The sequence below is a fragment of the Rahnella ecdela genome (genome assembly GCF_019049625.1).
Classification (GTDB): Bacteria; Pseudomonadota; Gammaproteobacteria; order Enterobacterales; family Enterobacteriaceae; genus Rahnella; species Rahnella ecdela.
The window spans coordinates 57,672-115,342 of the sequence record NZ_JAFMOY010000120.1; the positions used below are offsets into that span (position 1 = coordinate 57,672).

Sequence of the window (57,671 nt, forward strand, 5' to 3'; positions counted from 1 at the left end):
CTGGCCAGCACCGCCAATTCAGGTTTCTGCTCAACCTCAGGCGGCGAAAGCGGCGGAGCCGGTAGCAAAAGCTGAAGCTAAACCCGCGTCTCCGTGGACCAAATTCATCATTATGGCCGTAGCGATTGTGCTGTTTGGCTGGCTGGCGAATGTGGCACCGAAAGAGTTCCTCTCTCACTTCACGGTATTTGCGCTGTCCTGTGTGGTCGGTTACTACGTTGTGTGGAATGTCAGCCATGCGCTGCATACCCCGCTGATGTCGGTAACGAACGCCATTTCAGGGATTATTGTGGTCGGTGCCGTACTGCAAATCGGTCATGGCGGATGGGTCAGCTTCCTGTCCTTTATTGCCGTGCTGATTGCCAGTATCAATATTTTCGGCGGATTCACCGTCACTCAGCGCATGCTGAAGATGTTTCGTAAGAACTAAGGGGAATATATGTCTGGGGGTTTAGTTACAGCAGCATATATTGTTGCCGCTATTCTGTTTATTTGCAGCCTTGCCGGGCTGTCAAAACATGAAACATCCAAACAGGGTAACATTTTCGGCGTCACCGGGATGGCCATCGCGTTAATCGCGACCATTCTTGGTCCTGACTCCGGTAACGTTGGCTGGATCATTATAGCAATGGTGATCGGCGGTGCGATTGGTGTTTATCTGGCACGTAAAGTCGAAATGACCGAAATGCCTGAGCTGGTTGCGATTCTGCACAGCTTCGTGGGTCTGGCAGCGGTTCTGGTGGGCTTTAACAGCTATCTGGATCACGGTGCCGTTCCGATGGAAGGTGTGATGGAAAACATCCATCTCACCGAAGTCTTCCTCGGTATCTTCATCGGTGCCGTAACATTCACCGGTTCGATTGTGGCGTTCGGCAAACTGCGTGGGATTATTTCTTCCAAACCGCTGGCATTGCCACACCGTCATAAGCTCAATCTGGCGGCGCTGGTCGTTTCTTTCCTGCTGATGGTCATGTTTGTCCGCACTGAAAGCGTCGGCTTGCAGGTTGTTGCACTGCTGATCATGACCGTGATCGCTCTGGCGTTCGGCTGGCATCTGGTGTCTTCCATCGGTGGGGCGGATATGCCGGTTGTGGTGTCCATGCTGAACTCGTATTCCGGTTGGGCAGCGGCGGCGGCGGGCTTTATGCTCAGCAACGACCTGCTGATCGTGACCGGTGCGCTGGTTGGTTCTTCGGGTGCGATCCTGTCTTACATCATGTGTAAAGCGATGAACCGTTCGTTTATCAGCGTGATTGCGGGTGGTTTCGGGACCGATGGTTCTTCTACCGGCGATGCGGATGAAATGGGTGAGTATCACGAAGCGAGCGCGGAAGACGTGGCAGAACTGCTGAAAAACGCCAGCTCAGTGATCATCACCCCTGGCTACGGCATGGCGGTGGCTCAGGCACAGTATCCGGTTCACGATATTACCGCCAAACTGCGCGCCAAAGGCATCAAGGTACGTTTTGGTATTCACCCTGTTGCGGGGCGTCTGCCGGGCCATATGAACGTACTGCTGGCTGAGGCGAAAGTGCCTTACGACATCGTGCTGGAAATGGACGAAATCAACGACGATTTCAGCGATACCGACGTTGTGTTGGTGATCGGTGCCAATGACACCGTTAACCCGGCGGCCCAGGAAGATCCACGCAGTCCAATCGCCGGCATGCCGGTGCTGGAAGTGTGGAAAGCGCAGAACGTGATTGTCTTTAAACGTTCAATGAATACCGGTTATGCCGGCGTGCAAAACCCGCTGTTCTTCAAAGAAAACACTCAGATGCTGTTTGGCGACGCCAAAGAAAGCGTTGAGAAAATCCTGCGTGCTCTGTAATTCCTGAGCCGAAATGAAAAAGGCCAGTCATTTGACTGGCCTTTCTTTTATGCGTTATTCAGCGATTATTATCACTGATTACTCGTCGTCATCTTCTTCATCGTCATCTGATGTAATCGGACATTCAAAATCATCCGGTTTGATGGCCAGTAAATCGCATTTCAGATGATCGATCACCTGTTCGGTGGTATTCCCCAAAAACGCCGCAGAAAGACCGGTACGCCCGATTGCGCCGAGAACAACCACACCCGCCTGCAAATGCTCGGCAAGGTCAGGAATGACTTCTTCCGGCAAGCCTTTTTCCACATGGGTGAATTTTTCGTCGAGCTGGAATTTCTGACGCAATGCTTTCATCGCAATCAGGTGCTGACCACGGATAGCGTCATTGTAAACGCTCGGGTCAAAGTCAGGCAGTTCGATGGCGATGTTAATCGGCGTGACCGGATACGCGCCGACCAGATGAACTTCCGTCTGATTAACGTGAGAGGCCAGTTCGATAGTTTCTTTCACCAGTTTGATGTTGAGCGGGTCGTGATAGGGTTCTTCGCTGGAAAGGTTGACGGCGACGACGGCTTTACCGCCTTCAGGCCAAGGCTGGTCTTTCACCATCCAGACCGGGCAAGGGCACTTGCGCAGTAAATTCCAGTCGGTAGGTGTGAAAATCACGGATTCAAGACGGTCATGTTGATGTGCCATTTTCAACAGCAAATCATGATTTCCGGCGATCACTTCCTGAATAATGGCTTCGAAAGGTTTGTTGTGCCAGACCACTTTGACGTCGATGGAAATACCTGCTTCGGTATAATAGCGACACTGTTCTTTAATCCATTCTTCCCGTTCGCTGATTACGCTTTGTCGCATGCTGGTTCGCTCGTCTGGCGAAAGCATGGTGGTCATCTCATAAGAGAAATCATAAATCGACAAAAAGGCTTTGATGCTGCCGCCATTACGTTGCACCAGATATACGGCACGACGCAGCGCGGGTTGGTCATCCTGATTGGGGTCGATAGCAACGAGTAAATTCTGATACTTAGCCATGGGGACTCCTTAACACCTGTAAGAGAACGGCGGTCAGTGTATTAAGTACAGAGTAAACCAAGATTAAGCAATCGGATAGCGGAGAAATTGAGTCGGATCAACAAATTATTCCTTGATGATCCGACGCAATAATTATCAGGCGGCGCCTGACAGATTATGCAGAGACCGGAGCAGACTGACCGGCTAACAGAGAAAGCATTTCATGATTCTCAATCGTGATGTATTTACCTTTAACACTCAGCATTTCTGATTTCTGGAAACGGCCAAGCAGGCGGCTGATGGTTTCCACAGTCAGGCCAAGGTAGTTACCGATGTCGCCACGGGTCATCGTCAGGCGGAATTCGCGCTGCGAGAAACCGCGTTGAGCGAAACGGCGGGAGAGGTTATAGATAAATGCAGCCAGACGTTCTTCGGCATTTTTCTTAGAAAGCAACAGGATCATATCCTGGTCGCCTTTGATTTCACCGCTCATCAGTCGCATCATTTGCTGACGCAGGTTCGGCATTTTACCGGACAAATCGTCCAGAGTTTCGAACGGGATTTCGCAAACCATTGACGTTTCCAGCGCCTGAGCAAAGCTCGGATGCTGCAAGCCGCCGATAGCATCAAAGCCGACTAAATCGCCTGCAAGATGGAAACCGGTAATTTGCTCATCACCTTGTTCGGTAATGGTGTAACTTTTGATAGTCCCGGAACGGATGGCGTAAAGGGATTTCAATTCATCACCGGCTTTAAACAATGCCTGACCTTTTTGGATCGGCTTTTTCCTTTCGATAATGTTATCGAGCTGGTCAAGTTCATGCTCATTAAGCGTGAAAGGAATACAAAGCTGGCTAATGCTACAGTCCTGACAATGGATCGCACAGCCACCAGATTGGATACGTCGAATAATACGCTTTTCCGGGATCATAAGAGTCACTCTGGCAATATTGATATGGGTCAATTTTAACATCTTTTACGCCGAGTGATAAGTAGGTTAAAGGAGCGAAAAGAGCGAAATGTTAAAAAACCCCGATTTTAAAAGGTTTTTTTTAAATAAAAAATTGATCTGCACGCGCAATAAAGTGGAATTGAGAATCAATGAGATTTAAATGAGGATCAATTTATTGAAGAGAACAATATTTCAGACTATGCAAATACAGGCTTTAAATCAATTTATCGCAGTGAAAGAAGAATTATTTTTTGCCCGTTTCACATTATTTTAACCCTGAAACAAAACGCACAGGATTATGGCATAAACACTGAAGCGGATCGACTTTGATACCCATTCTCTTCACAACCGCTTACAATGCTCCATCCGTTTAGCATTCGTTTACTTTTAGGAAAGGTGTCATGCAGTCTGATTCCCTGGGTTTTCCGCTGGAAACAACCATTGTCTTTGTCGTCGTGGCGGTTGCCGCATTGTTAACTGACATCTTTGCGCATCGCAGTCATAAGCCCATCGGCCTGAAAAGTGCTTCTCTCTGGACGCTGTTCTGGGTTGCCGTTTCCCTGAGCTTTGCCGGTTTTTTGTATGTCCATCATGGCAAAGACGTCGCCAGCCTGTTCCTGACCGGTTATGCGCTGGAGCAGGTGCTTTCGATTGATAACCTGTTTGTCATTATGGCGATTTTTGCCTGGTTCAAAGTGCCGGACGGCTATCGTCACCGCATTCTATACTGGGGTGTTATCGGGGCAATCGTATTCCGCGGGATTTTCGTGGTGATCGGCACAAGTTTGCTGGCGCTCGGGCCGTGGGTCGAAATGGTGTTTGCCGTGGTGATTTTGTGGACGGCCATCCTGATGATGCGTGCCGGTAATGATGACGAAGAGAATGATGATTATTCAGATCATATCGCTAACCGAATGGTCCGCCGCTTCTTCCCGGTGTTTCCAAAACTGGTCGGCCCGCATTTTTTAGTGAGCAGTGAACAGGTTGAAGCGGAACTGGCAAAACCTGAAAATCAGGGCTTCAGTTTCACGGTGAAAAAGGGTGTCCGTTACGCGACGCCGTTGCTGCTGTGTATTGCCGTGGTAGAGATTTCTGACCTGATGTTTGCATTCGACAGCGTGCCTGCGGTTATCGCCGTCAGCCGCGAACCACTGATTGTCTATTCCGCCATGATGTTTGCGGTTCTCGGTTTACGTACGATGTATTTCGTGCTCGAAGCATTGCGTAAATATCTGGTGCATCTCGAGAAATCAGTGATTTTCCTGCTGTTCTTTGTAGCGGCAAAACTGGCGCTGAACTCCAGTAATCATCTGTGGCATCACGGGATTGAAATCAGCGCTATGGCCAGCCTGTACGTGGTACTGGGCGTTCTGGCGCTGGGCATTATTACCAGCTTGCTGTTTCCCGGCAAAAAAGAAGCCGCATAAGTCTTCGTAACAAACCGGTATAAAAAACGCTGCGATTGCAGCGTTTTTTGTTTGTACATGCCGAAAATCAACGCTAAACGTCGCCCTCATTATCCTTTTCCACCGCTTCATGAATACGGTCCAGCATATCGGGGAAGGCCGATTGCACGCGGCTCCAGCTCGGGATAAACGGCTTTTCGCTGGGTGTATCCACAAATGCCTGACCGGCTTCCATAATCGCGCCGGAAAACAGCTCCACGGCAGATTCCTCGCTGTGGCGGTCAAACGACAATCCATTCATTTTTGCGTCATTCTCAAACCCGTCAATCATATCCAGCGCATTACGGTAATAAGTGGCCTTCAGGATACGGAAAGATTCGCTGGTAATATTCACGCCAAGAATCGCCATCTTGCGGTAAAGCGCCTTAGTGATGTCGATACTCATGCGTTGCAGGCCGTTCGTCGCATCATCTTCGGACATCGGCTGGTGTTTATGATCGTAGGTATCGGCGATATCGACCTGACAAATACGCTTGGTCGCTGTATTGCGATGAAGTTCTGAAAGCACGCCGATTTCCAGCCCCCAGTCGCTCGGAATACGCAGGTCATTCAGAATGTCCGTGCGCATGGCGAATTCGCCGGAAAGCGGGTAGCGGAAGGTGCGCAGGTATTCAAGAAAATCAGAATGACCGTAAACAATTTGCAGTGATTTCAGTAGCGGGAAGACCAGAAGACGTCCCACGCGGCCATTGAATTTCCCGTCGGCGACGCGGGCGTAATAGCCTTTACAGAAATCGTAATGGAAATTGGGATTAGCCACCGGATACATCAGGCGAGCCAGCATATCGCGGCTATACGTGACAATGTCACAATCATGCAGCCCGACCACCGATGTGCGCCGCGATGCCAGTGTATAACCGGCGCAAAACCACACGTTGCGGCCTTTGCCCGGTTCATTCGGTGAAAGATTTTCTTTTTTCAGTTCTTCATCCAGCGCTTTCAGACGCGGACCGTCATTCCATAAAATACGGTGGCGCTGCGGAAGACGAGAGAAGAATTCACGTGCAAATAAAAACTGATCGCGGTCGGCGCGATCTAAACCAATAACGATTTCTTCCAGATAGGGGACTTTTGTCAGTTCATCGACAATGCGGGTCAGTGCAGGACCTTCAAGTTCTGAAAACAGAGACGGTAATATTAACCCCATCGAACGGCGACCTGAAAAAACCTGCAAATCGTATTCCAGTTCTTCGACTTTGCGGTTAGTCAGATTATGAAAATTGGTAATGACTCCATCCTGATAAAAATCGCTCATACGGTATTCTCCAATTTTAGAATAGATAAAATTATTGGAAGTCTTCTCTGTAAATACAGAACGATAAACAATGTGAAAACACTCGATTAATAAAGGTCATTTTCCTCTTCGAATTTGCCCTTAAAGGAGTGGGATAAAATGATTCAGCCCCTGACTCCAGCCTTGCGGGCCAAATTCGTCCGCTCGGAAAACACGTGTGATATCGTCACGATGCAATGGCATTTCATGGTCATGGTGGCCTTTAATCACCACCGCGTAATTCACTGCCTCCAGCATGGATAAATCATTCGGCCCGTCGCCAAGACCGATGCTGATCACCGGCTGTCCGCGTTTTTGCTGATAGCGCCCGGTCAGCCATTGCACGGCCTGACCTTTACCCGCTCCGGCAGCCATGACGTGCCAGAACCTGCCGCCGCGCGTCAGTGCCAGACCTTCGCGGGCCAGACATTTTTTCAGATGCGCAAAATCCAGATCATTACCAAACCACACCAGCGGTTCAGACGCTTCGCGCTGCATAGCAAGCTCAGCTTGTGGCTCTGATAAACCGGTCCAGACGGCGACCTGTTTGGGTGTCACATCGCCAAAACCGCGAAACTCAAAATCAAAACGCTGACGCAGTTCGACCAGTGTCTGGCGGATCTCACTGTAGCCCGCGCCGTTAATATGAAAAGGCGCTTCGTCACCGGTTCGCCAGTCGGACGGCAGATGAGTCATCGCGCCATTTTCAGCAATAAAAGGCAGGTGCGTCAGATGCAGAGCCGACTGCAATGTCGCGACTTCTGCGGGCGTTTTACTGGTCGTCAGAATAAGCGGAATTTTTGCCGCTGAAAGTTTATCCAGCCACGGTTGGGCCGGTTGCCAACTGTAATCATGATGATCGAGCAGGGAGCCATCAAGGTCAGTAAAAATAATCAAGGGATCGTCAAGGTAAGGCATCTTTTCTCCTCAATTTTGCCGGTAACAGACGCAAATCCTTCATGATTTATGTCTGTCCCAGCAGCTAAGTATAGATAGAAAAATGAGTTTTATTGAACACGACGCCATTTCAGGATTTTTTACCGGCGCAGGCCAGTTTGCTGGCAGCTTTACCCGCAGGAGGTTTACAGGGATAATTTAGAGCAGTCCCACCGCTGAAAAGAGGTAAGCAGATGAGCGAAGATGATGATTTATTCAGTCAGGAAATGGCCGGAGTTCAGCCACTGGCCTCGGATAAACGGGTGGTTTACCTCAAAAACTCAGCCACCGGACAGAAGGTCAGCATCGACGAGATGACAGAGAAACGTGAAAATCCGCTGACCACCGGCTTTTTGAATATCCAGCCGTGCGACGAGCCGCTGGAGTACAAACACGATGGGGTTCAGCAGGGCGTTCTCGACAAACTCCGTCAGGGAAAATATCCGCTGGAAGCCAGCCTGAACCTGCTGCGCAAACCGGTCGAACAGTGTCGTCAGGAGCTGTTTGCTTTCTTCTGCCAGGCACAGGCAGAAAATCTGCGGACTTTGCTTATCATCCACGGTCGTGGCCGTGATGATGAAAGCCACGCTAACATTGTGCGCAGTTATCTCGCCAAATGGCTGAAACAACTTGATGAGGTTCAGGCATTCTGTGTGGCTATCCAGAAAGACGGCGGTGCCGGTGCCTGTTATGTGGCGCTGAAAAAATCCGCGCAGGCGAAGCAGGAAAACTGGGAACGTCACGCCAAACGCAGTCGCTGATGTTTCCCTGTGACACCCAACTGAAAGTTTGTTGCAGCGTGGTTTAAGTGCAACCCCTTACTGTCCTGAGACTTTTTCATGCCCGGCTACGGGCACTTAATCGAGCTATTTTCATGTTTCTGAAACCGATTTATTTGCACTGCGCGCTGTTGCTCTGCGGCGTCACTCTCTTGTCTGCCTGTGATCGCAATGCGGCTGAACAGGGCGATGCGCTGGTGATCGAAGGTAAGACTATGGGTACGTTTTACCGCGTCAGTCTGGCGGGAGTGGATAAAAGTCGTGAAGCCGCGCTGCGCGAACAAATCGAGGCGCAGCTCAAAGAAGATGACCATCAGCTTTCAACATACAAAGAAGACTCCGTACTTTCGCGCTTTAATCAGTATCAGGGCAACGTGCCGCAACCCGTCAGCGCAGGCATGGCCGATGCAATTGTCACGTCGATGCGTATCGGGACGCTGACCGGCGGCGCGATGGATATTACCGTCGGCCCGCTGGTAAATCTTTGGGGTTTCGGGCCGGATAAACAACCGGTCAAAACGCCGACGCCTGATCAGATTACTGCCGCCCGGAAACTGACGGGATTACAGCATCTGAAAGTCATCCAGCAAAGTGACGGTCAGTATCTGCAAAAAGATTTGCCGGGAATGTACGTGGATCTTTCTACGGTCGGCGAAGGTTACGCCACTGATCATCTGGCGCGCCTGATTGAAGGTAACGGCATCAGCAATTATCTGGTTTCTGTCGGCGGTGCGGTAGTTTCACGCGGACATAATGCGAAGGGCAATCCGTGGCAGGTGGCGATTCAGAAACCGACGGATAAAGAAACGGCAGTGCAGGCGATTGTCGATTTGCAGGGCATGGGCATCAGTACGTCCGGCAGCTATCGCAATTACTATGAACTGGATGGCAAACGCCTTTCGCACATTATCGATCCCGCGACCGGTTCGCCGATCACCCATAAACTGGTTTCAGCGACGGTGATTGCGCCGACCGCGCTGGAAGCCGATGGCTGGGATACAGGGCTGATGGTACTGGGCACGCATAAAGCGCTGGCGCTGGCAGAAAAACAGCATCTGGCGGTGTATCTCATCACCAGGGAAGGCGACACATTTAAAAGCTATATGTCGCCGCAGTTCAAAGCGTATCTGAAAGACCCGCAATAAAGTCATGCTTCATACTAAAGCGTCCCGTGCAGCTTTTCTGCAAGAAAATCCAGGAACACGCGCAGCGCGGGCGACTGGCCTTTATGACTGGCATATAACGCTGAAATTGAAGACGGCACCGTTTGCCAGTCAGGTAGCAGATGCACTAATTTCCCGTCGCTCAGGCTCTGCCTGCACGCCATTTCCGGTAGCAGCCCGATGCCCATACCGTCAGCCGCCGCCTGACACAGAACCAGTAAATTATTGCTGATCAGGCGCGGCGTTAACGACACCTTTCGGCTACCTTCCTGCGGATGAATGAGTTCCCACCGCGTGCCGGCCCAGGGTGTTTTTCGCACCAGCGTTGGCAGATAACTTAGCTGATCGGTAGAAGGCGGCGCGGGTAACGCCGCGATAAACGCCGGACTGGCAACCAGCACATATTTCAGCGTCCCCAGCGGTTTGCGGTACAGCCCGGAATCTTCCAGAGGTTCGCTGTGCGAATGAATCGTCACATCAAAATTCTCCTCGAGTAAATCCACCGCGCGGTTGATGGCCAGCAGCTCCAGTGTGATATGCGGGTAACGTGTCAGAAATTCTGTCATCAGCGGAGCCACAACCATTTCCGCCATCATTACCGGTGTTGAGACCCGCAACAGTCCGCTGGGATTTTGCTGCAAATCATCGATGACCTGTTGCGCCGTTTGCGCCTGTTGCAGCAGTTTCTGGCATTCAATGGCGTAGCACTCGCCGGTGCTGGTGACAGAGAAATGGCGGGAAGTGCGTTGCAGCAACCGGACACCGAGGCGGGTTTCCAGCGCGTCAATCCGGCGGCTGAGCAGTGATTTGGAAACGCCCAGCGCCCGTGCTGCAGCGGTAAATCCCTGATGCTGCACGACGGCGGCAAACAGCGCCATATCATTGAGATTATCGTTCATCTTGCCTCCCGCGGTTATCGTTGCAAAATGACAACGATGTGTTGCCATATTAAATATTTCGCGTCATATCAACAACGATTATCCTGTGTTCATTCCGCTGAACATCTGCCAACAGGACATAAAAATGAAAATATTACATATCGACTCAAGCCCGTTTATTAACGATTCTGTTTCCCGCGAACTTTCCGCAATGATTGTGACGGAACTGTGTTCCCGTCACCCGGATGCGAGCGTGACTTACCGCGACCTTGGCACCACGCCGCCGCCGCATCTTTCCGCCGGTGCTATGAGCCTGCTGCACAATGCGCAGGACGTGGCGATCACGCCAGAGTTGCAGGTCGAACTGGACGGGATTTATCAGTCAATCGAAGAACTGATTGCCTGCGACGTGCTGGTGATGGGTGCGCCGATGTATAACCACTCCATCCCGAGCAACCTGAAAGCGTGGCTCGATCAGGTTTGCCAGAGGGGCAAAACCTTCCGTTATACCCCGCAGGGTGTTGTCGGGCTGATCCCCGGCAAAACGGCTTTTGTCGCTTCCAGCCGCGGTGGCATTTACAGCACACCGGAAACCCTACCGCATGATTTTCAGGAGCCGTATCTGGTTTCGATTCTGGAACTGATGGGCGTGGCGGATTGCCATATTATCCGTGCAGAGGGCGTAAGCCGTCAGGCCATTGGCCGTGAGAAAGGACTGGCGGAGGGAAGGGAAACGCTGCTTCAGATACTTAATAACTGAAACAGCGTTGCCCGGTTTTAATGTTTCGCGGTATTTATCAGCTCAAAAAGCACTACCGTGCGCGATGTGCAGATGTACTCACGGCCGAATTCGAAATTATGCTCGTTAACGTCATCCGGCTGGAAGGTATCGAAAATATGCCGCCAGCTTTGCCCGTGTGCAACGGAAGGCAGCGTAAACACCACGTCTTTATGTGAGGCGTTGAAAAGCAGAAGAACGGTGCTTAACGAGCCCTGACGCAGTAAACCGGTCGGTTGCGCGCGACCGTCCAGCAGCATCGCAATGCATTTGGCGTGCGGGTCTTTCCAGGCTGCATCGGTCATTTCCGGCCCCTGCGGCTGGAACCAGCTGACATCTTTCACGCCCAGCTTCTCGTGAACCGCACCGGTAAGAAAGCGCCCGCGATGTAAAATCGGGAAGCGCTTACGCAGCGCAATCAGCCGGTAAGTGAACAGCAGTAATGCCTGACCTTTTTCTTCGATATCCCAGTTAATCCACGCAATTTCAGTGTCCTGACAATAGGCATTGTTATTGCCATTCTGCGATCGCGCAAACTCATCGCCGGCCAGCAGCATCGGCGTACCCTGTGAAAACAACAGCGTCGCCAGCATATTGCGCATTTGCCGCAGTCGCAGTTCATTGATCGCCGGATCATCGGTCGGACCTTCCACCCCATAGTTGGCAGAAATATTGTTATCGCTGCCATCTTTACCGTTTTCACCATTGGCTTCGTTGTGTTTACTGGCATACGAAACCCAGTCATTGAGCGTAAAGCCGTCGTGCGCGGTAATAAAGTTCACAGAAGCGTAAGGCTTGCGACCACGATGATTAAACAAATCCGCCGAACCGGAAAGCCGTGTCGCGAACTGTGCCAGCTGGCCTTCATCTCCGCGCCAGAATTTGCGCACTGTGTCGCGGAAACGATCATTCCATTCCATCCAGCCGGGCGGGAAGCCGCCGACCTGATAACCGCCGGGACCGCAATCCCATGGCTCGGCAATCAGTTTGCACTGGCTGAGGACAGGATCCTGACGGCAGGTATCGAGGAAACCGCAACCTTCATCAAAACCGTAGCTTTCACGTCCGAGAATGGTCGCCAGATCAAAACGGAATCCATCGACCTGCATTTCCGTCGCCCAGTAACGCAGTGAATCAGTGACCATTTGCAGCACACGCGGATGGCTGAGATTGAGCGTATTGCCGGTGCCGGTATCGTTAATGTAATAGCGCTTATTGTCCGGCATCAGCCGGTAATAGCTGGCGTTATCAATGCCTTTAAAAGACAGCGTTGGCCCGAGTTCGTTACCTTCGGCCGTATGGTTGTACACCACATCCAGTATCACCTCGATGTTGGCGGCGTGCAGGGTAGCAATCATCTGCTTGAATTCGTTCACGGTATGCGTCGCCATATATTGCGGATGCGGCGCGAAGAAACTCAGCGTGTTGTAACCCCAGAAATTATGCAGGCCTTTATCCTGCAAATGCCGGTCGTCGGTAAAGGCATGAACAGGCATCAGCTCAACCGACGTCACGCCCAGCGAGCGAATATATTCCACAATGTGCGGGGTGCTCATGCCGGAGAATGTGCCGCGCAGATGCTCCGGCACCGCCGGATGGCGCATGGTGTAGCCGCGAACATGCGTTTCGTAGATCAGCGTTTTTTCCCACGGAATGTGTCTTTTTCGCGAGCGCGCCCAGGAAAAAGCGGGGTCGATAACACGACATTTTGGCAGAAACTCTGCGCTGTCGCGGTTATCAATATGCAGGTCTTTTTTCGGGCTCTGCATATCATAGGCGAACAGCGCATCGTCCCATTTCAGTTCACCGACAATCTGTTTGGCGTAAGGGTCGAGCAGCAGTTTGGCGGGATTAAACCGGTGTCCGTCATGCGGTGCATACGGGCCGTGCACGCGATAGGCATAAAGCAGGCCGGGGCGGGCATCGGGCAGATAGCCATGCCAGACCTCATCGGTGTATTCAGGCAGTTCAATCACGTCATACTGTTCGCCTTCTTCATTGAAAAGACACAGTTCGACTTTGGTGGCATTCGCGGAGAACAAAGCGAAGTTGACACCCAGCCCGTCCCAGGTCGCGCCCAGCGGCACGGGCAAACCTTCACGTACCCGGGTGGTATGCCCTGAATCGAAACTGCGAACAATCTCCCCGTCACTTGAGGGATGGATGATCCGCACGCCGAGTTCATCCACAGCGATATCAACCTGAGCATGTGAGGGAACGGTGCGAACTTCTTCCGTTATGGCGGTAGGTTTACTTGTCTTGCCGGACCGGGCCTTTGTCATACTCGACGTCACTCCATTTCAGGGAAATCTGACAAAAAATTGCCGAAAGAGGGCCATCTGCGCAAGCACAGACGATAACAACGAGTGTAGACCGGACTTTGGAACTTCTCCCGTAAACCGCCGAAAAGCTGTACAAGGCGCAAAGCTTCATTGATAGTGAAAGCGAAAAGGCTAGCCTGCTAGTTATTGTCTGACTTTCTCCCGAGGAATCCCCATGACCATCGCGTTACTCAGCCATGTCGATCTTGATGCTGGCTATCCTGACCGGTTCGAAGCGGCCGGTTTTACACTCTTTTTTGCCACAACGACCGAACAACGAGCCTCTCTGGATCCGCAGATAGCGCAGCAGATCCGCGCCGTGCTGACCATCGGCAGTATCGGTTTAAGTGCTGCAGAAATGGATAACCTGCCCAATCTCGAAATCATCTGTGCGCAGGGGGTCGGGTATGAACATATTGATGTTGAAGCAGCGAAACAGCGCGGTATTCATGTCACGCATGGTCCTGGAACCAACAATTCTTCCGTGAGCGATCACACGCTGGCGCTGATGCTGGCAATCACCCGTAAAATCCCTCAGTTCGATGCAGCCGTGCGTGGCGGCGAATGGAAAAAAGCCCGCTGGAATACGCCGGGAATGGCAGGGAAACGCTTAGGGATTATCGGGATGGGCAATATCGGCAGCCTTATTGCACACCGTGCGGCAGGCGGGTTTGATATGGAAATTGGCTATCACAACCGGCGTCCGTTGGAGGACACGCCATACCGTTATTTCCCGGACATCACCGGGCTGGCGCAATGGGCTGACTATCTGGTGGTCGCCACGCCGGGTGGGAAAGATACGGTCAGACTGGTGGATGCGGACGTACTTCGCGCGCTGGGACCGGATGGATTTGTGATTAACATTGCGCGCGGCAGCGTGGTAGATAGCAATGCGCTGATCGCCAGTCTCAGAAATCATGAAATTGCCGGTGCCGCGCTGGACGTGGTCGATGGAGAGCCGCAAGTTCCGGCGGACATGCTGACACTGGACAATCTGGTTATCACTCCGCACGTGGCCGGACGTTCACCCGAGTCTGTGGAAAACATGATGACGCTGGTGTTATCGAATCTGACTGCACATTTTGGCGGCAAACCGGTCATGACGCCGGTACCGCAATAGCACGTTTTCACCGGCTGTTTGCATCCTGATATAAACGCCGCCTGACGGCGTTTTTTTATGAGCAACATCCCGCCGTTAGTCGGAAAAAGCATAAGACACAGCTTTTTCTTATTTGTCTGGCATAGCAACAGATCGTAACAATAGGGTTTTGGCAAGCAAGAGGCAGACAGCGGTGAACTTTCAACAACTCAAAATTATACGGGAATCAGCGCGATGCAATTACAACCTGACTGAAGTCTCGAACATGTTATTCACTTCACAGTCAGGGGTCAGCCGCCATATTCGCGAGCTGGAAGATGAGCTGGGCGTTGAGATATTTATCCGTCGTGGTAAGCGTTTGCTGGGGCTGACGGAGCCCGGTAAAGAGTTGCTGGCTGTTGCCGAAAGGATCCTCAACGAAGCGCAGAACATCCGTCGACTGGCCGATGTATTCTCGAAAGAGGATGCCGGCGTTCTGACCATCGCCACCACACACACGCAGGCGCGTTACAGTCTGCCGAAAGTCATCAAAGCGTTTCGGGCGATTTATCCCGGCGTCCGTCTGGAATTGCATCAGGGTTCGCCGCAGGAAGTTCTCGCCATGTTGCTGAGCGGGCAGGCGGATGTGGCCATTGCCAGCGAAAAACTGATGAACGATCCGGCTGTGGCGGCGTTTCCATATTACCGCTGGCACCACGCGATAGTGGTTCCGCAGGGGCATCCGCTGACGTTGCAACATCCGGTGACGTTGCAGCATCTGAGTGAACTGCCGTTAATCACCTATCGTCAGGGCATCACCGGCCGCTCGCGCCTCGATGAAGCCTTTAACCGCGCCGCACTCACCGCGGATATCGTGCTCAGCGCGCAGGATTCCGATGTGATTAAAACTTACGTCGAATTAGGGCTGGGCGTGGGGATCCTCGCGGATAAAGCGTTCGAAGCTGCGCGTGATACCGGCCTTCAGCTGATTAACGCCGAGCATCTGTTCGAAGCCAATACCGTCTGGCTGGGGCTGAAAAAATCGCAATTGCAACGTAACTACGTCTGGCGGTTTATCGAATTATGTAATCCGGGACTGTCGGTGAATGAGATTAAAGAGAAGGTGTTTGCGACGGGCGGGGAACCGGTTATTGACTATCAGATTTAGAGAGCCAAAGTGGACGTGCCTTTAGGTCAACTTCAGCTTCAACTTCAACTTCAACTTCAACGTCAAGGTCGTGGGCGTCGGCCCACACCGACCAGAGACCCGGTAACGCGCGGGCCTCTGGACTCCGCGCTTTTCTAACTGCGCGCTGTCGCGGGTATGACGGACATGTTCCGGCGCATTAGTGAGTGGCGCAAATCCAGGTGCTTCGCACTGCCTTCTCTCGGTCTTCGAGCCGCAGGTCTCGAAGCCGCTCCGTTCAGCTGAATTTTTAGCACGCCAATCAACCTTTTTAAAAGATGAAAAACAGTCTGCCGTTGATTTTTAGATGGTGCGGGCGTTTGAGAAAACTTGCTGAATGAGAGGTTGCAGACCATAGGCTGCAATCCCGAAATGAAGGCACCGCGTAGCGGCGAGATTTCCAGCCTGTCGCAGGGATACCTGAAACATAGTGTCTGGCGAAGCGCGCAGTGAAAAGCGAAGGGAGATCCAAGAGGGAAAAAGCACGTTTCCCTCTTGGTCGGTTTCGGCGCGGTGAGTTATGTAATCGCTGCAATTGAGAAACCGAAATTTTCACGATTCAACGTTCAGATATAACTGCAATTAAGAAACCGAAATTTTCCAATCTAATTTTCAAGTCTTCACTGCAAGTGAAAAAAAAATTCTGAAGAAATAAAAAAACCGGTCATAAGACCGGTTTTTACCTTCGCTAAAAGCGAAACCTAAACTGCTGGTTTTGCGATCACATTACGATTTTCCATACGCACTTCCGCAATGTTCACGTCAATAACGTCGCTCTGACGATAGGCGACTTCGCCTTTAATCAGAACGGTGCCGGTGTCTGCGCTGCATACCAGTTCGTCGCGCACGCTGTGCAGGAACGGAGCAGGGATGAACGCCACGGCGCCGATATCTTGCAGACGCACGCGCAGACCGCCGCGGGTGACATCGATGATTTCAGCGCTGAATTTAACGTCAGTACCCACTTTATCTTCCAGATAACGGGCATACAGCCAGTCACCGACATCGCGCTCGGCCATGCGGTTGGCACGGCGGCGTTCTGCCAGCTGAACAGTCATGTCGTCCTGAGGTTTCTCAGCGGACTGTTGCAGGATCATCGCTTTCAGCAAACGGTGGTTCACCATGTCGCCGTATTTACGGATGGGTGATGTCCAGGTTGCATAAGCTTCCAGTCCCAGCCCGTAGTGCGGCCCCGGTGTGGTGCTGATTTCTGCGAAAGTCTGGAAACGACGAATACGGCTGTCGAGGAACTGCGTTGGCAGCGCATCCAGTTTACGGCGCAGCGCACAGAAACCTGGCAGCGTCAGCAGTTCTTCTGCATTGGCTTCAACGTCATTGACCTGCAACACGGTCACCGCGTTTTCAACCAGCAGCGGATCAAAACCTGTATGCACGTTGTAGACGCCGAAACCGAGGCTGTCGCGCAGGGCGATAGCGGCACAGACGTTGGCGGCAATCATGGATTCTTCCACGATGCGGTTAGCGATACGACGATGCTCAGCGACGATTTGCAGCACGTTGCCTTTCTCACCCAGTACGAAGCGGTAATCAGGACGGTCTTTGAACACCAGCGCGTGCTCGGTGCGCCATGCGCTGCGTACGTCGCAGACGCGTTTCAGCAGACGGATCTGAGAAGCAATGACATCGCTGGCCGGTTGCCATTCGCTTTTCTCATCCGCTTCCAGCCAGTCAGACACATCATCGTAAGCCAGTTTGGCTTTGGATTCGATGGTCGCGGCGAAGAAACAAATGTCGCTGCCCAGTGCGCCATCGGCGGCCAGCGTCACAGAGCACGCCAGAACCGGACGGCTGACGTCCGGCCACAGGGAACAGATGTCGTCGGACAATTCACGCGGCAGCATCGGGATATTGAAGCCCGGCAGATAGTTGGTGAATGCGCGTTTCTTGGCAATGTTGTCGAGATCGCTGCCTTCACTGACGTAAGCCGTCGGGTCAGCAATCGCGATGGTCATTTGCAGGGTGCCGTCGCCGTTGTCTTTAACATACAGCGCGTCATCCATGTCCTGCGTACTGCCGCTGTCGATAGTGACAAATGGCAGGGCAGTCAAGTCTTCGCGGGTCAAGCCTTCGTTGCGCAGTTCAGCGATATCAGATTTTGGCGCTTGACGTTCGAGATTATGACGTGCCAGCGTAACCCACCATGGCGCGAGATCGTCGGTACCGGTGGTGATCCATTCGGTGATTTCGGCCTGGAAGCTGTGATCGCCTTCTTTCAGCGGGTGGCGGCGCATTTCAGCCACACACCAGTCACCGTCGCTCACTTCATGATTGATATTGCGGGCAACGCGGCACTGAATGGAATCACGTAATAAAGGGTGGTCCGGAATGATGGAAAGACGGTCATCTTTCTTGGTCACGCGGCCTACAAAACGGCTGAGGAACGGTTCAACCAGGGTTTCCGGCTGGACGATTTCACGCTCTTTCTCAGTTTGCAGGGAGGCGATAACACGATCCCCGTGCATGACTTTTTTCATGTACGGAGGTGGAATGAAATAGCTTTTTTGACCGTCTACTTCAAGAAAGCCAAAGCCTTTCTCAGTGCCTTTCACGATGCCTTCGACACGCGGAGTCTGAGAGTGAAGTTGCTGTTTTAGCTGCGCGAGCAGCGGGTTATCTTGAAACATATCGTCCAGAGAATTGGGGGTTAATGTGGCTCGATTAGCGGCAGACAGTTTTACGCGATCTGGCCCCTTCGGGCAAGCAGCATCTGCCCCTTTCGCCTCATAACCCTGAAGCGAAAGAGGACATTTGCGCGATGTTACGCAAGTCTGACTTATGCGATACGTTGCAGGTCGACTTTTTGCTCGCAGCGACGGATAGTAACCGGCACGGCTTTGGAGGTAGGAGTGTGGGTCTGGTCGCCAAAACTGGACATCGGTATCAGCGGATTGGTTTCCGGATAATAAGCCGCCAGATTACCACGCGGAATGTCGTAGCTGACCAGTTTGAAACCGCTGACTTTGCGCTCGATGCCGTCATTCCACAGCGTTTCGATTTCCACCAGTTCGCCATCTTTCAGACCCAGATCGGCCAGATCCTGCGGGTGAATAAACAAGACTTCACGCTGACCGTAAACGCCACGGTAACGGTCATCGAGGCCGTAAATGGTGGTGTTGTACTGGTCGTGCGAACGTAAAGTTTGCAGGGTGAACGGCGCATTCTGGTCGCCCATCGGGATCAGCACTTCCGGCAGCGGGGCAGCGCTGAAATTCGCCTTGCCGCTGAGGGTGTTAAAATTCAGTTCAGCCGCTGCATTGCCCAGATAGAAGCCACCTTTGATGTCGCAGCGGGCATTGAAATCTTTAAAGCCCGGAATGGTCGCTTCGATGTGGTCGCGGATCAGATTGTAATCGTCAGCCAGCGCCATCCAGTCAAGGTATTTATCACCGAGAACGGCGTTGGCGATACCGCAGACAATCGCGGTTTCAGAACGCTGTTCTTTCGATAACGGAATACCGACGCCTTCGGACGCATGCACCATGCTGAAGGAGTCTTCAACGGTGATGAACTGCGAACCGGTCGCTTGCATATCCAGCTCGGTACGACCCAGCGTTGGCAGGATCAGCGCTTCTGTTCCCGGTGTCAGGTGCGAGCGGTTCAGTTTGGTGCTGATTTGCACGGACAATTCGAGATTGCTCAGCGCCTGTTCGGTACGCGGGGTATCCGGTGCCGCCGCCGCCAGATTACCGCCGAGGCAGATGAGGACTTTGGCTTCTTTACGCAGCATCGCTTCCAGCGCTTCAACGGTGTTGTGGCCTGGCACGCGGGGTGGCGTGAACTTGAAGTGGCTTTCCATTGCATCAAGCAACGCTTTTGGCGCTTTTTCATCGATGCCCATAGTGCGGTTGCCCTGCACGTTACTGTGACCACGAACCGGACACAGCCCGGCGCCCGGTTTACCGAGCTGACCAAACAGCAGTTGCAGGTTAGTGATTTCACGCACGGTCGGCACCGAGTGTTTATGCTGCGTCACGCCCATCGCCCAGGTACAAATCACGCGTTCGGCGTTCATATAAATAGACGCCGCTTCACGCAGATCCTGTTCGCTCAGGCCCGACTGTTCAGTGATTTTTTCCCAGCTGGTGTTATCCACTATGCCCAGATATTCATCCACGCCAGCCGTGTTTGCCGCAATAAAGTCTTCATCGAAGAGGGATGGCTGGCCGGAAGCGATTCGCTCACGATGAGTCTGCAACAGCGCTTTCACGATACCGCGCACGGCAGCCATATCGCCGCCGAGATTCGGCTGATAATACGCCGCACTGATACGACCGGCTTTCGGTGTAACTACTTCCAGCGGTTTTTGCGGATCGGCGAAACGTTCCAGTCCGCGTTCACGCAGGGTGTTAAAGCTCACCACTTTCGCGCCACGGTCGGACGCATGGCGCAGGCTGTGCAGCATACGCGGGTGGTTGGTGCCAGGGTTTTGACCGAAGACGAAAATGGCATCCGCTTTTTCAAAATCATCCAGACGGATGGTGCCTTTACCGACGCCGATACTTTGTTTAAGGCCAACACCGCTGGCTTCGTGACACATATTGGAGCAGTCAGGGAAATTGTTGGTGCCGAACATACGGCCAAAGACCTGATAAAGATATGAAGCTTCATTACTGGCGCGACCGGATGTGTAGAAATCCGCCTGATCCGGGCTTTCCAGACCTTTCAGATGGCTGGCAATCAGCGCGAATGCCGCGTCCCAGCTGACAGGTTCGTAATGGTCAGTTTCGCGGTTGTAACGCATCGGGTGAGTCAGGCGACCCTGGTATTCCAGAAAGTAATCGCTCTGTGCGCGCAATTTGCTGACGCTGTGCTGCGCGAAAAATTCCGGCTCGACCGCTTTGCGGGTGGCTTCCCAGCTGACGGCTTTCGCGCCGTTTTCGCAGAAACTGAAAGTGCTGTGGTTATCATCGCCCCAGGCACAGCCCGGGCAGTCAAATCCGCGACCTTTATTAACACGCATCAGGTTACGAAGGTTGGACAGAACTTTTTTACTGTCGAAGACGAAACGGGTGGTCGATTCCAGTGCACCCCAGCCACCGGCCGCGCCGTGGTAGGGTTTGATCTCAGTTTTGAATTTCATAGTTATGCTTCGCAGGTGAGTTTTGTCAGATCTTAAACATTCGGAACGATGAATTGTTAACCGGAATGTTAATTTTATGTCACAAGTTTAGGAGGGGTATGCGCTGCCGTCTAATCGAATGCCATGATGGTGTGATAGATTCCCTCTATCGCAGATAAATATCGGGGAATAACGCAAATAGCGCCTGAAAATCAGGGGCGGGACCGCGCTGCCAATCATTTTGAAAACAGCGGGTTGTGATAATGAAAGCTAATGGCCCCGGAGGAGGTGGTTTTCGGCGGAAATTAACACAAGTTGTAACAGTATCGTTTCATTATGAAATGCTTAGCAAAAGACTAAGGGTTTTTCTGCGAAGGGTTTTAGTGCACCCTATGCCGCAGATTTTTATTCCCTAGTTTTTTTATAGAGTGCGGCTCAGTTTTTGCCCCGGCTCTGTAGCGCGTTTAAGGAAGATTCAGTGAAACGTAGTGTAATTAGTGTCTTATCTTGTATTTTGATGTTCTCCGCAGGAAGTGCGAAAGCTATCGCACCACTGGATTTCCCTGTTGTCCCGCCGAGCATTGATGCGGCTTCTTTTGTGCTGATGGATTATGCCAGCGGTGATGTGCTGGCTGCCGGTAACCCGGACGACCGTCGCAACCCGGCCAGTCTGACCAAACTGATGACAGGTTATGTCATTGACCGCGCTCTGGATCATAAAAAAATCACCATGGATGACGTGGTCACCGTGCCTCAGGAAGCCTGGGTTGCTGGTAACAAAAGCCTGGAAGGTTCATCGCTGATGTTCCTCAAACCGGGTGACCGCGTGAGCGTGCGTGATTTGATCCGCGGGATCATCATCACCTCCGGTAACGATGCCTGTGTGGCGATGGCTGATTATGTCGCGGGCAGTCAGGATTCATTCGTCGGCATGATGAATCAGTACGTCACCAGCCTTGGCCTGACCAATACCCATTTTGAAACCGTACACGGTCTGGATGCACCGGGCCAGTTCACGACCTCATACGATCTTGCGAAGCTGTCACGCGCCATTATCGGCGGTGAACCTGAGGAATATCGTATGTATGCGGAAAAATCGCTGACGTACGACAACATCACCCAGCAAAACCGTAACGGCCTGCTGTGGGATAAAAACCTGCAAGTTGATGGCCTGAAAACCGGTCATACCGAAAGCGCCGGTTTCAACATTATTGCTTCCGCTACGCAGGGTGATCGTCGTCTGATTGCCGTCGTTATGGGCGGGAAAAGCTCAAAAGGGCGCGAAGAACAGGCGCGTAAACTGCTGACCTGGGGTTTCCGCGAATACACCAGCAAGCAGATTTTCAAAGCGGGTCAGACCGTTTCGGATGAGCACGTCTGGTTTGGTGCTCATCCTCAGGTGAAAGTCGGTTCCCTGAGCGATGTGTTCATCAGCGTACCGCAGGCGGACGCCGATAAACTGAAAGCGCAGTATGTGCTGACCAATCCGCAGATTGACGCGCCGCTGAAAAAAGGCCAGGAACTGGGCAGCATCAACATCGTGGATAACGGCAAAGTCATTAAAACCGTGCCGCTGGTCGCGCTGGAAGATGTTGCAGAAGGCGGGATCATCAGCCGTGCAATTGATTACGTGAAACTGAAAATCTAACTTCCACACCTTCCCCTCTCAGGAGGAGAAGGTTGGGATGGAGTATGGTTTTACACCCGTCTGATAAAATTCCTCATAACTTCACATCAAATTTCCCGGCCTGAAAATCGAGGATCGCCTGATTGATTTCCTGGGCGGTATTCATCACGAAAGGGCCGTGCGACACTACCGGTTCGTTGATTTTATCGGCATGACCGAACAGAAAAGTCACATCATCTTTTGCCGTGATCGTCACATTGTCTTCGCTGTTATCCAGCTCAATCAAATGCCAGGCCAGCGCTTCTGTGCCATCAATCAACAGACGTCCTTTAACGGTATACAGAAACACCTGACGCGCCGCCGGTGCGGGCAGGGTGACTTCGCTACCTGCGGACATCTGCACGGTCATTATGGTGACACCGGTCAGTGACTCTAGCGGTCCCGTCACGCCCGCCACACTGCCGGAAATCAGGTTAATCGTGCCGTGACCTTTGCTTAGCGGGATCTGCGGAATACCGTACGCCTGCAAACCAACATAACCCGGAGCTGTCATTTTCAGGCGCGACGGCAAATTCACCCACAGTTGCAAGATTTCCAGTTCACCGCCGTTTCGTTTGAATGATTCCGGCGACAACTCGGAATGGATCAGGCCGGAACCGGCAGTCATCCACTGCACGCCGCCGGGACCGATAATACTTTCATGACCGCCGGTGTCGCTGTGCGCCAATTCACCGCGCAGGATAAATGTGACCGTTTCAAACCCACGATGCGGATGCGGACCAAAAGGCAGACCGAGATTATCCGGTGCGTAAACCTGCGGGCCGTGATGATTGAGAAACAGGAAGGGATCGAGCTGTTCGAGCTGCGGTCCGGGCACCGGACGACGGGTTTGCAGATCACGAATATCATCGCGATACGCTTTATATTGCTGAACGATTTTACGGGTCATGACATGGCTCCGGTAAAAATAAGGCTTTTTACGAAGACTAGCGGGTCAGGTTTACATTGTCACAAATGATTGTTAACAAGGTGTAATTGGTTTTGATATCGCCGGGCGAACGGCTCACATTCACCCGGCGTGTGTGCAAGAATTCAGAATACTTTGGAGGAAAAATCAGTTTTCACTTCGCTTTCTATATAGGTATTTAATCCCCATCCGGCACGGGCGAGTTCCTTCATCTTCTCAAGATGTTCAGGGCCGGGGTGGCGGATGTCGTAAAGATAAACGTGATTGCTTTTAAAACGGACCTTGATTGAATTGGCATCAATCTGAAAGCTGACAACCTGTGAATCACCGCTTTTGTTGGCGTAATTTTCCATGCTGCATCCTGTTAGCTAAGCCTGATTTCGGGCGACATCTTCTATTAACCACGTCCGGCTTTCAGTTACAGGGTGATAGTTCACATTATCAGCACGTTAAGTCAGGATGATGGGGGTAATGAATGGCGGCAGCAGAAATAGCACGGTGAAACGGCACCCGCTGATAGCGGATGCCGTTATTTTGATGGGTTATTTCAGCAGGAACGAATGGTCAAAGGTACCGGTGACATTCAGCGCCACAGGGAGTAATCCCTGCTCATGATAGAAGTCTGCCGTTTGCTGTTGCTGCTTTTCGGTCGCGGCATCAATCGTTTGCCAGTAGGATTTGCGACGTTCGAACCCCAGTTTCGCGGCATCCAGCGGGAAGCCGATGATTTTCGCCAGTTTTTCGCTGTACGCATCCAGATTTTTATATGCCCAGACCTGCGCATCGCTCAGGCGTTGCAGGTAGTCGGCAATCGCTTCACGTTTGGCCTTATCTTTCAGCGCAGTGTCTGTTGCCGCCAGGAAGCTGTTACCCGACCATAAACCGCGGCCATTCACCACGACGCGCAAATGATCCTGCGTTTCGGCAAACGCGGTGTAAGGTTCCCACGTCGCCCAGACGTCCACGGAACCCTGCGTCAGCGCCAGTTTGGCATCACTCGGTGGCAGGAAACGGAAGGTCACGTCTTTGGCCGTCAGTCCGGCAGATGCCAGTGCTTTCAGCGCCACGAAATGCCCGATGGAACCCCGATTCGTGGCAATACTTCTACCTTTCAAATCCGCCGCGCTTTTAATCGGGCTGTCCGCTTTAACCAGTAGCGCGGTGCCATAAGCATCCGATTTATCCACGGCAATGGCTTTCACCTGTGCGCCTGCCGCTTCGGCAAACAGCAGCGGCGCATCGCCGATAATACCGACATCCACGGCCTGCGCATTCAGCGCTTCCGCCAGCGGAGCGGCGGCAGGGAATTCTGACCACTCAATTTTGTATGGCAGATTACCGAGCTTATTTGCCGCTTCCAGTTGTGCCCGCATATTGCCTTTCTGATCCGCTACGCGCAGGGTGATTTGTTCGGCATTGACCGCAAACGTGCTGCCAATCAGCGAAACGAGCAGCAAAAGATTTTTCACATTCACAAGCATCAGGGTTCCTTATACCAGCGTGGTTGCCGCGGTTTTATGTTGTGCCAGTCGCGCAGCGATTTTCTGCTTTGTCAGCGGGATCAGACTCTTGCCGTACTCGACGGCGTCATTGAGGGGATCAAAACCACGGATCAGGAAAGTGGTGATCCCCAGATCGTAATATTTCAGCAGGGCATCGGAGACCTGTTCCGGTGTGCCGACCAGTGCGGTCGAGTTGGAACCGCCGCCAATCAACCCTGCAATTCCCGTCCACAGGCAGGAATCCAGACGGTCGCCCTGTGCCACGGCCTTCAGCAAACGCTGTGCGCCGACACTTTGCGGTTTAGCCGCCAGCGCCTGGCCTTTTTCGGCCTGCTGGGCTGTGGCTTTAGCGAGGATTTCGTCAGCTTTGGCCCAGGCTTCTTCTTCGGTTTTACCCAGGATCGGGCGGAAGGAAATACTGAAATCGATTTCCCGCTGATGTTTTGCCGCAGACGCTTTCACGGCTGCGACCGTTTCTGCGGCGCTTTCCAGCGGCTCGCCCCACAGTGCGAACACATCGGCCTGTTTACCGGCGACGCGAATGGCGTCATCGGAAGATCCGCCGAAAAATACCGGCAACATTTTCTGATAAGGCTTAATGGCGGAGAAGGCGTTTTCAGCCTGATAAAACTCGCCCTGATGATCAAAGCCCGTTTCTGAGTACCAGCTCCGTTTCAGCACATCAATATATTCGTCCGTGCGCTGATAGCGGCCAGATTTAGGTTCGAAATCGCCGTCACGACGTTGCTCGGCATCGCTGCCGCCGCTGATGATATGCACGGCAACGCGGCCTTCAAGCAGATGATCCAGTGTGGCGAGTTTGCGCGCGGCCAGTGTCGGGGCGACAAAGCCGGGACGATGTGCCAGCAGAAAATGGATACGTGAGGTGCTGGCACCGGCGTGTGCCGTGACCAGAAATGCGTCGGGCTGATCGGATGCATACGCCACCAGAATGCGGTCGAAACCCGCATCTTCATGGGCTTTGGCGAAATCGGCGATGTATTTTTTATCGAAAATCGGACCGGTTGGCGGGATGATTTCAGAAGCCAGACGATGGCCGATCATTCCAATAAATTGCACGCTCATAAGCTGTCACTCCTCGGGTGAGGCCAGCGAATGAAAGTCTGCGCTGGCAGGAGTATTCACCTTAAACGGCAACTTACTATGTGAGAAATTCATTATCTTCATAAGCTAATATGAAAAATGTGCATTACACAAGGTGCGATAACAGACCAGGACAAGGGAAGAGAGGAGTTCGGGCAGGGGAAGTATGAAGGGAACATCACATATTAACCCTCCCTCTGAAAGAGGGAGGGTTAAGCAAAAACTATCAGGTTACTGCGAGTCCTGACTGGTGCCGGTTTTCGGGCTGGCAGCAGAACTGTCTCCCGCATCCGCAGTTTTGGTATAAACAATTTTCTGGCTGTCATTGCCGCAGTGGCCGACGACCTGTCCGCCGCTCTGATCCGCCTGATCGTTTGGCACGATATCCAGTTTGAACCCGGATTCAGGCAAACCGTTTGCAACAATTTTCTGAGTGATGTCTGCTTTGACGCTTTCGCAGGAAGCCTGCGCCATCAGCGGCGCCAACATCACAACAGCGAGACCAGCTAAGAGTGTCTTTTTCATCATTCATTCCTTTTATGAGAACCGCAGTATCAATAAGTCTAGCAGATATGCAGGGGGGTAAGATTTACCGCCCCCGCGGACAGACAATCTGGCAGGAAATAATTACGGTGCCATCAACTGACGGCCTGTACGGCGGTCAAGGCAGCGTTCGGTGTTCGGTTCCCAGTACGCATTGATGTTCTGGCTGGCTTCACACTTGTCGCGCAGATCAATAGAGTTATCGTATTTTGAGAAGTCCTTCTCGTTACGCTGATTTTTCATCGCGCGCAGACGCTGGGTTTCATTCCATTGTTCTTTGCTCTGACGTGCTTCTTCGTTGGTCATGGCATCATTGCCGGTACCGCCAAAGACACAGGTTCCGCCCGCACAGTTAGTGGCCGCCTGCACAGGAACCTGCCAGCCAGCAGTCATGGCCAGCAAAGCAACAGGGAGCATGGCGCGCGTCAGTCGGGTTATAAACGTTGTATTCATTAGCTAATCCTTTTTAGATATACACATCGCTCAGGCGAATCATTAAATTATAACATCCGGTGGAATGACGTCACCTTTTGCCTGTAAACTGGTTGATATCTTATTGAACTACGGACTGTAAACCTGGCTCAACTATGCTCAAAACATCTTTACTGTTCTTTGCCACTGCGCTGGCGGAAATCATCGGCTGCTTTTTGCCTTATCTCTGGCTGCGCAAAGGTGGCAGTATTCTACTGCTGCTTCCGGCGGCGCTCAGTCTGGCGGCGTTTGTCTGGCTGCTGACCCTGCATCCGGCGGCAAGCGGCAGGGTGTATGCGGCTTACGGCGGCGTGTATGTGATGACCGCGATGCTATGGCTGCGATTTGTCGATGGCGTGAAACTCAGCACCACCGACTGGCTGGGCGCGTGCGTTGCGCTGGCGGGGATGCTGATTATTATTTCTGGCTGGAAAGCGTCATAAAAGATTACTGCGACAATCTTTCCATCATCACGATGACTTTCTGAATCACGATTTGTGCAGCGCGGGAAAGCTGGCGGCGGGGCGCAACGCACAACGCCAGCGTCAGTGGTTTGGCCGTTCGTCCCTGCAAGGGCACAAACGCCAGCCGCTTTTCCTGTAAATCCGGTAACACATCCAGCAGGCTGAGCACGCCAACGCCGGCACCTTTGCGGATAAGTTCACGCATCATGCGTACGTCATTGCAGACGATCGACGGAGTTTCCAGCAGTTGGTAGCGGTTGTACAGCAATTTAGCGCGGGCGTTCACCATCAGCGGCTCTGAGGGAATAATCTGCCGGTAGGAAGCGATATCGCTGAAAGACAGCGATTCCTGCTGCGAAAGTTCGTGTCCGACCGGCATGGCAATGCCGATAGGTAATTCCGCAAACGCCCGCACTTCCAGCCCGGTATGCTCAACCGGATCCAGTAACAGCCCGAAATCCACTTCTGCCGAACTGACCTGCTCACTGATATTGCGGCTGTCTTCGATACGGATATCAAAGGTCAGATAGGGATGTTCTGCGCCCACTTGTGCAATCAGTTCTGCCACCATGCCTTCGCTGAGGGCGGCGATCATAGAAATCGTCACGTGCCCGCGTCGTAATCCCTGAATTTCATCGAATCGTTCCCGGGTGCGTGAAAATTCTTTTCGCCAGCGGCGGATATCATCGAACAGAATTTCGCCTGCGGACGTCAGTTTCAGTCCGGTAGGCAGGCGCTCAAACAGCGGGGTTTCCAGCGTTTGTTCAGCCTGCAATATCTGCCGGTTTATGGCCGAGGCAGAGACGTGCAGCACTTCCGCCGCTTTGCGCAAACTTCCTGTCCGGGCGACTTCTGTAAAATATTGCGAAAAACGGGAGAATGGCGACATGGGTGTACTAATTTATGCAGTGAATAAGTGAGATATCTATTATGGACTGCATCACTCAATTTTCCTAGATTGTGCGATGCCCCTTTGTAAAACAATCACCTCAGGTCGTTTTGCAGGCAAAGCGGGCAAATGACAGGGTTCGTCAAAACACGTTTTAGCTCGTGTGCCGCTATCAGTGATAGAAAGCGGGGCGAACGGTGGCATTTGCACCGCTGGCGCATGATCGTGTTTTGAAAAACAACACTAATAACAAGCGTGCACGTTTGAAAACCAGACTCAACGTGACCATGCGACCAAGAGATACCTTCTCATGTTAGAAAAAATATTTAAGTTAAAAGCTCACCGTACCAACGTGCGGACTGAGATTGTGGCAGGACTGACTACATTTTTAGCAATGGCCTATATTCTGTTTGTTAACCCGTCTATTTTGGGCGCGACGGGGATGGATAAAGGCTCGGTATTTGTGGCAACTTGTCTTGCTGCCGCAATCGGTTCCGCACTGATGGGCTTTATCGCCAACTACCCGATCGCACTGGCGCCGGGCATGGGTTTAAACGCCTTCTTCACTTATACCGTCGTGCTGCATATGGGTTACACGTGGCAGATAGCGCTGGGTGCGGTTTTCCTCTCAGCATGTATTTTCTTCGCGTTATCCATCTTTAAAATCCGTGAATGGATTATCCGCAGTATTCCGTTGCCCCTGCGCTCGGCGATTGCGGCGGGTATTGGTTTATTCCTGGCGCTGATTGCGCTGGAAAACGCCGGAATCGTCATCGCTAACCCGGCTACGCTGGTTGGTCTGGGCGACCTGACCAAGCCGGGTCCGTTGTTCGCGATGCTGGGCTTCATTCTGATTGTGGTACTGGAAGCGCGTAAAATTACCGGCGCGGTTCTGATCGGCGTTCTGGCCGTGACCGTTTTGGCAATCGCACTGGGCTATTCGCCGTTTGGCGGCGTAATGTCTATGCCACCTTCCATTGCACCGACCTTCATGCAGCTCGACATTAAAGGCGCATTCAACGTCTCGCTGATTAGCGTTGTGTTCGCGTTCCTGTTCGTGGATGTGTTCGACAACTCCGGTACACTGATTGGCGTGACCAAACGTGCAGGGCTGGCGGATGAAGACGGTAATATCCCGAAAATGGGCCGTGCGCTGGTGGCTGACAGTGCCGCTGCGTTGTTCGGTTCATTGCTGGGGACGTCAACCACCACCAGTTATATCGAATCTGCTGCGGGCGTGAGCGCCGGTGGACGTACTGGTTTGACGGCGATTGTGGTTGCCATTCTGTTCCTGCTGAGTCTGTTCTTTGCTCCGCTGGCGGGCAGTGTTCCCGCATTTGCGACAGCTCCGGCTCTGCTGTTCATCGCGGTGCTGATGACGTCTGGTCTGGCAGAAATCGACTGGAAAGATATCACTGTTGCCGCGCCGGTGACCGTCACTGCGCTGACCATGCCGTTTACCTACTCTATCGCTAACGGTATCGCGTTTGGTTTCATCACCTGGACGCTGGCAAAACTGCTGACCGGCCGGGCACGTGAACTGAATGCCGCGCTGGTTGTGCTGTCGATTCTGTTCGTGATTAAACTGGGCTGGCTGAGCGCGTAATCCGCTTTCGGTTATCAGAAAGGCGCGGGCAAGTTTGCCGCGCCTTTTTTGTTGTCCTGATAAAATGCAGGCAATAAAAAAAGCAGCCAAAGCTGCTTTTCTTGTAAATCAGGAAGCAAAATCACGCTTCTCGATGTACCTGCAAACCGGCCAGAGACTGGCTGACTGGCATCATTTCGATGCTGTTGATATTGACGTGCTCAGGCAGGGTTGAAACCCAGAACACGGATTCGGCGACGTCTGTCGCAGTGAGCGGGTTGGTGTTGTCGTAGGTTTTGCTGACTTTCTCATCGTCGCCTTTAAAGCGCACGTTAGAGAATTCTGTTCCGCCGCACAGGCCAGGTTCGATGTTGGTGACACGCACGTGGGTACCGTGCAGATCAGTGCGCAGATTCAGGCTGAACTGACGAACGAATGCTTTAGTCGCGCCGTAAACGTTACCACCCGCATACGGCCAGTTGCCTGCGGTAGAACCGATGTTGATTACGTGACCGGTATTGCGTTCAACCATGCCCGGCAGTACCGCCCGGGTCATGTACACCAGACCTTTGGTGTTGGTGTCGATCATCTTGTCCCAGTCTTCCAGCGATGCTTTGTCGGCTTTTTCCATACCGAGCGCGAGACCGGCGTTGTTCACCAAAACGTCGATATTGCGCCAGTCAGCAGGCAGGCTGTCGAGCGCATCCTGAATAGAAGCGCGGTTAGTGACGTCCAGCTCAACTGCGTAGAGTGCGTCTCCCAGTTCGGCTTTCAGGTCATCCAGACGCTCTTTGCGGCGGCCGGATGCAATCACTTTGTGGCCTTCTTTAACAAATCTACGTGCGATTTCTGCACCAAATCCGGCGGTAGCGCCGGTAACAAAAATAATCATCCCGGTATTCCTCTGTTTTAAGCAAGGTGCGCACGAGGCGCACAAAAGAAACTCTGTAAGTATTAACACAAAAATAACGAGACCGGCATCATCTACCGGTCTCAGTGCGTATCATTTTGTTGCGGTTACTTCTTCAGATAAGGCGCGATAAGCGATAAATCCACCGCAGAAAGACGGTCGGGTGCGGTCTGCGCCTGATGCCAATAAGGGTATAATAAAGGTAACTGGCTGACTTTATTAAGTCTTTCAATTTCTTCGTTTTTGAGAGTCAAATCAGCGGCGAGCAGGTTATCCTGCAACTGTGTGTCGTTACGCGCGCCGACAATCACTGAGGTCACCTGAGGACGGGCAATCAGCCACGCCAGCGCAATCTGCGCCGCTGAAACACCGCGGGCTTCGGCGATTTCTACCAGCACATCCACCACATCGTACAATGCGCTTTCATCGCGTACCGGCGGTTCGCCCCAGTCAGCCAGATGGCGCGTGCCTTCCGGTGCCGCCTGATTACGGCGGTATTTACCGGAAAGCAGACCGCCCGCCAGCGGACTCCACACCAGCACGCCGAGCCCCTGATCCTGCGCCACCGGCAGCAATTCATATTCCGCTTCACGTGCCTGCAGCGTGTAATGAATCTGCTGGCTGACCGGGCGGATATAATGATTCGCCTGCGCCACGCCCAGCGTTTTCATGATGTGCCAGGCGGAAAAATTCGATACGCCGACATATCGGACTTTGCCGCTGGAAACCAGATCATCCAGCGCGCGCAGTGTTTCTTCCAGCGGCGTCAGACCGTCCCATTCATGCAACTGATACAAATCCAGATAATCGGTGTTCAGACGTTTCAGACTGGCTTCGCAGGCGCGCAGAATATGATGACGGGACGAACCGCGATCGTTCGGGCCTTCACCCATCGGAAAACGGGCTTTGCTGGCGACCAGCACGTCGTGGCGTTTGCTGCCCAGGGCCTTGCCTAAAATGACTTCAGACTCACCGCCGGAATACACGTCGGCGGTGTCGAACAGATTAATTCCGGCATCGAGGCACAAGCCGATCTGGCGCTGTGCGGCGCCGACGTCAGTTTGTCCTGTTTTGGCAAATTTACCCTGGCCACCAAACGTCATGGTGCCGAGGCTTAAAACTGAAACTTTCAGACCAGAATGGCCTAACAAACGGTATTCCATGGTATTTCTCCATTTTACGGAAACGTGATTTCAGTCTGACCGTGCCATTATTTTTCCGGCACAGCCGGTCGGGTTACAGATTCTTTTTTACGCCGTATTTCATCGCCCGCGGTTTTGTCGAGCGTCAGGCTGTCCAGCGTACCTGCCAGCGAAAACAGACCAATGATGATAAATGCGATATGAAAAACGTCCGTCTGAAGTGTGTCGCTGGGCGGTAAAAAATGTCCGGCAATACGCAGGGAAAGCGCGCCGATGGCAATTCCCAGACCGGTAGAAAGCTGCTGAGCTGTATTAAACAGCGTATTCGCACCGCTCATCTGTCCGGCAGGAACCTGCGAGAATGCCAGCGTATTCAGCGCAGTAAACTGCATTGAACGGCTCATGCCACTGGCGAATAACAGCAGAAGCGTCAGCGCGGTCGGCACTTCTGGCGTCAGCAACGCACAGGCAAAAATCGTCGCAGAGTTCAGTAAGCCGTTAACCAGCATAATCGACTTAAAGCGGAAACGATGCAAAATCGCGGAGGTAAAAGGCTTCATCGCCAGATTTCCGGCAAAGACTGACAGTACCAGCAGACCGGCGTCAAAAGCACTCATGCCATAACCCAGCTGGAACATCAGCGGCAGCAGAAATGGCAGGGCGCCGATGGCTACGCGAAACAGTGAACCGCCATAAATCGTGACCGCGTAACTTTTTATTTTCAGCGCCACCAGCGGCAGCAACGGATAAGCGGTACGTTTCGAATGCCAGACGGCCAGCGCACCGAGGATCAGCGCGCCGCTGACCATTGAGACTGGCTTCCAGTCGATATTGCCCTGATTAAACATATCCAGTCCGAAAATCAGCCCGAGGCAGGCCGCACCGGTCAGCACTAAACCGGTGATATCAAACGGCACACCTTTTTCTCCAGGGATCTGCGGAATAAGCCTGCGGGCAAATAACAGTGCGACAACGCCCAGCGGAACATTAAGGATAAAAATCCAGTGCCAGGATGCGTAAGTGGTAATGAAACCACCCAGCGGCGGCCCGAGGATCGGCGCTACCAGCCCCGGCCAGGTAATCGTGGCGATGGCGCGGATCAGATCTGATTTTTGTGTGTTTTTCAGTACCACTAATCGCCCGACCGGCACCATCAGCGCACCGGCAAAACCCTGCAACATGCGTGCGGCCGTAAAGGTGCCGAGACTGACGCTGGCGGAACACAGCACCGATGCGAGAGTGAAAAGAACCAGAGCCAGCGAGAACACATTGCGCGTACCAAATCGGTTAGCAATCCATCCGCTGGCAGGAATAAACACGGTGAGTGTAAGAATATAGGCCGAAACACCGATATTCATATCCACCGGATGCACGCCGAAATCTTTCGCCATCTGCGGCAGCGCCGTAACGATAACCGTGGCGTCGAGATTTTCCATAAAGAAAGCCCCGGCGACCAGCAGCGGCAACGCAGAACCCGGTGGAAGAGAGAATTTTTTGTTAGAGAAGAAGCTCATAGAAGGTAAGCGCGCTAATGAAACTGGCAAAGCCTGAGCATAGCGCATTGGAGTGAGGCGTCAATGGTTTAGCATCTCCCCCGCAGAGGGGGAGATTTAAGCCGGGAAAACTAAACTTCTGCCAGCCTTTCTCCCGTTTGTGCATCAAACAAATGTATCGCTTCGCTGTCAGCTTCCAGATACAACGGCTGATCGGCACTGACACGAGCGCGTCCGGCGAACTGGACATGCAGCGGGAAACCGCTCCAGTCGATGTGCAGCAGGCTGCTTTCGCCGGTGACTTCCAGCAGCCGCAATGTGGCTGCCGGTTGTGCGCTGTGTTGTACCGGCCGGATATCGTGCGGGCGCAGGCCGAGCGTGACAGGCTGTCCATCGGCATGACGCGCCTGGAGCGCCCATTTTTCCGGCAATGCGAACCACAGCTGATTGCAGGTGACACCCGGCTGACCGGCGATATTCTGGAAAACACCGCTGAGCAGATTCATTGGCGGCGAGCCGATAAATCGCGCCACAAAGGTGTTCACCGGCTTGTCGTAAATCGACAGCGGGTCACCCTGTTGCACGATAAACCCGTCTTTCATTACCACGATGTTATCGGCCAGCGTCATCGCCTCGATTTGATCGTGCGTCACGTACACGGTAGTGGTGCGAAACTGCTGATGCAGGGATTTGATTTCTGCCCTTAACTCCATGCGCAGCTGGGCATCGAGGTTGGAAAGGGGTTCATCGAACAGAAACACTTTAGGGTTACGCACTAATGCACGGCCCATCGCCACACGCTGGCGCTGACCGCCGGACAAATCCTTCGGCAGGCGTTTGAGCAAGTGATCAATCCCCAGCACTTTTGCCGCCTGTTGCACTTTGGCCTGCTGCTCGGCTTTCGGTACTTTTTTCACCTGCATGTGGAACGCCATGTTCTCGGCCACCGTCAGGTGCGGATACAGCGCGTAACTCTGGAACACCATCGCGATATCACGATCGGCAGGGTCGAAATTATTGATCTGCTGCTTATCGAGCAGAATGTCACCGTCAGACAGGGATTCCAGCCCGGCCAGCAGGCGCAGCAAAGTGGATTTTCCGCAGCCGGACGGGCCAACCAGTACGGTGAAACTGCCGTCGGGAATAGTCAGATCCAGCGGTTTGAGGACCTGCACTTTGCCATAATGTTTGGCGACTTTTACCAGTTCTACCAGAGCCATTTAGATTTTCTCCACAAGGCCAAAAAGCGATTGCCAGTCAGGATAACGGCGCGGGGAACTGCTGATGGCACAACCGGCAACGCGTACTCCCCATTGCAGCGCCGTGGCAGGCGGCAGGCCATAAATCAGCGCGGATAAAAATCCGGCGTTAAAACTGTCTCCGGCACCGATGGTATCGACTACATCGACCGGTTCAGCGCGCTGGTGCAGCGTCAGGTTTTTAGCCCATAAATGCGCGCCATCCGGCCCGCATTTTGCTACACAAAAAGCATTGTCCGCCATTTTCTCCAGCAAGCTCAGCGCGGCCGAATCCAGCGTTTCGGCATCCGCCAGTCCGAGCGTTTCCACTTCATTGAGCAGTAGCGCATCGCAATACGGCAACCATTTTGCCGCCTGTTCACGTAACGTCTCGCTCCAGTCTTCCGGCGGCCAGCCGCTGTCTATTGCCACCTGATAGCCACGCTGTTTCAGCGTTGCCAGCAGTTGCGGGTATTGCGCATAAAGCGCGGTACACAGCCAGGTGCCGCAGAGCAATACCCAGTCGCCGGTCTGCGCTTTATCCGGGATTTGCGCCAGTACGTCCTGCATGGACAAACGCACGATGTGCCCCTGATTGCTGAAAAACGTCCGTTCGTGATCAGGATGCGTTACCCCAAACGTCAGCGACGTTTCGCAATCATAAGCTGGCCAGAGCGGTGCGCTTTCCGGGAACATATCAGCCAGCCAGCCGCTGAACTGGTCATTGCCCTGATTGGCGACCAGACGAAAAGGGGAGCCAAGCGCGGACAGCGCCAGCGCGCAATTACCGGCAGAACCGCCGGGGCGCAGAGAACTGCTTTCGAGCATCGCTTCAGTGCCTTTTTTCGGCCATTCCTGCAGCGTGCTCATGATTAAATCCACATTGATATTGCCCGTCACGTACAGCGTGGCGCGGGTTTCAGGTCGGGTTATCATTGATGAGGTTTCCCTGATGTTCATAATCAGCCCTTGCTGCCGCCGGCGGTTAACCCGCTGACCAGTGTTTTTTGCAGCCAGAGCGCAATAAAGAGCGGCGGAATGGCCGCAAGAATGCCGACGGCAGCAATCAGCCCGTCGTCGGTGGCGCGCCCGGCAGTGAAACCGGCAATGGTCACCGGCAACGTCTGGGCGTTGATATTATTGGTAAACAGCAATGCGTAGAAAAACTCATCCCACGCCAGCAGCCAGCCGAACATAGCGGAGGCGCCGAGCGCCGGTTTCGCCAGCGGCAATGTAATGCGCAGCAATACCTGCCAGTAACGCAGCCCGTCGAGGCGTGAAGCTTGTTCGATATCAACCGGAAGCGCATCGAACTGGTTTTTCAGCATCCAGGTCAGGAACGGCAAAATCATTGAGCAATACACCAGAATCAGCCCGATATGCGTGTTCAGCAGGGTCAGTTTTTCCAGAATGAAGTACAGCGGCAGCACGAACGCCACCGGTGGCACCATGTAAATCGCCAGACTGCCGAACAGCCAGCCGTCACGTCCGGGATAGCGGGAAAAGCTGTACGCAGCCGGAATAGCCAGCAGCAGTGAAATCACCGTTGCGCCACACGCCACCAGCAAACTGTTGCCCAGCGCGTGCAAAAACAGCGCGCCGGGTGTTCCGGCCTGCAAGGTCAGCAGGCTGGCGTAACGGCTGAAATCCCAGTGACGCGGTAGCCATTCGAGCGGAATGCGGGTCAGATCTTCCGCCGAACTGACGCTCATCAGGAACATCCATAACAGCGGCGCAAGAATAGAAACCGCCAGCACCAGTGCGGCGACATAGCGTAAAACGAGTCGGATTTTCTGTTTCATTCGGCGCTCCCTGAACGGCGCTGGCGCAATAACATCACCATATAAATCAGAATAAGCAGGGCACAGATCAGTGTCATAAGAATGGCGTAAGCTGCGCCGCTGCCTGCACGCAGATAGCTGAAGGATTCCTGATAGACAAAGAAACTGACGGTTTTCGTGCTGTCGAGAGGGCCCCCGCGGGTCATCACATAAATGATGTCGAAGACCTTAAACGCGTCGATGGTGCGCAGAATAAGCGCCACCGCCAGCGGAGCGGCAATGGCCGGTAAGGTGATTTTACGAAAACGACGGAATGCCGATGCGCCGTCAAGCCGTGCCGCTTCGAACAAATCCTCGGGAATGGTTTGCAGCGCCGCCAGCACCAGCAGGGTGATCAGCGGGTAGTTTTTCCAGATATCAGCGAACATCACGGCGTTAATGGCCGAAGACGGATCGCCCAACCAGCTGCGGTAGGCATCAATCAGCCCGAGCTGAGAAAGCAGGGCGTTGATGCTGCCGTAATCCGGATTGAAGTTCAGCCGCCACATGGTGGCGTTGACGATAGTCGGCAGTGCCCACGGCAAAATTACCAGTACGCGCAGGGCGCTGCGCCCCCAAAATTGCTGGTTCAGCAGCAGCGCAACCAGCACGCCGATAATGCCTTCGATAACGACCGAAACAACGGTGAAATACAGCGTACGCCAGAGTGCTGCGCGAAAATCAGGATCCGTCAGGGCATAGATAAAATTATCGCTGCCCACCCAGTTGGGCGCAGAACCGTCACCAATTAAACCGGCATCGGTAAAGCTGAGCCACAGCGTGCGGGCGAGCGGCCAGGCGGTCAGCAGAAACATCATCAGTAACATGGGTGCAAGAAGCAACCAGGCCTGACGGCGCTCGCGTTGGGGTAAAGTCAGCATTCAGTTTTCCCAGACCCGTCCGGCCGAAACCGGGCGGGCTTCATTGTTGTGTTGGCTTTAAAAACTTAACGTAAACGGTCAGCGGCGGTAGTTGCGGCTTCCATACCGTCTTTTGCCGGGGTTTTACCCTGCAATACCGCCTGAATGTTTTGCTGCAAAATGTTGGACAGACGCGAGTAGTCCGCCGTGACCGGGCGCGACAACATCACGTTCAGCGAAGTTTTCGCCGCTGCGATCAGCTGCTCCTGATCTTTCTGTACCGCCGGATCTTCATAAGAAGATTTCCAGATTGGCAGACTCAGTTTGGCGTATTTGTTCTGAACCGGTTGCGAGGTCATATAGCTGATGTACTCCCAGGCCTGATCCGGATGCGCGCTGGCTTTGGCAATGCCCAGACCCATCGAACCGTTGACGCCGGAAGCACCGCCTGCGGTTTCAGCCGGCGCCGGAATAACGCCGACGTCACCCGCGACTTTGCTCTGCTTCGGATCGTTGGCCATGTTGTACATGTAGGTCCAGTTCAGTGCGAAAGCGGCGTCGCCGTTGGAGAATGACTTACGTACGTCTTCTTCCAGATATTCGCGGGAGTTCGGGTTAGTCAGCCCTTTATCCAGTGTTTCTTTCATGTAGTTGATGGCTTTCATCGCGCCGGAATTGGTGAAGTTCAGCTTGCCGTCTTTGTAGAAATCGCCTTTAAACGCGGAAACCAGCGTGGTGTAGTCGCACAGCAACGCTTCGGACTGTGACCAGCTCCAGACCAGCGGGTATTTCACGATGCCTTTTGCTTTGAGGATCTCAGATTGCTTCTCAACATCAGCCCAGGTGGCAGGCGGGGTGGTGATCCCGGCTTTAGCCAGCATGGCTTTGTTGTAATACAGATATTTGGTGTCGAGGATCCACGGCATCCCCCAGCGTTTGTCTTTGTAGGTCACGGTAGAAATCGCGCCGTCAAAAATCTTGCTGCTTTCGTCGGCCGGAATACGGGCCGTCACGTCCTGCAACAGGCCGTATTTGTTGAATTCAGCAGGCCAGATGGCATCGAACAACACCACGTCGTAACCTTTGTCACCGGCACCGCGCGCGGCAACAATTTTGTCGTGCAGCGCTTCGTAAGGCACGAACTCCAGATTCACTTTGATATCCGGATGTTGCTTTGTGAAGTCTGCGGTCATGGCGCGGATATCCGCTTCGCTGTACGCCGCCTGGGTCATAAACAGGGCGCTGAGCGTAGTTTCCGCCAGTGCATTCACGGAATATCCCAGGGTGAGAGCAGAGAGGGCGCACAGGGTGGCCGCAGGGGTAAGTCGTAGGCTCATCGTCATTCTCCGAAACAGGGTTAAGTTTATTAAATCAATTTGATTGCTTTAATCGGCTAAAAAAAATGGGAAGGCATATTTCTGCCAGTCCCTGCGTCCCTGCCGGATTGTGCTACTGGGTCTGAAGGTGAATCTCAAAACAACTGAAAAGCGAATAGTGACTGACGATTATTATTAACATACCAATAACATTGAAAGCTGTGATGCGACCGTCATATTCATATTCTGTTAATTATAAAATCAATTTGATTGCTGTATTCAGTGCCAGCATACTGCCAGCAGGTTTCCCGTGGGGTATAAGCCGTGATAACAACTTCTGGCACTAATCTTGAGCACGCCCGTGCTCACAATCGTCGGGTGGTGATCGAAGCCATTCGCCTCAATGGTGAACTCACCCGCGCCGAAATCGCCCGGCTGACTTCACTGACGCCGCAAACCGTTTCAAACATTGCCACCGAACTCGAGCAGGCGGGAATTTTGTCTTCCCACCTGCCGCGTCGTGCGGGAGGGCGTGGTCAACCAGCAACGCCACTGACACTCAATCCTGACAGCGCCTATTCCATCGGCATCCATCTTGATCATCAGTCGCTGCTGATTGTGCTGGTGGATCTCACAGGAACCGTCCGCTTTCGCAAACTGATCCATGTGCAGAAACCTCAGCCAGAGCCCACACTGGCCCTTATCAATCAGGTTCTGCAAGAAATGCGCCAACAGGTGAAAATTGACTGGCGAAAAATTCTGGGCGTCGGCGTGGTGATGCCGGGACCGTTTGGCGTGGAAGGAATTTCGTCACAGGGGCCGACCACGCTTCACGGCTGGGATAACGTTGATATTGAAGCCCGTTTGAGCGCCGCGACCGGCTGGCCGGTGGCGCTGGAAAACGATGCGACCGTCGCTGCAATCGGTGAACGTTTTCACGGTGTGGCCAAGCAATTATCATCATTTGTGTATCTGTATATCGGCACCGGACTGGGTGCAGGCATCTTCACTGACGGGCGGATTTACACCGGTCATGCACACAATGCGGGCGAAGTCGGCCACATTGTGGTGCAACCGGGCGGGCGCGAATGCTACTGCGGGAACAAAGGTTGTCTGGAACGTTATGTTTCTTTGCAGGCGGCGTATGAAGCCTGCGGGTTGGATCCGATGTCAGCGATGCCAGAAGATCTGCTGAATGTCGATGAGAAGTTGTTTGATAAATGGCTGGATACCGCCGTTGAACCGGCGTTGCAGGCCATCAATATTATGGAATGTGTGTTCGATGCGCAGAGCGTGGTCATTGGCGGGACGATGCCTAAGCTATTGGTTGAAAAGCTGATTCAGCGCCTGACGCCGCTCTATAATTCGGTGCGCAGCCGTTACGCACAGAGTGCCCGGATCCGTCTCGGTATGTCCGGCAGTGACACCGCGGCGCTCGGTGCGGCGGCGTTGCCTATCTTCGACGAATTTAACCCGCAGTATGAGGTGTTACTGAAGTAATGTTCAGGCCGTCATAAAAAACATCCAGACGGTCTGACCGGTTGGTCAGATTTGGCATAAGCTTTGCAAATGTTCTGTTATCAATCTTGAACGTGAATGTTGCAGAGAAGGACAATGCCATGAGTCAGATCATCACCCGCGCCGTACGCGGCAATTTCTTCGATATCCGTGAGCTGGTTTTGCAGCCGGAAGATTTTGAAGCACAGGTGCGTTATATCGAAGATGGCCTGATGTTGCTCAGCGGCGGGCTTATCGCCTGGCTGGGAAGCTGGCAGGAAGGCGAGGGAAAGCTGGCGCTGGCACAAAAAACCGCCGGTCTGGAAATCGATGATTACCGCGACAAACTGATTGTGCCCGGTTTTGTCGATACGCATATCCACTATCCGCAAACTGAAATGATCGGCGCTTACGGCGAGCAACTGCTCGAGTGGCTGACCCGTTATACTTTCCCGACTGAACAGCAATATCACTGCGCTGAATACTCAAAGCGCATGTCTAAATTCTTCCTCGATCAGCTGTTACTCAACGGCACCACGACCGCGCTGGTGTTTGGCACCGTGCATCCCGAATCCGTCGATGCGTTATTTAAAGAGGCTGCCGATATCAATATGCGGCTGGTGGCGGGCAAAGTGATGATGGACAAAAATGCCCCCGACGCCTTGCTGGAAACCCCTGAAGAAAGCGAACGTGACACGCGGGCGCTGATTGCTCGCTGGCATAACCGTCAACGTCTGAGCTACGCGCTGACGCCGCGTTTTGCGCCAACATCTTCGCCGGAACTGCTGCAAAAAGTGCGGCTGCTGAAGCAGGAATTCCCCGATGTGTACATGCATACCCATCTGAGCGAAAACGTTGCCGAGTTGTCATGGGTGAAAGAGATGCACCCCGAACATCAGCATTATCTCGACGTTTATCATCAGTACGGCCTGACCGGTGAGCGCTGTGTGTTTGCGCACTGCCTGCATCTGGATGACAGCGAATGGGATTGCCTGCATGACACCGATTCAACCATCGCGTTTTGTCCGACGTCCAACCTGTTTCTCGGCAGCGGTCTGTTCAATTTGCAAAAATCCTGGCAAAAGCAGGTCCGCGTCGGGATGGGCACCGATGTCGGTGCCGGCACCACGTTCAACATGCTGGAAACGCTCTCCGAAGCTTACAAAGTCGGTCAGCTGCAGCGCTATCGCTTATCCGCATTCGAAGCCTTCTATCACGCCACTTTGGGCGGCGCACGGGCGCTGCATCTTGATGACAAGATTGGCAATTTCAACGCCGGTAAAGAGGCTGACTTTGTGGTGCTCGAACCCGGCGTCAGTGCGCTGCAAAAGTTGCGTGCTGCCAACAGCAAAACGCTGGCAGAGAAACTCTTTGTACTGATGACGTTGGGCGACGATCGCAACGTTTACAGCACGTATGTGGATGGCGAACAGGTCTATTCACGCGATGCTCAGCAGGGGGAACGCTGCGCATGATGAACAATGAAACGGGCGGTAAAGTCCGCGTGGCACGCGAGCGAACACTGGAAAACATCCACGCCGCTGCGATTGCAGAATTCAGTGAAAAGGGCTTCCAGGGCGCGACGACCCAGGCGATTGCTCAGCGCGCGGGGATCAAAAAAGCCCAGCTGCATTATTACATCGCCGGGAAAGAGGAACTTTACGAAGAGCTCCTACAGAAAGTGCTGAAAGTCTGGGGCGACATCATTCAGTTTGACCCGTCGCTCAGCGAGCCGGAAGCGGTGCTCAGCAGATACATCCGTAACAAACTCAACTTCAGTTTTGACCAGCCGGAACTGTCGCGCATTTTCACCAGCGAAGTCCTCGGAGGTGGTCATTATCTTCATAAATACTGGCCGCAGGCTTCGCAGAACATTATTGGCAAAGAAAACCTCATCCATCAGTGGATTGTGCAGGGCAAAATCCGCGCGCTGGATGCCCGTCTGTTCATCATGCATATCTGGGCCGTGACGCAGTATTACGCCGATTTCGCGGTGCAGGTGAAACATATGTACGGCAATTTCGAAGGCGATGAGCAGGCGCGTGAACACATCATTGATGAAGTCACCACGCTGATCCTCAACGGCTGTAAGAAAGGAGAGTGCGAATGATCCAATTTCTGATGAACGGCAGGATCCAGACGGTAAATCTGCCAGCCGATACTACTATTTTACAATATCTGCGCCGGGATGCCGGGCGTTGCGGCACTAAAGAAGGTTGCGCCTCCGGTGACTGCGGAGCCTGCACGGTGGTGCTGGCGGAACCGGAAGGTGATGCGCTGACTTACCGCACGGTCAATGCCTGTCTGACCTTTCTGCCCGCCGTACAGGGTAAACAGCTGATCACCGTTGAAGATCTCAGACATCGCGGCGAATTGCATCACGTGCAGCAGGCGATGGTGGATAACCACGCTTCACAATGCGGGTTCTGCACGCCGGGATTTGTGATGTCACTGTTCGCCCTGGAAAAACAGCAGCAGGCTTTCAGCGTGGCTCACACTCAGCACGCGCTTTCCGGCAATCTTTGCCGCTGTACCGGTTACCGTCCGATCATGGATGCGGCGAGAGCCATTTGTGATGCACCGCAGCCGGATCAGTTTGATACTGACGCACGGCAAACGCTGACAAAACTTGCCGCAATTCCCGCAACCCAACAGCCGCTTACGATTGATGCACTGGCCGAACGCTATCTCGCGCAACCTGATTCCCGTCTGGTGGCGGGCGGCACCGATCTGGCGCTGGAAGTCACGCAGCGGTATCAGCCGATCCCAAAACTCATTTCTCTGAGCCATATTCCCGAGCTCAAAACCATTACGCTGACCGGTCAGGCTATTCATATCGGCGCGGCGGCGTCTCTGAGCGACTGTATGCCGGTTTTACATGATGAATTCCCCGAGTTCGGCGAGCTGCTGGAGCGTTTTGCTTCCCAACAAATACGTAATCAGGGCACCTTTGGCGGCAACATAGCTAACGCTTCTCCCATCGGTGACGGTGGCCCTGTCTTGCTGGCGCTGGGGGCTTCGTTGTTACTACGGCGTGGCGCTGAACAGCGCGAATTACCGCTCGATCAGTTCTTCCTGGGCTACCGTAAAACTGCGTTGCAGCCGGGCGAATTTATCGAACAAATCCGCATCCCGCGTAATACCCCGGAGGCGCGCCAGTTACGAATCTACAAAGTGTCGAAACGGCTTGAGGATGACATTTCCGCCGTCTGTGCAGCTTTTCATATCGAAGTGCAAAATGGCGTCGTGGTTCATGCCCGTGTGGCGTTTGGCGGCATGGCAGAAGTAGCGAAAAGGGCCAGCGGCTGCGAGGCACAGTTACTCGGACAGCCGTGGCAGACGGCGACGGTCGAGCGCGCCTGTCTGGCGCTGGAGCTGGATTTCACGCCGATCAGCGATTTCCGTGCCAGCCGCGAATACCGCATGCAGGTGGCGAAAAATCTGCTGCGTCGCTGTCATATCGAAATGACTTCTCCTGAAACACTGATGCGGGTAACTCACTATGTCTGAATCCAAACCGGCAATTTCTCAGCATGAGATGGAAACCCTTTTCCGGGCGGGACTGCAAAGCGGCGTCGGTAAAAGTCAGAAGCATGAGAGCGCTGATAAACACGTCAGTGGCGAAGCGATATATATCGATGATCGCCTGGAATTCCCCAATCAGCTGCATCTGGTGCCGCTGCTCAGCCCTCACGCGCATGCCGACATTTTGCATATCGATACCGAGCCTTGTTATACCGTGCCGGGCGTGGTGCGGGTGATGACTGCTGAAGATGTGCCGGGCAATTTGGACATTGCGCCGCTGACTTACGGCGATCCGCTGATGGCGCAGGGCACTGTGCAATATGTCGGTCAGATTGTGCTGGTGGTCGCGGCAACATCAATGGAAGCCGCCCGTGCCGCCGTGGCGCTGGCGAAAGTAAAGTATCAGCCGCGTGATGCCGTGCTGACCGTGAAACAGGCGCTGGCGCTGGAACATTACGTGGAAGAGCCGCATCAGCACAAACGCGGCGACGCTGAAATGGCGCTGGCCTGTGCCCCGCACCGTTTACAGGGGGAGCTGGAAATCGGCGGGCAGGAGCATTTTTATCTTGAGACGCAGATTGCCTCGGTGATGCCTGGCGAAGACGGCGCGATGCTGGTGTACAGCTCAACGCAACATCCGACCGAAGTGCAAAAATTGGTGGCGTCGGTGCTGGATTTACCGATGCACAAAGTGGTGGTCGATATGCGCCGCATGGGGGGCGGTTTTGGCGGCAAAGAAACGCAGGCGGCGGGCACGGCATGTCTGGCCGCGCTCGCCGCGCATCTGACCGGCCGCCCGGCGAAAATGCGTCTGGCACGCCAGGATGACATGCTCATCACCGGTAAACGTCATCCGTTCCATGTCAGTTATGACGTAGGGTTTACTGATGACGGTGTCATTCACGGCATCGACATCAAACTGGCCGCTAACTGCGGTTATTCGCTGGATCTCTCGGGTTCTATTGTCGACCGTGCCATGTTCCATTCCGACAACGCCTATTATCTGGGGGATGCGCTGATCACCGGTTATCGCTGCAAAACCAATATGGCGTCGAATACCGCTTACCGCGGATTTGGCGGCCCGCAGGGGATTGTGGCGATAGAACATATCGTCGATCACATCGCCCGCGAACGGGGGATGGATCCCCTGACCGTGCGCAAAAACAATTATTACGGTCAGGAAACCCGCAACGTCACCCATTACCATCAGCCGGTCGGGCAGAATCTGTTGCAGGAAATGACGCAACAGCTGGAAGACAGCGCTCAATACACGGCAAGACGTGACGCTGTCACACAATTCAACCGCAACAATCCTTTTCTGAAAAGGGGGCTGGCGCTGACGCCGGTAAAATTCGGTATTTCCTTCACCGCCAGTTTTCTTAATCAGGCGGGCGCGCTGGTGCTGGTGTATACCGACGGCAGTATTCAGCTCAACCACGGCGGCACTGAAATGGGACAGGGGCTGAACACCAAAGTGGCGCAGGTGGTGGCACAAGTTTTTCAGGTGGATATCAGCCGCATACAGATAACCGCGACGGATACCGGCAAAGTGCCGAATACCTCGCCGACTGCCGCCTCCAGCGGAGCGGATCTCAACGGAAAAGCCGCGCAAAATGCCGCTGAAATCATCAAAAGTCGCATGGTTGAATTGCTGATGCGCGTTCATGATGCTCAGGAGACGGATATCACCTTCAGCAACGGTCAGGTGCGTGTCAAAAATCAGTATTTCAGTTTTGAGCAAGTGGCCACGCAGTGCTGGCTGAATCAGGTGCCGCTCTCCAGCACCGGTTACTACAAAACGCCGAAGATCTTCTACGACCGCAGCAAAGCGGCCGGTCATCCTTTCTATTACTTCTCCTACGGCATGGCCTGTGCGGAAGTGCTGGTGGATACGCTGACCGGTGAATACAAACTGCTGCGGGCGGATATCCTGCATGATGTGGGGGATTCCCTGAATCCGGCGATTGATATCGGGCAGGTTGAAGGTGGGTTTGTACAGGGCATGGGCTGGCTGACCACTGAAGAACTGGTGTGGAACGACAAGGGGCGGCTAATGACCAGTGGCCCGGCGGCCTACAAAATACCGGCGATTGGCGATGTCCCTCAGGATTTACGCGTGAAACTGGTCGAGAACCGCAAGAATCCGGAAGATACCGTTTTCCATTCCAAAGCCGTCGGTGAGCCGCCTTTTATGCTCGGGATTTCTGTCTGGTGTGCGATTAAAGACGCCGTTGCCAGTCTGGCAGATTACCGCGTGCATCCGCATATTGATGCGCCCGCAACGCCGGAAAGAGTGCTTAACGGTGTGAATCAGTTGCATTTTTCAGGTGACGTTGTCACTCATGCTTCTCCCGCTCACGTTAAAGTCACCGGCTAACGGAGGTTTATATGCGTACTGATGACTGGATAACCCGTCTGCACGACCTGCAAAGGCGCGGTGAACCTTGCGTGGTGGCGACGCTGGTAGATAATCAGGGGTCTACACCGAGGGATGCGGGCAGCAAGATGCTGATCACCGCCAGTCAGCAATTTTATACTCTGGGTGGTGGTAATCTTGAATTTCAGGTAACTGCCATTGCCCGTGAAATGCTCAGGGAGGAGGCGAAAACGTCCCGTTTCGAACGATTTTCGTTAGGCGCAAGGCTTGGACAATGTTGCGGCGGAATGGCATCAGTCCTGCTTGAGCCGTTGGGACAACCGCAGCCGCATGCAGTGGTTTACGGCGCGGGGCATGTCGGACGGGCGCTGGTGAATATTCTCAGCACGTTGCCTTGCCGTATCACCTGGGTCGATGCGCGCGCCAGTGAGTTTCCTGCGCAGGTGGATCCGCAAATTACCTGCATTGTTGATGAAGAACCGGAAGGTACCGTGGCGCAGATGCCCGCCGGCAGTTATTTCATGGTACTGACGCACGATCACCAGCTGGATTTCGCCCTCAGTGAGCGCATCCTGAAACGCGGCGATTTCCGATATTTCGGTTTGATCGGTTCTGATACCAAGCGTAAACGTTTCGATTACCGGTTGTCAGGTAAGGGGATTTCAGACGAACAGCTGGCGAGAATGCGTTGTCCGGTCGGACTGCCCGATGTACGCGGTAAACTTCCGGCAGAAATTGCGGTGGCGATCGCCGGAGAATTTATTGCCGCGTATGGCGCGTGCAGTCAGAGGATCAGCTGAGTTTTTTAAATTCAAAGGTTCCGCCGAGCGCGACGGCGTAACGACTGAGCGTATTGAGCGTGGGGCAAGCGATACCGTTTTCAAAACGACTGATGTTTTGCTTCTTCATTCCGGTGCGTTTTGCAATGTCTTCCTGCGTCAGGGATCCTGCAATTCGTATGGCTTTAAGATCGGCGACCCGTTCATAAAACAGTCACAAAACCGCAGTAATTTGTTTCCTCATCGAACAGGCCAGTGCCGCTATGAGGAAACCTCCGACGCATGTCTGCTATCCAGATCTCCCACCTGAGCAAATCCTTCACCACCCAGCCGGTGTTAAATGATGTCTCGTTGCATATCCGTCACGGCGAGTTCGTGGCGGTGCTCGGGCCCTCCGGTTGTGGAAAAACGACTTTACTGCGCACCATTGCCGGATTTGAGCCGGTCAACAGCGGTTCGATCACCGTGGGAGACCGTCTGTTTTCATCGCCTGACATTCATGTAGCGCCGGAAAAGCGCGACCTGGGGATCGTGTTTCAGAATTACGCGCTGTGGCCTCACATGTCAGTTGAAGAGAACGTGGCCTACAGCCTGAAAGTGGCGGGGATGGATCGCAATGAGCGTCGTACCCGAACAAAGGATGCGCTGGCGCTGGTCGGGCTGGCGGATTATGCGACGCGTCGCCCCTCGGATTTGTCCGGGGGACAGCGCCAGCGGGTAGCACTCGCTCGTTGTCTGGTAACCCGCCCTGGTGTGGTTCTTCTCGATGAACCGCTGGCGAATCTTGATGTGCATTTACGTGCGACGATGGAAGAGGAGTTCAGTCGTTTTCATCAGCATACCGGCGCGACGTTGCTCTATATCACCCACGATCAGCAGGAGGCGATGGCGATCGCCGACCGCGTGGTGGTGATGAACGAAGGCAAAGTGATGCAGTTCGCCACGCCGCAAACGTTGTACCGCGAACCGGCTAATGAAATGGTCGCAACCTTTATCGATGATGGCCGCGTTATTCCTGCAAAAAATATCCAGCGGGCAGAAAGCGGCATTGTGCTGGCAGAGATTTTAGGGTTGCGCTGCCGGTTGCGGGCATCGCCTGAGCAGATGGCTGTTGCCAGCGCGCAGGTTTCTGTTCACGCCACAGGTTTACGCTTTGCCGACACCGGTGAACAGGGTATCGCTGCGCGGATCACGCGGGTGATTTATCGCGGCGGCTATCGTCAGATTGACGTTGAACCTCACAGCGATCCTGAACTGCGTTTATCACTACATTCCCCGGCGGAAAAAACATGGCAAGCTGGTGACAACGTCACCTTTATGATTGCCGACGGATGGATAATTCCTCAGTAAATTTCATTTCTTAAAGACAGGGCTATGCACATGTTTAACATAATAAAATTATCTTCCTGCGCGCTGACTTTGGCTGCGGTACTGGCAGTTCCGGCATTTGCAGCAGAAACCGCATCAGGCAAGCTGGTGGTGTATACCTCGCAGGCACCGGAAATTGCGCAACAGACGATTGATGCCTTTAAAGCGGCTTATCCGAATGTTCAGGTGGAATGGACGCGTAATGGCACCTCGCAGTTAATGAATGTTTTGCAGACTGAAATGATGGCCGGGGACGTAAAAGCCGATGTATTGCTGGTAGCGGATTCCATCAACCTTGGTGCACTTAAAAAAGACGGCAAACTGATGGCCTATGCCGGTGCGCCGGTAGGAAATATCAGCCCGAATTTTTATGACAAAGATAAAACCTGGTTTGGTACCAAAATCATTGCCACGGTAATTGCGTATAACACTAAAAATGCCAAACCTGTCGACAGCTGGATGGCGCTGACTGAACCGCAAAATAAAGGCCAGGTTGCGGTGCCAAGCCCGCTTTATTCGGGTGCGGCGTTATATCATCTGCACACGGCGATTAACACGCCGGACATTGGCTGGGCGTTTTATCAGAAGCTGGCGGCAAACGGTATTACGCCGGAGGGCGGGAATGGTCCGGCGCTGAAAGCAGTGGCCAGCGGGATGGCGAAATACGGGGTGATCACCGACGCCGATATTATCCGTGCCAAAAAACAAGGCTCGCCGATTGATCTGGTTTATCCAAAAGAAGGGGCTTCATTTGTGACGGAACCGGTCGCCATTCTTTCCGGCGCGCACAACGTTCCTGCCGCAAAAGCGTTTGTTGATTTCATGCTGTCTGCTCAGGGCCAGCAACTGGTGGCGAAACAGGGTAACCGTCCGATTGATGCCAGCGTGGCAGCGCCCGAAGGTTTTGCGCCGATGGATTCCGTTAAATTGCTGACCCTCGATTCTGATAAAGCAGTAGCTGACGACAAAGCCGTTCGCGCAAAATTCACTGAAATTTTCGGCGGCTAACAGCACAGAGGGCGGGTCAATGAGCGTGATGAGTGAAATCCAGCGCCGCGCCACTTCTTCACGCCGCGGGTGGCCGGGCAGTGAGAAAGTGGTGCTATGGGGGCTGACGCTGCTGATAGGAATATTATCGATAGCGCCTTTGACGCGGTTGGTGTGGGCCGCGATCGCGCCTGATGGTGTGCCGGACATCACGCGGTTTACCCATCTGCTGGGTACCCGGAAAGTGGTGACCGCCACGCTGAATACGCTGACGATCGCCGTGGTCTCCACGTTACTGGCCATGCTGCTCGGAACCATTGCGGCACTGCTGATTGCGCTGACAAATCTGCGTGGCAAGCAGGCGTGGGTATTTACGTTTATTTTGCCGCTGATGATCCCCCCGCAGGTGACGGCGCTGGCCTGGGTACAGGCACTTTCGCCGTCGAGTCCGGTTTTGCAATTTCCCGGATTCAGTCTTCCTGCTGGTTCCCCTTCGCCGCTGTATTCGCTTCAGGGCATTATTATCCTGCTGGGACTGCATAATGCGCCGCTGGTATTTCTGATGGTGCGCGCCGGATTACGCAGGCTTCCGGCTGAACTGGTGGAAGCGGCACGCAGCGGTGGAGCAAAACCGTGGCGGGTGCTGTTTACGGTGATTTTGCCGCTGGTGCGTCCGGCTATTTTTGCCGGTGCGGCGCTCTCATTTGTTACCTCTGCGGGTAATTTTGGTATTCAGGCGATGCTCGGTATTCCGGGGCGGATCCCGACGCTTATCACAATGGTATATCAGCAACTCAACAGCGTGGGCGCATCGGCTCTGCCGGATATGGCGGTACTTTCATTGCTGATTGCCACGATTACGCTTGCAGGGCTGATGTTCAGCCGCTGGCTGGGCGGCCGCCAGGATGTGCGTATTACCGGTACGCCGCGTGCGCTTCATCAGTCACTCGGTCGCTGGCGTTTGCCCGTTGAGATTGCCGTGTGGGTATGGATGCTGCTGACACTCATACTGCCGCTTTCCGCCTTGCTGACCACTTCACTGACGACCGGCTTTGGTCAGGCACTGACGATGCAGAGTCTGACGCTGAGCAATTATGCGAATGCGTTGTTTGGTTATCCGGCTATCCGCCACGCGTTCATGACAAGTCTGGGACTGACCGTAATGACGGCGGTGATACTGACAATTGCCTCGCTGTTTCTGGCCTATTTTCTTAGCTGGCAACGCACGAGGCTGGTGCGTATTTTGCAGTTATCCACGGAACTGGCGTATGTATTGCCGGGAATTGTCACTGGTATCGCGGCAATTCTGTTTTTCCTCAGGCCGTTGCCATTACTGCATATCAGCCTGTACGGCACCCTCTGGATCATTCTGGCGGCTTATCTTTCTAATTTTATGGCGCTGGTATTGCGCCCGACACTGGCCGGATTCGCCCAGATTGATCGCTCGCTGGATGAAGCCGCACAAATCTTTGGTGCCGGATTCCTGCGAAGAATGCGCGATATCCTGATGCCGCTGGCCGCACCTTCAGCGATGGCAGGAACGATTCTGGTCTTTCTCACCGCGCTTAATGAAATTCAGGTGTCCATTTTACTGGTGACTTCCGGGACGCAAACCCTCGGACCGATGGTCGTCTTTCTGGATGAGGGAGGATCATCGACGCTGGCAGCCGCGGTGGGATGTCTGATGATTGGCGTGGTGCTGGGATTCATGTTACTGGCCTCGCTATTTGCACGGAAACTTCCTGAAGGCGTATTGCCGTGGCGGGTGTAAATCGTAAATGTCGTTAAACTGCTAAACAGGCAAAGGTTTGCTTTTTTCTGATGTGCTAACGTGCATGAACACACTGACGTCAGGAAGATGATAATGACTGATACCCTTCAATCACGTAAGCAGGCCCAACAAGAAGAAGACAGCAGACCTTTACTCATCAAAATTGTGCCGGTTGCCGGACAGAATCATCGCTGGTTATATCTCGGAAATAGCCCGGCGGCGCAGGATGCTTATTTGCTGCATCAGCACAATATTACCTCCGCACTGAATACGGCTGTGAATTTACAGCTCGGCAATCTGGCGTTACCAGACAGCACCTGGCTGCGGCGTACGCAAATCGGACTGATTGATGGCGCCGGGAATACCGTCACTCATTTGCTGGCAGGTGTGCTGGCGCTCGATGGTTTACTGGGGCAGGCCAGTCCGGGCAAAGTCAGTTATCCGCCGCATCGTGCCGCTAATGTGCTGGTGCATTGCCGTGGTGGGCGCAGCCGCTCTGTGGCGGTGCTGGCGCTGTATCTGTATTTTACCCAGTCAGAACGTTTTCCCACACCGCAGGCAGCGCTGACATTTTTACGTGAGTTGCGTGGTCTGGATGAGACTTATCCCTGCGAGCCGCTGATGACACTCATTCATCAGGTGGCTGAATTGCCCGCCAAAAGCTGGTTTGGCCGCATTGCCGGATCCTGAACAACGTTCTGTCGAGGTAGATTTGACGTCATTTACTAATGACGAAAGCAAACCGTTGATGTTAGCGTGCACGAAAACTGCCAGAAAGAGGCCATTTAGCATTCCATGAGTAATCCAACTACAACCGCCAAGCAGCTGGAAGTTCAGCGCATTGTCGACGTTTTATCAAAAGCCATCGCTCAGCAACGCCTGCGTCCCGGAGCACGTCTGGTTGAATCGCAACTCGTTGAGGCGCTGAGTGCGAACCGCAATCATGTACAGGTGGCATTACAGCGTCTGGCGTTACAACGCATTGTGACCATCGAACCCAATCGTGGTGCAATGGTGGCGCAGCCCACGGCAAAAGAAGCGCGCGAAGTCTTTATTGCCCGCCGCGCGATCGAACGCGCGATTGTTGAATGCATCGGACCGGACGTCATCCGCCGTCATCGCCATCGGATCACTACTCATTTGCGCGGTGAGCGTGAAGCGGTGCTGTCTGAGGACCGCCGCGCCGTGGTGCGGGAGTTAAGTGAATTCCATCTGATACTGGGCGAAATTTCAGGTAACGAAGTACTCAGCGAAATTTTGTCGAATCTGATGGTGCGCAGTTCACTGATTGTCGCGTTGTATCAGCGTAATGAAGTCCCTTCATGCCAGTGTGATGAGCATCAGGCGATCATTGATGCGCTGGAAGCCGGTGACAACACCCAGGCGGCAGAGATCATGCAAGAACATCTCGACGATCTGGAAGGGGTGTTGGATCTTGATGATGACGGCGCAGGGGAAGTGAATTTGCGGCAGGCGTTGTCGGATTTATAACGCGCAAAGGCAGGGCGCCCGTCAGTAAAACCGCTGACGGGCAATGTAGATTACGATGATTTCAAATCGCGCAGCTGCGCACGGTCATTGTAGAAACGTTTATAAGCCAGATAGCCGGCAATGATCGTTGATAAACTGGCCGTCGCCAGCAGCATAAACGTCACCATAATCTGATACTTGATGGCTTTAACCGGATCGATCCCGGCAAAAATCAGCCCGGACATCATGCCGGGTAAGCTGACAATACCCACCGTTTTGGCGGCATCGACCGTCGGGATCATCGCCGCCCGTATACTGTCACGAATAATCCTGCCTGACGCCATTTTTACCGGCGCGCCGAGGCTTAGCATCTCGAGAATTTTTTGCTGATTATCGAGAAAACGCTGATTCAGATTGCTGTAGCACAAACCCACCGCGACCATGGCGTTTCCGGCAATCATTCCCGAAATCGGAATAACCTGCATGGGCAGAAACTCAATCGAACCGCTCAGGAGCAGAATAGACAGCGTCAGCGTCGTGCCGACCGTGATCGCAATAAACGAAATGATAAAACCGTTATCAATATTGCGGCTGCGTTTTTTCGCATTCAGGGCGGCATTCACGCAGATGAACAGCACCATCAGTACCGTTAACAGGCTGTTATTGATGTCGAAAATGTATTTGAGCACATAGCCGACAATCACCAGCTGAACGACGGCGCGGGCCACGCTCCAGATAATGTCTTTTTCGAGGCCGAGTTTTTCTTTTTTGCTGACGAGCAGGGCGACAACCACCAGGATCAGCGCGAGAGCCAGAGACTGGTTGGTAATATTATGCTGATTCATGAGCCGTACTTCCTTGTGAATGACGGGTCAGGGTGACGACATGTTTCGCGTGGCGGATTTCATTCTGGTCGTGGCTTACCCACAACACGGCGATCTGCTCTTTGTCAGCCAGATCTGCGATTATCTCGTTGATGTTTATCTTATTTTCTTCATCCAGCGCGCTGGTGATTTCATCCAGCAACAGAACGTCCGGCAAAAATTGCAGATTGCGCAGCAGGGCGACGCGTTGCTTCTCGCCACCGGAAAGTTCCTGCGTGCGCTTGGTCAGCATGTCTTCGGTTAAATTCACCCGTTTCAGCCAGTCGCGAAGCTTGTCGTCATCGGGCTTTTTATTGCGGATCTGATAAGGCAGGGCGAGATTGTCATACACCGTTTCGCCAAACAGCGACGGTGTCTGAAAACAGTAAGAAACGCGCTGGCGATACGTTTCAGGCTTTATCTGCGAAATATCTTCGCCTTTAAACCACAGTTTGCCGCCGGTCGGGGTTTGCAGCGAAGCAATGATCTTCAGCAACGTACTTTTGCCGCTGCCCGAAGGTCCGGTCAGTAACGTGAATTCACCCGGATTGAGGGTGAGTGAAACCGGTTCCAGTAACGGGATATTATTGAGCGTAAAAGAGACGTCTTGCAGACGAAGGAGGTCAGTCGAGGTGGTCACGCCGGGAGGTCCTTGGTAACGGGCGGGTTTTTACTCCTCCCCCTTCGCAGGGGAGGAGTAAACAATATTACTGCGCCGGAACTGGCGCCGGAGCCGGAGTCACTGGCGTTTCCTGTTCAGGCGTCGGGGCTGGCGCTGCTGGCCCGCCCAGAATGCCAAACAGACCTGCGAATTCCTGCAACGTCATTTTCTGACCATTCAGGTCAACCTGATTGTCCGCGTAATGGAAGCTGCTGGAAATCGTGTCATCTTTCACGGTGGTCAGTTTAAACATCTGACCCATCGCGGCAATTCCCTGAACTTGCTGTTGAGCCAGTTTCGCGGCGTCATCGGCATTGTAGCCTTCGATCTGCGCAACCTGTGTGGTCACCTGAGTGGCCATCGGCAGAGGAATAGTGAGTTTGGCGTCAACTTTATTCACCAGCTGAGACAGCATCTGATCCTGCGTTTGTGCCGGTGTTGCAGCCGGGTCTTTCAGATCCAGTTGCAGGTTAAAGCTGCTTTCGCCCTTGCTGTTTTTCCAGCTAAGCGGAGCAATGCTGATGGACGGATTGCCTTTGAGAAGTAACGGCAGGTTTGCCAGCAATAAATCGGCCGCTTGTTGCTGATAAGCCGCAGGATCCAGTTCACCTTGTTTCATCAGCAAATCGCGAGACTGCTGATTGTAGTTATCAGCAAACTGTTTCAGCGCGGCGCCATCCAGCTTATCCAGTTTCAGGGTCAGCTTTGCTGAACCGAAATCCTGGCCCTGAATTTTCAGAGCGTCGATGGTGTAATCCTGCTGACCGCCAATGTTATTGCCATTTTCAGAGAATTTGCTCACCAGCTTGAAGTTGTCCAGAGAACCGGCGTCTTTGCCGTCAACGTTCACGAGTATTTGCTTCACGGTCAGATTCTGATCGCCAACGCCCACCTGGAACTTACCCTGATGGGTATCGCTGTCCATGCTAAAACCTGCCAGAGTCACTTTTTCAAGTTGTCCCCACTGGTTTTTAGAGGTCAGCGCGATGCTGTCGGTATTGGCATCGAGCTTCATGGCGGTCAGGTCTTTATCAACATCCACATTGATAGTACCGCCGGAGAAGGCCAGCTGGGTTTCGTCTTTCTGGTAAGTCACCGGAATGATATCAATGGCCGATGCACTCGCACCGCTGTAGGAAACGCGCGTGTCGATGGTGACCAGAGATTTTCCTTTGGTGACATCAAACAGGCCTTTAACCGTCGGCGTGTTTTGCAGCTCTGAATGAACAGATGCCATGCTCGGGATCAGATTGAGTTTTTTCAGCTGAGCGGCAGGGAAAGGACCGTGATCGATAGTTTCGATAAAGGCAATTTCGTCACCGGTTTTCAGCACGCTGCTGCCCGCGGTAGCAGCGGCGGCATCCGGGCGCAGAACAATGCGCATTTTGCTGCTGAACAGCCCGCGCTGGTAATCTTCATAGCTGACTTTCAGACCGGCTTTCGGATAAGCGTTTTGCAGCTGGCTGTTGGCGTTCGCAACCTGCTCATCCATATGCTGTTCAATCATTTTACCCGTGTACCACGAGACGCCTGTCCAGGCCGCGCCAAGGACTACAATGACGCTTACAGCGACTAATGACTTCTTCATATCTCTGTTTATCCTTATGAAATATCCCGAAAATAAAAAACGCCTTACGGCGTTATTAGTCCTCTGAGTGTAGCTGAATCAGCAAAAAAATCATCAAAATGGGGCAGTTAGCCCCATTTTGTTTAGGCTTTGGATCATTTCGCGAGTGTATTGAACACCCGTGCAATGCGACCGTTGCCGCTGACCGTCACCGGAGACTCACTGGCAGACAAGAAACATGACTCGCCGGGATTGAGCACCAGCGTTTCTTCGCCTTTTGCCAGAACGCTCTGGCCTTCAATACAGAAGACAATAGCTGCGCTGTCCTGTTCCAGCGTTTGCGGTTCTGCCGCAAGGCTGTGAATTGAAAACGCAAAATCTTCGACAGGAATAGGGAAGTTGAGTTCCGCGCCTTTGACAACCGGCGTGGTCAGTAATTCAGCTGCCGGTTTCGCATTGAATTTCAGGTTGGCCAGTAACTCTGGAATATCGATATATTTCGGCGTCAGACCGGCACGCAGAACGTTATCGGAATTCGCCATAACTTCCAGAGAAACGCCTTTCAGATAAGCGTGCGGAGTTTCCGCGTATAGGAACATGCCTTCACCCGGCTGGAGGGTGATCACGTTTAGGAGCAGCGGGGAGAACAGGCCGCTGTCATCAGGATAAAATTCAGAAATGCTACGAATGGTGTCCCACGGTTCACCGTGTTGCTCATCAAGCACGGACTTCAGAACGTCCAGCGCACGGGATTTGTCTTCACCTTCAAGGCTCAGCAGCCCGGCAAACAGGGTACGCAGATGGTCAACATCCGGGAAATTCAGGAAGCTGGCAATCAGCTGATGTGCGCCTGCAACAGGCTGCAGTAAGGAAACGATGTCACGCAACTCACGGAAACCGTTCATTGCCTGGAAAGACGTCAGGGCATAAACCAGCTCAGGTTTGTGATTGGGATCTTTATAGTTACGCTCGGCAGCGTCCAGAGGAATTCCGGCGGCATTTTCTTTCGCGAAGCCAATTTCAGCGGCACCTTTACTCGGGTGAACCTGAATGGAAAGCGGCTGATCGGCGCAAAGTACTTTGAACAGGAACGGCAGTTCGCCAAAACGTTTAGCGACTTTCGTCCCTAACTGGCCATTCAGATCAGCACTGATTTGCTCACGCAGAGAGACGGTCTGGCCGCTGGCGTTCTCAACCTGAGAACTGCTTTTAGGATGAGCCCCCATCCACAATTCGGCCATCGGCCGGTCTTGCGGGTCGGTAATTCCGTAGAGTTTGGTCAGAGCGTCTTTACTGCCCCAGGCGTAATTTTGTACACCGTTCTGCATCTTTTGCATTGCTTCATCCTGAATAGAAAATATTGCCGCCTAGTAAACAATGCCAATGCAGGCATTACAACTACGAAGCACCAAAAAGTGCCAAAGGCACCTATTTTCGGAACGGAGATCGAATCGAATTATACGTCCGCCTTATAAGTCACTATAATTAACGGGCCGCCAACGGATGCGTGGGAGCGCGTGCGGCAATCAAAAACCTGCAAAACCGCTGATTTAACCAACAAAAAAACCTGATTTACCATTGTAATAAGCCTCTAAGGAGACAGTAATGGCAGCAACACGCATTGAAAAAGACTCAATGGGGCCAATTGATGTTCCGGCAGATAAACTTTGGGGCGCTCAGACGCAACGTTCCCTGGAGCATTTCCGTATTTCCTCTGAAAAAATGCCTGAAGCGCTGATCCACGCGCTGGCTCTGACAAAGCGCGCCGCCGCCAGCGTGAATATGGATTTGGGGCTGCTGCCTGCAGAGCGCGCAAACGCCATTGTTGCTGCCGCTGATGAAGTGCTTGCCGGTCAACATCCGGCTGAATTCCCGCTGGCCATCTGGCAAACCGGCTCCGGTACCCAGACCAATATGAACATGAATGAAGTTCTGGCGAACCGCGCGAGTGAAATTCTCGGGGGCGAGCGGGGTGAAGCGCGTAAAGTCCATCCGAATGATGATGTGAACAAGAGCCAGAGCTCTAACGATGTCTTCCCGACTGCGATGCACGTTGCTGCCGTGATCGAACTGCGTGAAACGCTGATCCCTGAGCTGAAAGTGCTGCATAAAACGCTGGCAGCCAAATCGGATGCGT

51 protein-coding genes (2 of these 51 cut by a window edge) are annotated in these 57,671 nt (G+C 53.3%); 23 read left to right on the forward strand and 28 right to left on the reverse strand.

Features of this window, described 5'->3' with window-relative positions; all coding sequences use genetic code 11:
* Window positions 1-430 carry the 3' end of a Re/Si-specific NAD(P)(+) transhydrogenase subunit alpha gene (pntA, locus tag J1784_RS08630; RefSeq protein WP_217148901.1) on the forward strand. It extends 1,100 nt beyond the left edge of the window, so the window shows 430 of its 1,530 coding nt (coding positions 1,101-1,530); its start codon lies off the left edge, out of view; it ends in the stop codon at window positions 428-430.
* A gap of 9 nt (window positions 431-439) precedes the next feature.
* The gene (pntB, locus tag J1784_RS08635; protein WP_217148852.1) at window positions 440-1,831 is read left to right on the forward strand and encodes a Re/Si-specific NAD(P)(+) transhydrogenase subunit beta; all 1,392 of its coding nucleotides are present in this window, start codon (window positions 440-442) and stop codon (window positions 1,829-1,831) included.
* A gap of 78 nt (window positions 1,832-1,909) precedes the next feature.
* Here pntB and uspE read toward each other — a convergent pair whose 3' ends face one another.
* Together uspE and J1784_RS08645 are read right to left on the reverse strand one after the other, a co-directional pair.
* The gene (gene uspE / locus J1784_RS08640) at window positions 1,910-2,869 is read right to left on the reverse strand and encodes a universal stress protein UspE (protein WP_217148853.1); all 960 of its coding nucleotides are present in this window, start codon (window positions 2,867-2,869) and stop codon (window positions 1,910-1,912) included.
* A gap of 154 nt (window positions 2,870-3,023) precedes the next feature.
* Entirely contained in the window at window positions 3,024-3,779 is a 756-nt protein-coding gene (locus J1784_RS08645; protein ID WP_217148902.1) for an FNR family transcription factor, read from the reverse strand.
* Between the two features lie 422 nt (window positions 3,780-4,201).
* On the opposite strand from J1784_RS08645, the gene J1784_RS08650 reads away from it, so the two are divergent.
* Window positions 4,202-5,227, forward strand: coding sequence for a TerC/Alx family metal homeostasis membrane protein (locus tag J1784_RS08650; RefSeq protein WP_217148854.1), 1,026 nt, complete (start codon window positions 4,202-4,204; stop codon window positions 5,225-5,227).
* Window positions 5,228-5,300: 73 nt separating this feature from the next.
* On the opposite strand, the gene J1784_RS08655 is transcribed toward J1784_RS08650, so the two are convergent.
* Together J1784_RS08655 and J1784_RS08660 are read right to left on the reverse strand one after the other, a co-directional pair.
* Window positions 5,301-6,521 carry a glycosyltransferase family protein gene (locus J1784_RS08655; RefSeq protein ID WP_112288685.1) on the reverse strand — a complete coding sequence of 407 codons (1,221 nt, stop codon included), beginning with the start codon at window positions 6,519-6,521 and terminating at the stop codon, window positions 5,301-5,303.
* A gap of 120 nt (window positions 6,522-6,641) precedes the next feature.
* A complete protein-coding gene (locus J1784_RS08660; RefSeq protein WP_217148855.1) occupies window positions 6,642-7,457 on the reverse strand; it encodes a mannosyl-3-phosphoglycerate phosphatase-related protein in 816 nt (271 codons plus the stop codon).
* Window positions 7,458-7,669: 212 nt separating this feature from the next.
* Here J1784_RS08660 and smrA point away from each other — a divergent pair, with 212 nt between their 5' ends.
* Complete coding sequence (gene smrA, locus J1784_RS08665; protein ID WP_217148856.1) at window positions 7,670-8,236, forward strand: DNA endonuclease SmrA; 567 nt, start codon at window positions 7,670-7,672, stop codon at window positions 8,234-8,236.
* 113 nt (window positions 8,237-8,349) lie between these two features.
* On the forward strand, window positions 8,350-9,399 hold the full coding sequence (apbE, locus tag J1784_RS08670; protein WP_217148857.1) for an FAD:protein FMN transferase ApbE: 1,050 nt from the start codon (window positions 8,350-8,352) through the stop codon (window positions 9,397-9,399).
* A gap of 14 nt (window positions 9,400-9,413) precedes the next feature.
* Here the strand turns inward: apbE and J1784_RS08675 are convergent, their stop codons facing one another.
* Complete coding sequence (locus J1784_RS08675) at window positions 9,414-10,316, reverse strand: LysR substrate-binding domain-containing protein (RefSeq protein WP_217148858.1); 903 nt, start codon at window positions 10,314-10,316, stop codon at window positions 9,414-9,416.
* Window positions 10,317-10,440: 124 nt separating this feature from the next.
* On the opposite strand from J1784_RS08675, the gene J1784_RS08680 reads away from it, so the two are divergent.
* A complete protein-coding gene (locus J1784_RS08680) occupies window positions 10,441-11,055 on the forward strand; it encodes an FMN-dependent NADH-azoreductase (protein WP_217148859.1) in 615 nt (204 codons plus the stop codon).
* 17 nt (window positions 11,056-11,072) lie between these two features.
* Here the strand turns inward: J1784_RS08680 and glgX are convergent, their stop codons facing one another.
* Window positions 11,073-13,355, reverse strand: a complete 2,283-nt coding sequence (gene glgX / locus J1784_RS08685; RefSeq protein ID WP_217148860.1) for a glycogen debranching protein GlgX — start codon at window positions 13,353-13,355, stop codon at window positions 11,073-11,075.
* 214 nt (window positions 13,356-13,569) lie between these two features.
* Between glgX and J1784_RS08690 the strand changes: the two genes are divergently transcribed.
* Both J1784_RS08690 and cbl read left to right on the forward strand, forming a co-directional pair.
* On the forward strand, window positions 13,570-14,514 hold the full coding sequence (locus J1784_RS08690; protein ID WP_217148861.1) for a 2-hydroxyacid dehydrogenase: 945 nt from the start codon (window positions 13,570-13,572) through the stop codon (window positions 14,512-14,514).
* 172 nt (window positions 14,515-14,686) lie between these two features.
* Complete coding sequence (gene cbl, locus J1784_RS08695; RefSeq protein ID WP_217148862.1) at window positions 14,687-15,640, forward strand: HTH-type transcriptional regulator Cbl; 954 nt, start codon at window positions 14,687-14,689, stop codon at window positions 15,638-15,640.
* A gap of 719 nt (window positions 15,641-16,359) precedes the next feature.
* Here the strand turns inward: cbl and J1784_RS08700 are convergent.
* Window positions 16,360-18,303 carry an exoribonuclease II gene (locus tag J1784_RS08700; protein ID WP_217148863.1) on the reverse strand — a complete coding sequence of 648 codons (1,944 nt, stop codon included), beginning with the start codon at window positions 18,301-18,303 and terminating at the stop codon, window positions 16,360-16,362.
* 149 nt (window positions 18,304-18,452) lie between these two features.
* Complete coding sequence (locus J1784_RS08705) at window positions 18,453-20,759, reverse strand: FdhF/YdeP family oxidoreductase (protein WP_217148864.1); 2,307 nt, start codon at window positions 20,757-20,759, stop codon at window positions 18,453-18,455.
* Between the two features lie 457 nt (window positions 20,760-21,216).
* On the opposite strand from J1784_RS08705, the gene J1784_RS08710 reads away from it, so the two are divergent.
* Window positions 21,217-22,386 (forward strand): serine hydrolase, encoded by a 1,170-nt coding sequence (locus J1784_RS08710; RefSeq protein WP_217148865.1) that lies wholly within the window; start codon window positions 21,217-21,219, stop codon window positions 22,384-22,386.
* Between the two features lie 73 nt (window positions 22,387-22,459).
* On the opposite strand, the gene J1784_RS08715 is transcribed toward J1784_RS08710, so the two are convergent.
* The 6 genes from J1784_RS08715 to J1784_RS08740 form a co-directional block, all read right to left on the reverse strand.
* Window positions 22,460-23,314 carry a pirin family protein gene (locus tag J1784_RS08715; RefSeq protein ID WP_217148866.1) on the reverse strand — a complete coding sequence of 285 codons (855 nt, stop codon included), beginning with the start codon at window positions 23,312-23,314 and terminating at the stop codon, window positions 22,460-22,462.
* Window positions 23,315-23,457: 143 nt separating this feature from the next.
* Window positions 23,458-23,685: a hypothetical protein gene (locus tag J1784_RS08720; protein ID WP_217148867.1), complete on the reverse strand. Its 228-nt coding sequence runs from the start codon at window positions 23,683-23,685 to the stop codon at window positions 23,458-23,460.
* A gap of 189 nt (window positions 23,686-23,874) precedes the next feature.
* Complete coding sequence (locus J1784_RS08725; protein WP_217148868.1) at window positions 23,875-24,813, reverse strand: ABC transporter substrate-binding protein; 939 nt, start codon at window positions 24,811-24,813, stop codon at window positions 23,875-23,877.
* Window positions 24,814-24,822: 9 nt separating this feature from the next.
* Entirely contained in the window at window positions 24,823-25,920 is a 1,098-nt protein-coding gene (locus tag J1784_RS08730; protein WP_217148869.1) for an LLM class flavin-dependent oxidoreductase, read from the reverse strand.
* A 249-nt stretch (window positions 25,921-26,169) separates the two neighbouring features.
* Window positions 26,170-26,463 carry a DUF1161 domain-containing protein gene (locus J1784_RS08735; RefSeq protein WP_120134343.1) on the reverse strand — a complete coding sequence of 98 codons (294 nt, stop codon included), beginning with the start codon at window positions 26,461-26,463 and terminating at the stop codon, window positions 26,170-26,172.
* A 102-nt stretch (window positions 26,464-26,565) separates the two neighbouring features.
* Window positions 26,566-26,934 (reverse strand): DUF1283 family protein, encoded by a 369-nt coding sequence (locus J1784_RS08740; protein ID WP_217148870.1) that lies wholly within the window; start codon window positions 26,932-26,934, stop codon window positions 26,566-26,568.
* A gap of 134 nt (window positions 26,935-27,068) precedes the next feature.
* Between J1784_RS08740 and J1784_RS08745 the strand changes: the two genes are divergently transcribed.
* Window positions 27,069-27,395, forward strand: a complete 327-nt coding sequence (locus J1784_RS08745; protein WP_120507614.1) for a YnfA family protein — start codon at window positions 27,069-27,071, stop codon at window positions 27,393-27,395.
* 4 nt (window positions 27,396-27,399) lie between these two features.
* On the opposite strand, the gene J1784_RS08750 is transcribed toward J1784_RS08745, so the two are convergent.
* Window positions 27,400-28,305, reverse strand: a complete 906-nt coding sequence (locus J1784_RS08750; protein ID WP_217148871.1) for a LysR family transcriptional regulator — start codon at window positions 28,303-28,305, stop codon at window positions 27,400-27,402.
* Window positions 28,306-28,615: 310 nt separating this feature from the next.
* On the opposite strand from J1784_RS08750, the gene J1784_RS08755 reads away from it, so the two are divergent.
* Complete coding sequence (locus tag J1784_RS08755) at window positions 28,616-29,911, forward strand: NCS2 family permease (RefSeq protein ID WP_217148872.1); 1,296 nt, start codon at window positions 28,616-28,618, stop codon at window positions 29,909-29,911.
* Between the two features lie 121 nt (window positions 29,912-30,032).
* On the opposite strand, the gene ydfG is transcribed toward J1784_RS08755, so the two are convergent.
* The 8 genes from ydfG to J1784_RS08795 all read right to left on the reverse strand — a co-directional run bounded on the left by ydfG (window position 30,033) and on the right by J1784_RS08795 (window position 38,690).
* On the reverse strand, window positions 30,033-30,782 hold the full coding sequence (gene ydfG, locus J1784_RS08760) for a bifunctional NADP-dependent 3-hydroxy acid dehydrogenase/3-hydroxypropionate dehydrogenase YdfG (protein ID WP_217148873.1): 750 nt from the start codon (window positions 30,780-30,782) through the stop codon (window positions 30,033-30,035).
* 125 nt (window positions 30,783-30,907) lie between these two features.
* On the reverse strand, window positions 30,908-31,963 hold the full coding sequence (locus J1784_RS08765; protein ID WP_217148874.1) for an aldo/keto reductase: 1,056 nt from the start codon (window positions 31,961-31,963) through the stop codon (window positions 30,908-30,910).
* A 47-nt stretch (window positions 31,964-32,010) separates the two neighbouring features.
* The gene (locus J1784_RS08770) at window positions 32,011-33,456 is read right to left on the reverse strand and encodes an MFS transporter (RefSeq protein WP_238485456.1); all 1,446 of its coding nucleotides are present in this window, start codon (window positions 33,454-33,456) and stop codon (window positions 32,011-32,013) included.
* Window positions 33,457-33,566: 110 nt separating this feature from the next.
* On the reverse strand, window positions 33,567-34,655 hold the full coding sequence (locus J1784_RS08775) for an ABC transporter ATP-binding protein (RefSeq protein WP_217148876.1): 1,089 nt from the start codon (window positions 34,653-34,655) through the stop codon (window positions 33,567-33,569).
* The gene (locus J1784_RS08780; protein ID WP_217148877.1) at window positions 34,656-35,609 is read right to left on the reverse strand and encodes a carbohydrate kinase family protein; all 954 of its coding nucleotides are present in this window, start codon (window positions 35,607-35,609) and stop codon (window positions 34,656-34,658) included.
* A gap of 26 nt (window positions 35,610-35,635) precedes the next feature.
* Window positions 35,636-36,475, reverse strand: a complete 840-nt coding sequence (locus tag J1784_RS08785) for a carbohydrate ABC transporter permease (RefSeq protein WP_217148878.1) — start codon at window positions 36,473-36,475, stop codon at window positions 35,636-35,638.
* A complete protein-coding gene (locus J1784_RS08790; RefSeq protein WP_217148879.1) occupies window positions 36,472-37,374 on the reverse strand; it encodes a carbohydrate ABC transporter permease in 903 nt (300 codons plus the stop codon). Before J1784_RS08790 ends, J1784_RS08785 begins: the two co-directional genes overlap by 4 nt.
* A gap of 65 nt (window positions 37,375-37,439) precedes the next feature.
* On the reverse strand, window positions 37,440-38,690 hold the full coding sequence (locus J1784_RS08795) for an extracellular solute-binding protein (protein WP_217148880.1): 1,251 nt from the start codon (window positions 38,688-38,690) through the stop codon (window positions 37,440-37,442).
* Window positions 38,691-38,996: 306 nt separating this feature from the next.
* On the opposite strand from J1784_RS08795, the gene J1784_RS08800 reads away from it, so the two are divergent.
* From J1784_RS08800 to xdhC, 6 genes are all read left to right on the forward strand, one after another.
* Window positions 38,997-40,169, forward strand: coding sequence for an ROK family transcriptional regulator (locus J1784_RS08800; protein ID WP_217148903.1), 1,173 nt, complete (start codon window positions 38,997-38,999; stop codon window positions 40,167-40,169).
* 119 nt (window positions 40,170-40,288) lie between these two features.
* Window positions 40,289-41,641 (forward strand): guanine deaminase, encoded by a 1,353-nt coding sequence (guaD, locus tag J1784_RS08805; protein ID WP_217148881.1) that lies wholly within the window; start codon window positions 40,289-40,291, stop codon window positions 41,639-41,641.
* The gene (locus J1784_RS08810) at window positions 41,638-42,276 is read left to right on the forward strand and encodes a TetR family transcriptional regulator C-terminal domain-containing protein (RefSeq protein WP_217148882.1); all 639 of its coding nucleotides are present in this window, start codon (window positions 41,638-41,640) and stop codon (window positions 42,274-42,276) included. Before guaD ends, J1784_RS08810 begins: the two co-directional genes overlap by 4 nt.
* A complete protein-coding gene (gene xdhA, locus J1784_RS08815) occupies window positions 42,273-43,676 on the forward strand; it encodes a xanthine dehydrogenase small subunit (protein WP_217148883.1) in 1,404 nt (467 codons plus the stop codon). Before J1784_RS08810 ends, xdhA begins: the two co-directional genes overlap by 4 nt.
* Window positions 43,669-46,068, forward strand: a complete 2,400-nt coding sequence (xdhB, locus tag J1784_RS08820; protein WP_217148884.1) for a xanthine dehydrogenase molybdopterin binding subunit — start codon at window positions 43,669-43,671, stop codon at window positions 46,066-46,068. The genes xdhA and xdhB overlap by 8 nt, the downstream gene beginning before the upstream one ends.
* Window positions 46,069-46,079: 11 nt before the next feature.
* Window positions 46,080-46,868, forward strand: a complete 789-nt coding sequence (xdhC, locus tag J1784_RS08825; protein WP_217148885.1) for a xanthine dehydrogenase accessory protein XdhC — start codon at window positions 46,080-46,082, stop codon at window positions 46,866-46,868.
* Here the strand turns inward: xdhC and J1784_RS08830 are convergent.
* Window positions 46,861-47,061: a helix-turn-helix domain-containing protein gene (locus J1784_RS08830; protein ID WP_217148904.1), complete on the reverse strand. Its 201-nt coding sequence runs from the start codon at window positions 47,059-47,061 to the stop codon at window positions 46,861-46,863. The two genes, xdhC and J1784_RS08830, sit on opposite strands and share 8 nt — an antisense overlap.
* Window positions 47,062-47,129: 68 nt before the next feature.
* On the opposite strand from J1784_RS08830, the gene J1784_RS08835 reads away from it, so the two are divergent.
* The 5 genes from J1784_RS08835 to J1784_RS08855 all read left to right on the forward strand — a co-directional run bounded on the left by J1784_RS08835 (window position 47,130) and on the right by J1784_RS08855 (window position 52,464).
* Window positions 47,130-48,197: an ABC transporter ATP-binding protein gene (locus J1784_RS08835; RefSeq protein WP_217148886.1), complete on the forward strand. Its 1,068-nt coding sequence runs from the start codon at window positions 47,130-47,132 to the stop codon at window positions 48,195-48,197.
* A 30-nt stretch (window positions 48,198-48,227) separates the two neighbouring features.
* Entirely contained in the window at window positions 48,228-49,223 is a 996-nt protein-coding gene (locus tag J1784_RS08840; protein ID WP_420803961.1) for an ABC transporter substrate-binding protein, read from the forward strand.
* A gap of 19 nt (window positions 49,224-49,242) precedes the next feature.
* Window positions 49,243-50,973, forward strand: coding sequence for an ABC transporter permease (locus J1784_RS08845; protein ID WP_217148888.1), 1,731 nt, complete (start codon window positions 49,243-49,245; stop codon window positions 50,971-50,973).
* Window positions 50,974-51,066: 93 nt separating this feature from the next.
* Window positions 51,067-51,663: a dual specificity protein phosphatase family protein gene (locus J1784_RS08850; RefSeq protein WP_238485457.1), complete on the forward strand. Its 597-nt coding sequence runs from the start codon at window positions 51,067-51,069 to the stop codon at window positions 51,661-51,663.
* Between the two features lie 105 nt (window positions 51,664-51,768).
* Window positions 51,769-52,464 (forward strand): GntR family transcriptional regulator, encoded by a 696-nt coding sequence (locus J1784_RS08855; protein WP_217148890.1) that lies wholly within the window; start codon window positions 51,769-51,771, stop codon window positions 52,462-52,464.
* Window positions 52,465-52,514: 50 nt separating this feature from the next.
* Here J1784_RS08855 and fetB read toward each other — a convergent pair whose 3' ends face one another.
* The 4 genes from fetB to manA form a co-directional block, all read right to left on the reverse strand.
* Window positions 52,515-53,288 carry an iron efflux ABC transporter permease subunit FetB gene (gene fetB / locus J1784_RS08860; protein ID WP_217148891.1) on the reverse strand — a complete coding sequence of 258 codons (774 nt, stop codon included), beginning with the start codon at window positions 53,286-53,288 and terminating at the stop codon, window positions 52,515-52,517.
* Window positions 53,275-53,946: an iron efflux ABC transporter ATP-binding subunit FetA gene (gene fetA, locus J1784_RS08865; protein WP_217148892.1), complete on the reverse strand. Its 672-nt coding sequence runs from the start codon at window positions 53,944-53,946 to the stop codon at window positions 53,275-53,277. Before fetA ends, fetB begins: the two co-directional genes overlap by 14 nt.
* Window positions 53,947-54,013: 67 nt before the next feature.
* Window positions 54,014-55,555: a YdgA family protein gene (locus J1784_RS08870; RefSeq protein WP_217148893.1), complete on the reverse strand. Its 1,542-nt coding sequence runs from the start codon at window positions 55,553-55,555 to the stop codon at window positions 54,014-54,016.
* A gap of 134 nt (window positions 55,556-55,689) precedes the next feature.
* Window positions 55,690-56,871 carry a mannose-6-phosphate isomerase gene (gene manA, locus J1784_RS08875; RefSeq protein WP_217148894.1) on the reverse strand — a complete coding sequence of 394 codons (1,182 nt, stop codon included), beginning with the start codon at window positions 56,869-56,871 and terminating at the stop codon, window positions 55,690-55,692.
* A 268-nt stretch (window positions 56,872-57,139) separates the two neighbouring features.
* On the opposite strand from manA, the gene fumC reads away from it, so the two are divergent.
* On the forward strand, window positions 57,140-57,671 hold the 5' portion of the coding sequence (gene fumC / locus J1784_RS08880; RefSeq protein ID WP_217148895.1) for a class II fumarate hydratase. 866 nt of this gene lie beyond the right edge of the window; 532 of the gene's 1,398 nt are visible here — the first part of the coding sequence; it begins with the start codon at window positions 57,140-57,142; its stop codon lies off the right edge, out of view.

Excerpts from the sequence above, each read along its gene's own strand:
- pntB (WP_217148852.1), top strand. The coding sequence starts at position 440 with ATGTCTGGGGGTTTAGTTACAGCAGCATATATTGTTGCCGCTATTCTG.
- uspE (WP_217148853.1), bottom strand. The coding sequence starts at position 2,869 with ATGGCTAAGTATCAGAATTTACTCGTTGCTATCGACCCCAATCAGGAT.
- J1784_RS08645 (WP_217148902.1), bottom strand. The coding sequence starts at position 3,779 with ATGATCCCGGAAAAGCGTATTATTCGACGTATCCAATCTGGTGGCTGT.
- J1784_RS08650 (WP_217148854.1), top strand. The coding sequence starts at position 4,202 with ATGCAGTCTGATTCCCTGGGTTTTCCGCTGGAAACAACCATTGTCTTT.
- J1784_RS08655 (WP_112288685.1), bottom strand. The coding sequence starts at position 6,521 with ATGAGCGATTTTTATCAGGATGGAGTCATTACCAATTTTCATAATCTG.
- J1784_RS08660 (WP_217148855.1), bottom strand. The coding sequence starts at position 7,457 with ATGCCTTACCTTGACGATCCCTTGATTATTTTTACTGACCTTGATGGC.
- smrA (WP_217148856.1), top strand. The coding sequence starts at position 7,670 with ATGAGCGAAGATGATGATTTATTCAGTCAGGAAATGGCCGGAGTTCAG.
- apbE (WP_217148857.1), top strand. The coding sequence starts at position 8,350 with ATGTTTCTGAAACCGATTTATTTGCACTGCGCGCTGTTGCTCTGCGGC.
- J1784_RS08675 (WP_217148858.1), bottom strand. The coding sequence starts at position 10,316 with ATGAACGATAATCTCAATGATATGGCGCTGTTTGCCGCCGTCGTGCAG.
- J1784_RS08680 (WP_217148859.1), top strand. The coding sequence starts at position 10,441 with ATGAAAATATTACATATCGACTCAAGCCCGTTTATTAACGATTCTGTT.
- glgX (WP_217148860.1), bottom strand. The coding sequence starts at position 13,355 with ATGACAAAGGCCCGGTCCGGCAAGACAAGTAAACCTACCGCCATAACG.
- J1784_RS08690 (WP_217148861.1), top strand. The coding sequence starts at position 13,570 with ATGACCATCGCGTTACTCAGCCATGTCGATCTTGATGCTGGCTATCCT.
- J1784_RS08700 (WP_217148863.1), bottom strand. The coding sequence starts at position 18,303 with ATGTTTCAAGATAACCCGCTGCTCGCGCAGCTAAAACAGCAACTTCAC.
- J1784_RS08705 (WP_217148864.1), bottom strand. The coding sequence starts at position 20,759 with ATGAAATTCAAAACTGAGATCAAACCCTACCACGGCGCGGCCGGTGGC.
- J1784_RS08715 (WP_217148866.1), bottom strand. The coding sequence starts at position 23,314 with ATGACCCGTAAAATCGTTCAGCAATATAAAGCGTATCGCGATGATATT.
- J1784_RS08720 (WP_217148867.1), bottom strand. The coding sequence starts at position 23,685 with ATGGAAAATTACGCCAACAAAAGCGGTGATTCACAGGTTGTCAGCTTT.
- J1784_RS08725 (WP_217148868.1), bottom strand. The coding sequence starts at position 24,813 with ATGCTTGTGAATGTGAAAAATCTTTTGCTGCTCGTTTCGCTGATTGGC.
- J1784_RS08730 (WP_217148869.1), bottom strand. The coding sequence starts at position 25,920 with ATGAGCGTGCAATTTATTGGAATGATCGGCCATCGTCTGGCTTCTGAA.
- J1784_RS08735 (WP_120134343.1), bottom strand. The coding sequence starts at position 26,463 with ATGAAAAAGACACTCTTAGCTGGTCTCGCTGTTGTGATGTTGGCGCCG.
- J1784_RS08740 (WP_217148870.1), bottom strand. The coding sequence starts at position 26,934 with ATGAATACAACGTTTATAACCCGACTGACGCGCGCCATGCTCCCTGTT.
- J1784_RS08745 (WP_120507614.1), top strand. The coding sequence starts at position 27,069 with ATGCTCAAAACATCTTTACTGTTCTTTGCCACTGCGCTGGCGGAAATC.
- J1784_RS08750 (WP_217148871.1), bottom strand. The coding sequence starts at position 28,305 with ATGTCGCCATTCTCCCGTTTTTCGCAATATTTTACAGAAGTCGCCCGG.
- J1784_RS08755 (WP_217148872.1), top strand. The coding sequence starts at position 28,616 with ATGTTAGAAAAAATATTTAAGTTAAAAGCTCACCGTACCAACGTGCGG.
- ydfG (WP_217148873.1), bottom strand. The coding sequence starts at position 30,782 with ATGATTATTTTTGTTACCGGCGCTACCGCCGGATTTGGTGCAGAAATC.
- J1784_RS08765 (WP_217148874.1), bottom strand. The coding sequence starts at position 31,963 with ATGGAATACCGTTTGTTAGGCCATTCTGGTCTGAAAGTTTCAGTTTTA.
- J1784_RS08770 (WP_238485456.1), bottom strand. The coding sequence starts at position 33,456 with ATGAGCTTCTTCTCTAACAAAAAATTCTCTCTTCCACCGGGTTCTGCG.
- J1784_RS08775 (WP_217148876.1), bottom strand. The coding sequence starts at position 34,655 with ATGGCTCTGGTAGAACTGGTAAAAGTCGCCAAACATTATGGCAAAGTG.
- J1784_RS08780 (WP_217148877.1), bottom strand. The coding sequence starts at position 35,609 with ATGATAACCCGACCTGAAACCCGCGCCACGCTGTACGTGACGGGCAAT.
- J1784_RS08785 (WP_217148878.1), bottom strand. The coding sequence starts at position 36,475 with ATGAAACAGAAAATCCGACTCGTTTTACGCTATGTCGCCGCACTGGTG.
- J1784_RS08790 (WP_217148879.1), bottom strand. The coding sequence starts at position 37,374 with ATGCTGACTTTACCCCAACGCGAGCGCCGTCAGGCCTGGTTGCTTCTT.
- J1784_RS08795 (WP_217148880.1), bottom strand. The coding sequence starts at position 38,690 with ATGAGCCTACGACTTACCCCTGCGGCCACCCTGTGCGCCCTCTCTGCT.
- guaD (WP_217148881.1), top strand. The coding sequence starts at position 40,289 with ATGAGTCAGATCATCACCCGCGCCGTACGCGGCAATTTCTTCGATATC.
- J1784_RS08810 (WP_217148882.1), top strand. The coding sequence starts at position 41,638 with ATGATGAACAATGAAACGGGCGGTAAAGTCCGCGTGGCACGCGAGCGA.
- xdhA (WP_217148883.1), top strand. The coding sequence starts at position 42,273 with ATGATCCAATTTCTGATGAACGGCAGGATCCAGACGGTAAATCTGCCA.
- xdhB (WP_217148884.1), top strand. The coding sequence starts at position 43,669 with ATGTCTGAATCCAAACCGGCAATTTCTCAGCATGAGATGGAAACCCTT.
- xdhC (WP_217148885.1), top strand. The coding sequence starts at position 46,080 with ATGCGTACTGATGACTGGATAACCCGTCTGCACGACCTGCAAAGGCGC.
- J1784_RS08835 (WP_217148886.1), top strand. The coding sequence starts at position 47,130 with ATGTCTGCTATCCAGATCTCCCACCTGAGCAAATCCTTCACCACCCAG.
- J1784_RS08840 (WP_420803961.1), top strand. The coding sequence starts at position 48,228 with ATGTTTAACATAATAAAATTATCTTCCTGCGCGCTGACTTTGGCTGCG.
- J1784_RS08845 (WP_217148888.1), top strand. The coding sequence starts at position 49,243 with ATGAGCGTGATGAGTGAAATCCAGCGCCGCGCCACTTCTTCACGCCGC.
- J1784_RS08850 (WP_238485457.1), top strand. The coding sequence starts at position 51,067 with ATGACTGATACCCTTCAATCACGTAAGCAGGCCCAACAAGAAGAAGAC.
- J1784_RS08855 (WP_217148890.1), top strand. The coding sequence starts at position 51,769 with ATGAGTAATCCAACTACAACCGCCAAGCAGCTGGAAGTTCAGCGCATT.
- fetB (WP_217148891.1), bottom strand. The coding sequence starts at position 53,288 with ATGAATCAGCATAATATTACCAACCAGTCTCTGGCTCTCGCGCTGATC.
- J1784_RS08870 (WP_217148893.1), bottom strand. The coding sequence starts at position 55,555 with ATGAAGAAGTCATTAGTCGCTGTAAGCGTCATTGTAGTCCTTGGCGCG.
- manA (WP_217148894.1), bottom strand. The coding sequence starts at position 56,871 with ATGCAAAAGATGCAGAACGGTGTACAAAATTACGCCTGGGGCAGTAAA.